This window comes from Rhizobium sp. RU20A (assembly GCF_900155885.1).
Taxonomy (GTDB): Bacteria; Pseudomonadota; Alphaproteobacteria; order Rhizobiales; family Rhizobiaceae; genus RU20A.
Genome location: NZ_FTMB01000012.1, coordinates 1 through 56,135, shown reverse-complemented (window position 1 = coordinate 56,135; position 56,135 = coordinate 1). Strand labels below are relative to the sequence as shown.

52 protein-coding genes, 1 pseudogene and 2 riboswitches (1 of these 55 running past the window's edge) are annotated in these 56,135 nt (G+C 63.9%); of the genes and pseudogenes, 27 read left to right on the top strand and 26 right to left on the bottom strand.

Annotated elements, in window-relative coordinates:
• Positions 1-18, top strand: partial view of a 50S ribosomal protein L32 gene (gene rpmF / locus F3H41_RS19685; protein WP_012067326.1) — the final stretch only. The gene continues 168 nt to the left of window position 1, outside the view; only the last 18 of its 186 coding nucleotides appear in the window; its start codon lies beyond the left edge, outside the window; it ends in the stop codon at positions 16-18.
• Positions 19-218: 200 nt separating this feature from the next.
• Complete coding sequence (locus F3H41_RS19680; RefSeq protein ID WP_149740395.1) at positions 219-623, top strand: hypothetical protein; 405 nt, start codon at positions 219-221, stop codon at positions 621-623.
• A 49-nt stretch (positions 624-672) separates the two neighbouring features.
• Here F3H41_RS19680 and phaR read toward each other — a convergent pair whose 3' ends face one another.
• Positions 673-1,254 (bottom strand): polyhydroxyalkanoate synthesis repressor PhaR, encoded by a 582-nt coding sequence (gene phaR / locus F3H41_RS19675; protein ID WP_149740394.1) that lies wholly within the window; start codon positions 1,252-1,254, stop codon positions 673-675.
• 213 nt (positions 1,255-1,467) lie between these two features.
• Here phaR and F3H41_RS19670 point away from each other — a divergent pair, with 213 nt between their 5' ends.
• Positions 1,468-2,649, top strand: a complete 1,182-nt coding sequence (locus F3H41_RS19670) for an acetyl-CoA C-acetyltransferase (protein WP_149740393.1) — start codon at positions 1,468-1,470, stop codon at positions 2,647-2,649.
• A 128-nt stretch (positions 2,650-2,777) separates the two neighbouring features.
• Positions 2,778-3,503, top strand: coding sequence for a beta-ketoacyl-ACP reductase (locus F3H41_RS19665; protein ID WP_149740392.1), 726 nt, complete (start codon positions 2,778-2,780; stop codon positions 3,501-3,503).
• 391 nt (positions 3,504-3,894) lie between these two features.
• Here the strand turns inward: F3H41_RS19665 and F3H41_RS21375 are convergent, their stop codons facing one another.
• Positions 3,895-4,047: a hypothetical protein gene (locus tag F3H41_RS21375; RefSeq protein ID WP_188129549.1), complete on the bottom strand. Its 153-nt coding sequence runs from the start codon at positions 4,045-4,047 to the stop codon at positions 3,895-3,897.
• Positions 4,048-4,133: 86 nt separating this feature from the next.
• On the opposite strand from F3H41_RS21375, the gene F3H41_RS19660 reads away from it, so the two are divergent.
• The 5 genes from F3H41_RS19660 (at position 4,134) to F3H41_RS19640 (ending at position 10,597) form a co-directional block, all read left to right on the top strand.
• Entirely contained in the window at positions 4,134-7,286 is a 3,153-nt protein-coding gene (locus tag F3H41_RS19660) for a helicase-related protein (RefSeq protein WP_149740425.1), read from the top strand.
• Between the two features lie 3 nt (positions 7,287-7,289).
• Positions 7,290-7,688, top strand: coding sequence for an RNA-binding S4 domain-containing protein (locus F3H41_RS19655; RefSeq protein ID WP_149740391.1), 399 nt, complete (start codon positions 7,290-7,292; stop codon positions 7,686-7,688).
• Between the two features lie 246 nt (positions 7,689-7,934).
• Entirely contained in the window at positions 7,935-8,273 is a 339-nt protein-coding gene (gene fdxA, locus F3H41_RS19650; RefSeq protein WP_149740390.1) for a ferredoxin FdxA, read from the top strand.
• 386 nt (positions 8,274-8,659) lie between these two features.
• Positions 8,660-9,229 carry a CarD family transcriptional regulator gene (locus F3H41_RS19645; protein ID WP_149740389.1) on the top strand — a complete coding sequence of 190 codons (570 nt, stop codon included), beginning with the start codon at positions 8,660-8,662 and terminating at the stop codon, positions 9,227-9,229.
• A gap of 501 nt (positions 9,230-9,730) precedes the next feature.
• Positions 9,731-10,597 carry an RNA polymerase factor sigma-32 gene (locus tag F3H41_RS19640; protein ID WP_149740388.1) on the top strand — a complete coding sequence of 289 codons (867 nt, stop codon included), beginning with the start codon at positions 9,731-9,733 and terminating at the stop codon, positions 10,595-10,597.
• Positions 10,598-10,682: 85 nt separating this feature from the next.
• Here the strand turns inward: F3H41_RS19640 and F3H41_RS19635 are convergent, their stop codons facing one another.
• The 6 genes from F3H41_RS19635 to F3H41_RS19610 form a co-directional block, all read right to left on the bottom strand.
• A complete protein-coding gene (locus F3H41_RS19635; RefSeq protein ID WP_149740424.1) occupies positions 10,683-11,702 on the bottom strand; it encodes an aldose epimerase family protein in 1,020 nt (339 codons plus the stop codon).
• Between the two features lie 89 nt (positions 11,703-11,791).
• Positions 11,792-12,976, bottom strand: coding sequence for a VWA domain-containing protein (locus tag F3H41_RS19630; protein WP_149740387.1), 1,185 nt, complete (start codon positions 12,974-12,976; stop codon positions 11,792-11,794).
• Positions 12,977-12,979: 3 nt separating this feature from the next.
• Positions 12,980-13,429 carry a GNAT family N-acetyltransferase gene (locus F3H41_RS19625; protein WP_149740386.1) on the bottom strand — a complete coding sequence of 150 codons (450 nt, stop codon included), beginning with the start codon at positions 13,427-13,429 and terminating at the stop codon, positions 12,980-12,982.
• 20 nt (positions 13,430-13,449) lie between these two features.
• On the bottom strand, positions 13,450-14,370 hold the full coding sequence (gene metA / locus F3H41_RS19620; protein WP_149740385.1) for a homoserine O-succinyltransferase: 921 nt from the start codon (positions 14,368-14,370) through the stop codon (positions 13,450-13,452).
• A gap of 57 nt (positions 14,371-14,427) precedes the next feature.
• A riboswitch (SAM riboswitch) is annotated at positions 14,428-14,504 on the bottom strand.
• Positions 14,505-14,544: 40 nt separating this feature from the next.
• Positions 14,545-15,384, bottom strand: coding sequence for a MoxR family ATPase (locus F3H41_RS19615; RefSeq protein ID WP_149740384.1), 840 nt, complete (start codon positions 15,382-15,384; stop codon positions 14,545-14,547).
• Positions 15,385-15,410: 26 nt separating this feature from the next.
• Complete coding sequence (locus F3H41_RS19610) at positions 15,411-16,931, bottom strand: M48 family metalloprotease (protein WP_149740383.1); 1,521 nt, start codon at positions 16,929-16,931, stop codon at positions 15,411-15,413.
• Between the two features lie 438 nt (positions 16,932-17,369).
• Here F3H41_RS19610 and F3H41_RS19605 point away from each other — a divergent pair, with 438 nt between their 5' ends.
• Together F3H41_RS19605 and F3H41_RS19600 are read left to right on the top strand one after the other, a co-directional pair.
• Positions 17,370-17,690 (top strand): DUF2934 domain-containing protein, encoded by a 321-nt coding sequence (locus F3H41_RS19605; protein ID WP_149740382.1) that lies wholly within the window; start codon positions 17,370-17,372, stop codon positions 17,688-17,690.
• An 85-nt stretch (positions 17,691-17,775) separates the two neighbouring features.
• Positions 17,776-18,003, top strand: a complete 228-nt coding sequence (locus F3H41_RS19600) for a hypothetical protein (protein WP_149740381.1) — start codon at positions 17,776-17,778, stop codon at positions 18,001-18,003.
• A gap of 74 nt (positions 18,004-18,077) precedes the next feature.
• Here the strand turns inward: F3H41_RS19600 and F3H41_RS19595 are convergent, their stop codons facing one another.
• From F3H41_RS19595 to thiB, 5 genes and pseudogenes are all read right to left on the bottom strand, one after another.
• Positions 18,078-18,425: a hypothetical protein gene (locus tag F3H41_RS19595; protein WP_149740380.1), complete on the bottom strand. Its 348-nt coding sequence runs from the start codon at positions 18,423-18,425 to the stop codon at positions 18,078-18,080.
• Positions 18,426-18,591: 166 nt separating this feature from the next.
• Positions 18,592-18,765, bottom strand: a pseudogene (locus F3H41_RS19590) (plasmid stabilization protein); the annotation flags it as partial.
• 81 nt (positions 18,766-18,846) lie between these two features.
• Positions 18,847-19,512 (bottom strand): ATP-binding cassette domain-containing protein, encoded by a 666-nt coding sequence (locus F3H41_RS19585; RefSeq protein WP_149740378.1) that lies wholly within the window; start codon positions 19,510-19,512, stop codon positions 18,847-18,849.
• The gene (thiP, locus tag F3H41_RS19580; protein WP_149740377.1) at positions 19,509-21,140 is read right to left on the bottom strand and encodes a thiamine/thiamine pyrophosphate ABC transporter permease; all 1,632 of its coding nucleotides are present in this window, start codon (positions 21,138-21,140) and stop codon (positions 19,509-19,511) included. Before thiP ends, F3H41_RS19585 begins: the two co-directional genes overlap by 4 nt.
• 7 nt (positions 21,141-21,147) lie before the next feature.
• Positions 21,148-22,170 (bottom strand): thiamine ABC transporter substrate binding subunit, encoded by a 1,023-nt coding sequence (gene thiB / locus F3H41_RS19575; RefSeq protein ID WP_188129548.1) that lies wholly within the window; start codon positions 22,168-22,170, stop codon positions 21,148-21,150.
• Positions 22,171-22,209: 39 nt separating this feature from the next.
• Positions 22,210-22,331, bottom strand: a riboswitch (TPP riboswitch).
• A 116-nt stretch (positions 22,332-22,447) separates the two neighbouring features.
• Between thiB and F3H41_RS19570 the strand changes: the two genes are divergently transcribed.
• The 3 genes from F3H41_RS19570 to F3H41_RS19560 all read left to right on the top strand — a co-directional run bounded on the left by F3H41_RS19570 (position 22,448) and on the right by F3H41_RS19560 (position 26,677).
• Complete coding sequence (locus F3H41_RS19570) at positions 22,448-23,107, top strand: thiamine diphosphokinase (protein ID WP_244616284.1); 660 nt, start codon at positions 22,448-22,450, stop codon at positions 23,105-23,107.
• Between the two features lie 3 nt (positions 23,108-23,110).
• The gene (locus F3H41_RS19565; protein ID WP_149740376.1) at positions 23,111-24,934 is read left to right on the top strand and encodes an ABC-F family ATP-binding cassette domain-containing protein; all 1,824 of its coding nucleotides are present in this window, start codon (positions 23,111-23,113) and stop codon (positions 24,932-24,934) included.
• Between the two features lie 561 nt (positions 24,935-25,495).
• Complete coding sequence (locus F3H41_RS19560) at positions 25,496-26,677, top strand: multidrug effflux MFS transporter (protein WP_149740375.1); 1,182 nt, start codon at positions 25,496-25,498, stop codon at positions 26,675-26,677.
• Between the two features lie 54 nt (positions 26,678-26,731).
• Here F3H41_RS19560 and F3H41_RS19555 read toward each other — a convergent pair whose 3' ends face one another.
• On the bottom strand, positions 26,732-27,955 hold the full coding sequence (locus tag F3H41_RS19555; RefSeq protein WP_149740374.1) for an argininosuccinate synthase: 1,224 nt from the start codon (positions 27,953-27,955) through the stop codon (positions 26,732-26,734).
• Positions 27,956-28,137: 182 nt separating this feature from the next.
• Positions 28,138-28,800, bottom strand: a complete 663-nt coding sequence (gene tenA, locus F3H41_RS19550; RefSeq protein WP_149740373.1) for a thiaminase II — start codon at positions 28,798-28,800, stop codon at positions 28,138-28,140.
• Between the two features lie 151 nt (positions 28,801-28,951).
• On the opposite strand from tenA, the gene F3H41_RS19545 reads away from it, so the two are divergent.
• Complete coding sequence (locus tag F3H41_RS19545) at positions 28,952-29,593, top strand: LysE family translocator (protein WP_149740372.1); 642 nt, start codon at positions 28,952-28,954, stop codon at positions 29,591-29,593.
• Positions 29,594-29,615: 22 nt separating this feature from the next.
• Here the strand turns inward: F3H41_RS19545 and rlmN are convergent, their stop codons facing one another.
• Together rlmN and F3H41_RS19535 are read right to left on the bottom strand one after the other, a co-directional pair.
• Positions 29,616-30,833 carry a 23S rRNA (adenine(2503)-C(2))-methyltransferase RlmN gene (rlmN, locus tag F3H41_RS19540; RefSeq protein WP_244616287.1) on the bottom strand — a complete coding sequence of 406 codons (1,218 nt, stop codon included), beginning with the start codon at positions 30,831-30,833 and terminating at the stop codon, positions 29,616-29,618.
• A gap of 211 nt (positions 30,834-31,044) precedes the next feature.
• The gene (locus F3H41_RS19535; protein ID WP_149740370.1) at positions 31,045-31,548 is read right to left on the bottom strand and encodes an invasion associated locus B family protein; all 504 of its coding nucleotides are present in this window, start codon (positions 31,546-31,548) and stop codon (positions 31,045-31,047) included.
• A gap of 443 nt (positions 31,549-31,991) precedes the next feature.
• Here F3H41_RS19535 and F3H41_RS19530 point away from each other — a divergent pair, with 443 nt between their 5' ends.
• Positions 31,992-32,561 (top strand): sigma-70 family RNA polymerase sigma factor, encoded by a 570-nt coding sequence (locus F3H41_RS19530; RefSeq protein ID WP_149740369.1) that lies wholly within the window; start codon positions 31,992-31,994, stop codon positions 32,559-32,561.
• Positions 32,562-32,587: 26 nt separating this feature from the next.
• Here F3H41_RS19530 and F3H41_RS19525 read toward each other — a convergent pair whose 3' ends face one another.
• Together F3H41_RS19525 and F3H41_RS19520 are read right to left on the bottom strand one after the other, a co-directional pair.
• On the bottom strand, positions 32,588-32,968 hold the full coding sequence (locus tag F3H41_RS19525) for a YkvA family protein (protein ID WP_149740368.1): 381 nt from the start codon (positions 32,966-32,968) through the stop codon (positions 32,588-32,590).
• A 52-nt stretch (positions 32,969-33,020) separates the two neighbouring features.
• Positions 33,021-33,329 carry a 4a-hydroxytetrahydrobiopterin dehydratase gene (locus F3H41_RS19520; protein ID WP_149740367.1) on the bottom strand — a complete coding sequence of 103 codons (309 nt, stop codon included), beginning with the start codon at positions 33,327-33,329 and terminating at the stop codon, positions 33,021-33,023.
• A gap of 211 nt (positions 33,330-33,540) precedes the next feature.
• Between F3H41_RS19520 and dxr the strand changes: the two genes are divergently transcribed.
• Together dxr and F3H41_RS19510 are read left to right on the top strand one after the other, a co-directional pair.
• On the top strand, positions 33,541-34,701 hold the full coding sequence (dxr, locus tag F3H41_RS19515; RefSeq protein ID WP_149740421.1) for a 1-deoxy-D-xylulose-5-phosphate reductoisomerase: 1,161 nt from the start codon (positions 33,541-33,543) through the stop codon (positions 34,699-34,701).
• Positions 34,702-34,738: 37 nt separating this feature from the next.
• Complete coding sequence (locus F3H41_RS19510) at positions 34,739-35,443, top strand: SDR family oxidoreductase (RefSeq protein ID WP_149740366.1); 705 nt, start codon at positions 34,739-34,741, stop codon at positions 35,441-35,443.
• Between the two features lie 75 nt (positions 35,444-35,518).
• Here F3H41_RS19510 and hemA read toward each other — a convergent pair whose 3' ends face one another.
• Positions 35,519-36,733, bottom strand: a complete 1,215-nt coding sequence (gene hemA / locus F3H41_RS19505) for a 5-aminolevulinate synthase (protein ID WP_188129551.1) — start codon at positions 36,731-36,733, stop codon at positions 35,519-35,521.
• Positions 36,734-37,170: 437 nt separating this feature from the next.
• Between hemA and F3H41_RS19500 the strand changes: the two genes are divergently transcribed.
• The 5 genes from F3H41_RS19500 to F3H41_RS19480 all read left to right on the top strand — a co-directional run bounded on the left by F3H41_RS19500 (position 37,171) and on the right by F3H41_RS19480 (position 45,696).
• Complete coding sequence (locus tag F3H41_RS19500) at positions 37,171-37,434, top strand: YMGG-like glycine zipper-containing protein (RefSeq protein ID WP_149740365.1); 264 nt, start codon at positions 37,171-37,173, stop codon at positions 37,432-37,434.
• A gap of 383 nt (positions 37,435-37,817) precedes the next feature.
• On the top strand, positions 37,818-39,611 hold the full coding sequence (locus F3H41_RS19495) for an autotransporter assembly complex family protein (protein ID WP_244616286.1): 1,794 nt from the start codon (positions 37,818-37,820) through the stop codon (positions 39,609-39,611).
• Between the two features lie 200 nt (positions 39,612-39,811).
• On the top strand, positions 39,812-43,984 hold the full coding sequence (locus tag F3H41_RS19490; protein ID WP_149740363.1) for a translocation/assembly module TamB domain-containing protein: 4,173 nt from the start codon (positions 39,812-39,814) through the stop codon (positions 43,982-43,984).
• A 161-nt stretch (positions 43,985-44,145) separates the two neighbouring features.
• Positions 44,146-45,069 (top strand): arginase, encoded by a 924-nt coding sequence (gene rocF / locus F3H41_RS19485; RefSeq protein ID WP_149740362.1) that lies wholly within the window; start codon positions 44,146-44,148, stop codon positions 45,067-45,069.
• Between the two features lie 150 nt (positions 45,070-45,219).
• Positions 45,220-45,696 carry a chemotaxis protein CheW gene (locus F3H41_RS19480; RefSeq protein ID WP_149740361.1) on the top strand — a complete coding sequence of 159 codons (477 nt, stop codon included), beginning with the start codon at positions 45,220-45,222 and terminating at the stop codon, positions 45,694-45,696.
• Between the two features lie 81 nt (positions 45,697-45,777).
• Here F3H41_RS19480 and F3H41_RS19475 read toward each other — a convergent pair whose 3' ends face one another.
• Positions 45,778-46,881, bottom strand: coding sequence for a saccharopine dehydrogenase family protein (locus F3H41_RS19475; protein WP_149740360.1), 1,104 nt, complete (start codon positions 46,879-46,881; stop codon positions 45,778-45,780).
• A gap of 115 nt (positions 46,882-46,996) precedes the next feature.
• On the opposite strand from F3H41_RS19475, the gene F3H41_RS19470 reads away from it, so the two are divergent.
• A complete protein-coding gene (locus tag F3H41_RS19470) occupies positions 46,997-47,428 on the top strand; it encodes an Lrp/AsnC family transcriptional regulator (RefSeq protein ID WP_149740359.1) in 432 nt (143 codons plus the stop codon).
• Positions 47,429-47,581: 153 nt separating this feature from the next.
• Here F3H41_RS19470 and F3H41_RS19465 read toward each other — a convergent pair whose 3' ends face one another.
• From F3H41_RS19465 to F3H41_RS19450, 4 genes are all read right to left on the bottom strand, one after another.
• Complete coding sequence (locus F3H41_RS19465) at positions 47,582-48,346, bottom strand: sugar transferase (protein WP_348532501.1); 765 nt, start codon at positions 48,344-48,346, stop codon at positions 47,582-47,584.
• Between the two features lie 305 nt (positions 48,347-48,651).
• On the bottom strand, positions 48,652-49,542 hold the full coding sequence (locus F3H41_RS19460) for a DUF6030 family protein (protein WP_149740358.1): 891 nt from the start codon (positions 49,540-49,542) through the stop codon (positions 48,652-48,654).
• Positions 49,543-49,601: 59 nt separating this feature from the next.
• Complete coding sequence (locus tag F3H41_RS19455; protein WP_149740357.1) at positions 49,602-49,847, bottom strand: hypothetical protein; 246 nt, start codon at positions 49,845-49,847, stop codon at positions 49,602-49,604.
• Between the two features lies 1 nt (position 49,848).
• Positions 49,849-50,778, bottom strand: coding sequence for a LysR substrate-binding domain-containing protein (locus F3H41_RS19450; protein WP_149740356.1), 930 nt, complete (start codon positions 50,776-50,778; stop codon positions 49,849-49,851).
• 106 nt (positions 50,779-50,884) lie between these two features.
• Here F3H41_RS19450 and F3H41_RS19445 point away from each other — a divergent pair, with 106 nt between their 5' ends.
• The 3 genes from F3H41_RS19445 to F3H41_RS19435 are packed head-to-tail and all read left to right on the top strand — an operon-like array spanning position 50,885 to position 54,685.
• Positions 50,885-52,030 carry an iron-containing alcohol dehydrogenase gene (locus F3H41_RS19445; protein WP_149740355.1) on the top strand — a complete coding sequence of 382 codons (1,146 nt, stop codon included), beginning with the start codon at positions 50,885-50,887 and terminating at the stop codon, positions 52,028-52,030.
• 23 nt (positions 52,031-52,053) lie between these two features.
• Complete coding sequence (locus F3H41_RS19440) at positions 52,054-53,550, top strand: aldehyde dehydrogenase (protein ID WP_149740354.1); 1,497 nt, start codon at positions 52,054-52,056, stop codon at positions 53,548-53,550.
• A 10-nt stretch (positions 53,551-53,560) separates the two neighbouring features.
• The gene (locus tag F3H41_RS19435; protein WP_149740353.1) at positions 53,561-54,685 is read left to right on the top strand and encodes a mandelate racemase/muconate lactonizing enzyme family protein; all 1,125 of its coding nucleotides are present in this window, start codon (positions 53,561-53,563) and stop codon (positions 54,683-54,685) included.
• Between the two features lie 8 nt (positions 54,686-54,693).
• On the opposite strand, the gene F3H41_RS19430 is transcribed toward F3H41_RS19435, so the two are convergent.
• Positions 54,694-55,920: an FAD-binding oxidoreductase gene (locus F3H41_RS19430; protein ID WP_244616283.1), complete on the bottom strand. Its 1,227-nt coding sequence runs from the start codon at positions 55,918-55,920 to the stop codon at positions 54,694-54,696.
• Positions 55,921-56,135 lie beyond the last annotated feature (215 nt).

Below are 56,135 nucleotides of genomic sequence, written 5' to 3'. Positions count from 1 at the left end.
CCGAAGGAAAGCGCATAAGCGCTTGCCGGGAAGCGCTTCGACGCTTTGAAGGTTATCGCGCATTTGAAAGGGTCGGCTTGCCGGCCCTTTTTCTTTGGGCGCATAGCCCGGCAACGGCCTGCCCTCCTGCGCCCGCCTTGCCCCCCCACGCCTTGCCCCCCGCCTTGCCATCGTCACAGGCAACGGCTTGAATGCAGCCTCACAGGAGACCCGACCCGATGATTTCCGCCATCCCGCTGATGCTCGTGCCGTTCGCGCTTTATAATCTCGCCATGATCGGCCTCTTCGGCGCAGCGCCCGGTATTTTCGATGCGGAGATGCTCGCCTTCACCATGGTTTCCGGCGCCCGTTGGGGCCTCACCTTCGGTGACCTGCTGATCGTCGCGGCACTCGCCCTGCTCTTCGTAGAAATCCTCAAGGCCACGCGCATCAGTTCGAAGGCAATTGTCGACCACATGCTCTCGCTCGTGGTCTTCCTGGCCTTTCTCGTCGAGTTCCTGCTGGTGGCGCCGGCTGCAAGCCGCGTCTTCTTCATTCTGATGACGATCAGCTTCATCGACGTCATCGCAGGCTTTGCCGTTTCCATGCGCACGGCGAGCCGCGACGTGTCCATCGGACTTTGAGATCGTCGAATTTTAAACAGCAGGCAGGCCCGGACGGCCCGCCTGATCATCAGCTAAGCGTGTCGAGCTTGGTCTGGAGCGCACGCAGCTGCTCTTTCAATTCGTCGAGGTCCTTCGCATCGGCCTTGCGAGTCTCTTTCGCCGCCTGTGGTGCGGCCATGAAGGGCGAGAACATCTGCATCGCCTGATGGAACATCTCGGTGTTGCGCCGCACCTGCTCCTCGACCAGTTGCAGCGGCACCTGCAGGTTCTTGCCGAGCGGCGTATCACCAAAGGCCTTGTTGATCTGCTCGCGCATTTGCGACTGCTGTTCGGCAAACGCCTGCATGGAATGTTCGAGATAGCTCGGCACCACCATCTGCATCTGGTCGCCGTAATAGGAGATCAGCTGACGCAGGAAGGAAATCGGCAGAAGCGTATTTCCGGTCTTGGATTCCTGTTCGAAAATGATCTGGGTGAGAACGGAGTGGGTGATGTCGTCGCCGGACTTCGCGTCCTGCACAACGAAATCCTCGCCCTTCTTGACCATCACGGCGAGGTCGTCGAGCGTCACGTAGGTGCTCGTTCCCGTGTTGTAGAGGCGCCGGTTCGCATATTTCTTGATGACGATCTGCCCGTCGTGTTTCGGCATCGGGGCCTCCTCTTCCCAGTATCCGTTCTTCTTGTGATTTCAATCGTAGCCGCAAAACAACGATGCTGACAATCTCTTTGTGCGATGCGGCGAAGCGCGGCACGGACCTTTCTTGACGCAACTCAAAATCGACTGTCAGGCGGTTTGACTTGAGCCCCCAGCTTTGCCACTCTCCCGCCAGAAGTCGTCACAGACCCCCCGCGAGGAAACCCCATGAGCACACCCGCCATCGTCATTGCCAGCGCCGCGCGCACCGCCGTCGGCTCCTTCAACGGCGCCTTCGCCAATACGCCCGCCCATGAACTTGGCGCGGCCGTCATCAAGGCCGTGCTCGAGCGCGCAGGGGTAGAGGCTGCCGATGTGGACGAGGTGATCCTCGGCCAGGTGCTGCAGGCCGGCGAAGGGCAGAACCCGGCCCGCCAGGCCGCCATCAAGGCCGGCATTCCCAACACCCGGACCGCTTGGGGCATGAACCAGCTCTGCGGCTCGGGCCTGCGCGCCGTTGCGCTTGGCATGCAGCAGATCGTCTCCGGCGACGCCGACATCATCGTGGCCGGCGGCATGGAATCCATGTCGCTCGCCCCCCATTGCGGCCATCTGCGCGCCGGTACCAAGATGGGCGATTTCAAACTGATCGACACCATGATCAAGGACGGCCTGACGGACGCCTTCTACGGCTACCACATGGGCATCACCGCCGAAAACGTTGCCCGCCAGTGGCAGCTTTCGCGTGACGATCAGGATGCCTTCGCGCTCGCCTCCCAGAACAAGGCGGAAGCGGCCCAGAAGGCCGGCAAGTTCGCCGACGAAATCGTGCCCTTCACGATCAAGACCCGCAAGGGCGACACCGTCGTCGATCAGGACGAATATATCCGCCACGGCGCAACGCTCGATTCCATGACAAAGCTGCGCCCGGCCTTCGACAAGGAAGGCTCCGTGACCGCCGGCAACGCCTCCGGCCTCAATGACGGCGCAGCGGCGACCCTTCTGATGACCGAGGCCGAAGCTGGCCGCCGTGGCATCCAGCCGCTCGCCCGCATCGTTTCCTGGGCAACCGCCGGCGTCGATCCGCAAATCATGGGCACGGGCCCGATCCCGGCCTCCCGCAAAGCGCTGGAAAAGGCCGGCTGGGCGATCGGCGACCTCGACCTCGTCGAAGCCAACGAGGCCTTCGCCGCCCAGGCCTGCGCCGTCAACAAGGACCTCGGCTGGGATCCGGCGATCGTCAACGTCAATGGCGGCGCCATCGCCATCGGCCATCCGATCGGCGCCTCCGGTGCGCGCGTGCTCAACACGCTGCTGTTCGAGATGAAGCGCCGCGGCGCGAAGAAGGGCCTCGCCACGCTCTGCATCGGCGGCGGCATGGGCGTTGCCATGTGCGTCGAAAGCCTCTGATCCTTCCAACCGGACAGCGATCGCAACGAATTGGGCCGGCACCCGCAAGCCGGCTCAAGGCCCGCAATGATCGGGCATCTTGATGGGGAACGCCACCGCGGTGGCCAAAAAGCAGCTGGAGGATACGCATGAGCAGGGTAGCGCTTGTCACAGGGGGATCGCGCGGCATTGGCGCGGCCATTTCCATCGCTCTGAAGAATGCCGGCTACATGGTTGCCGCCAACTACGCCGGCAATGACGAAGCGGCCAACGCCTTCAGTGCCGAGACGGGCATTCCCGTCTACAAGTGGGATGTGTCGAGCTATGAGTCCTGCGCCGCCGGGATCGCCAAGGTCGAAGCCGATCTCGGCCCGATCGAGATTCTCGTGAACAATGCCGGCATCACCCGCGACGGCATGTTCCACAAGATGACGCCGGACCAGTGGAATGCCGTCATCGGCACGAACCTCAACGGCCTCTTCAACATGACGCATCCGATCTGGTCGGGCATGCGCGACCGCAGCTTCGGCCGCGTCATCAACATCTCCTCCATCAACGGCCAGAAGGGCCAGATGGGCCAGGCGAACTACTCCGCCGCCAAGGCCGGCGACCTCGGCTTCACCAAGGCGCTCGCCCAGGAGGGCGCCGCCAAGGGCATCACGGTCAACGCCATCTGCCCCGGCTATATCGGCACGGAAATGGTTCGCGCCATTCCGGAAAAGGTTTTGAACGAACGCATCATCCCGCAGATCCCGGTCGGTCGCCTCGGCGAACCCGAGGAGATCGCACGCATCGTCGTGTTCCTCGCCTCCGACGATGCCGGCTTCATCACCGGCTCGACGATCTCGGCCAATGGCGGCCAGTTCTTCGTCTGATCCTCAACTGAAACGAATGACACTTTGACGGGGGCGGCCGCCAAGGCTGCCCCCGTTAACGTTTGCATCGACCGAGGCGGCATCAACCAGCGCGAGTCCGTTCCGCTTAGCGTGAGCACTCGGTGAATCACACAAGATGTAGCGGTGAACAAACCGGGAAAAGGCCTGAGTCAGTGATTCGTCGCTGATTCGTTCCGTCACTGTTCCAAGTCTTAACCCAGCACAGGACATCCGGATGAATTAACGATTTCGAAACCATTTCAGACAGTTGCGTGACAGTTTCGTGATGGCGGCGCACGCGCTCGACTGTTAACTTTTGGCACGCAAAGCAACGTCCGGCGGGGTCAGGCGATTCACCATCTGGTCCGATCTCGCACCGCAACATCCATATCTAGCGGTGAACGAAGAAAGAACATGCACGAGTCAGTGATTCGTCGCTGATTCGTTCCACCACTGTTCCGAGTCTTAACGCGCCGCCATGAAAACCGCCGCCAAAGACAGAAAGCGTCATCGCGCTCTTGCCATAAGCCGCCACGATGGGCATGTCTTGCCCACCCCGTTGCCGGCGCCGAGAGGTGAAGGCGGCGGTCTGATCCAGAAAGGCATGGCGTTTCGGTGTCCATCCAACCGATGATCCTCAGCGGCCGCGGCGTCACCGCGGTGCTTGGTCCGACCAATACGGGCAAGACGCACTACGCCATCGAGCGCATGGTGGCGCATCAGTCTGGCGTGATCGGCCTGCCGCTGCGTCTCCTCGCCCGCGAGGTCTACACCCGGCTTGTCGAAAAGGTGGGCGAGCACAATGTCGCGCTGATCACCGGCGAGGAGAAGATCACGCCGCACATGGCGCGCTTTTCCGTCTGCACGGTCGAGGCCATGCCGCGCGAGACGACCGCCGAATTCGTGGCGATCGACGAAATCCAACTCGCCAGCGACCTCGAACGCGGCCACATCTTCACCGACCGCCTGCTGCACTTACGTGGCCGCCACGAGACGCTGCTGCTCGGCGCGGCCACTATGCGCGGCCTTCTGGAGCGGCTGCTGCCGGGCATTACCGTCGTGGAGCGCCCGCGCCTCTCGCAGCTTCTCTATGCCGGTTCGAAGAAGATCACCCGCCTGCCGGCACGCTCCGCCATCGTCGCCTTCTCGGCCGACGAGGTCTATGCGATCGCCGAACTCGTGCGCCGCCAGCGCGGCGGTGCGGCCGTGGTGCTGGGGGCGCTGAGCCCCCGAACCCGCAATGCCCAGGTCGCGCTCTACCAGGAAGGCGATGTCGAGTATCTCGTCGCCACCGACGCGATCGGCATGGGCCTCAACCTCGATGTCGATCATGTCGCCTTTGCCCAGGATCGCAAGTTCGACGGCTACCAGTTCCGCAATCTGAACCCGTCGGAGCTGGCCCAGATTGCCGGCCGCGCTGGCCGCCACCTGCGTGACGGAACCTTCGGCGTCACGAGCCGCGTCGAGCCCTTCGACAATGAACTGGTCGAGCGAATCGAGACGCACCAGTTCGACCCGGTGCGGGTTTTGCAGTGGCGCACAAAGAATTTCGATTTTTCGTCCCTGCCGGCCCTGCGCAAGAGCCTTGAACAGGCGCCCGCCGTGCAGGGCCTCACCCGCGCCCTGCCGGCCATCGACCAGCAGGCGCTGGAGCACCTGTCCCGCTATCCGGAAGTGCAGGGCTTGGCTACAACGCCGGCCCGTGTCGAGACGCTGTGGGAAGCCTGCGCCCTGCCCGACTACCGCCGCATCACGCCCGCTCAGCACGCCGACCTCATTTCGACGCTTTATTCGGATCTGGTGCGCAAGGGTGTCGTGAATGAGAATTTCATGGCCGAACAGGTGCACCGCGCCGATCGGACGGATGGCGAGATCGACACGCTGTCGGCGCGCATTGCGCAAATCAGGACTTGGACCTATGTGTCGAACCGCCCCGGTTGGCTGGCTGATCCGACACACTGGCGGGAAAAGACGCGCGAAATCGAGGACCGTTTGTCCGACGCGCTACATGAACGGTTGACGAAACGCTTTGTTGATCGCAGGACATCTGTGCTCATGAAGCGGCTGAGAGAGAATGCGATGCTGGAAGCGGAAATCAGTGTGAATGGCGACGTCTTTGTTGCCGGCCATCATGTCGGACAGTTGACCGGGTTCCGGTTCACGCTGGCATCAGGTGCGGAGGGACCGGACGCACGCGCGGTTCAGGGTGCGGCCCACAAGGCGCTGGCGCTCGAATTCGAGGCGCGGGCTGCGCGCATGCACGCCGCCGCCAACGGCGACCTCGCATTGTCGTCCGATGGCGCGGTCCGTTGGCTGGGCGATCCCGTCGCCAAGCTCGCGGCCGGGGACCACATCATGCATCCCCGCGTGATCCTCCTGGCGGACGAACAGTTGCAGGGCGCGGCGCGCGATCATGTGGCCGCCCGCATCGAGCGCTTCGTGAACCATCACATCGCGACCGTGCTGAAGCCGCTGGACGACCTCCAGCGCGCCGAAGATCTGCAGGGCATGGCCAAGGGCCTCGCCTTCCAGCTCGTCGAGAACCTTGGCGTTCTCTTCCGGCGCGATGTTGCCGATGACGTCAAGGCGCTCGACCAGGAGGCGCGCGCCTCCATGCGTCGCCACGGCATCCGCTTCGGCGCCTATCATGTCTTCATGCCCGCCCTTCTGAAGCCGGCACCGGCCGAGCTGATCACGCTGCTCTGGGCGCTGAAGAATGACGGTCTCGACAAGCCCGGCTATGGCGACCTCATCCCGGTTCTGGCCGCCGGCCGCACTTCGGTCGTCACCGATCCGAGCTTCGAGCGCACCTTCTACAAGCTCGCCGGCTTCCGCTTCCTCGGCAAGCGCGCCGTGCGCGTCGATATTCTGGAGCGGCTGGCCGACCTCATCCGTCCCCTGCTGCAGTGGCAGCCTGGCGCGACGCCGCGTCCCGACGGCGCCTATGATGGCCGCCGCTTCGTGACGACGACGGCCATGCTCTCCATCCTCGGCGCCACGGCCGACGATATGGAAGAAATCCTCAAGGGCCTCGGCTACCGCGCCGAAAGCGTGACTGCCGAACAAGCCGCCGCGCATCTCGCCAGCCAGGACGCCAAGTCGGCCCCGGCCACCGCGGCCGTCGAGCCGGCCGCCGACGCCGCACCGGCTGATAATGCCGACGCTGAAGCGAGCGAAACCGCAACGGAAACGCCGGCGCAGACGGATGCTGCCGAAACCCCTGCAGCGACGATCGAATCCGCCGCCGCACCGGCAGAAGCTCCGGCCGCCGCCGAGGCAGCAGCTCCTGCCGAAACCGCGGCGGACGCCGGAACTGAAGAACCCGCAGAGCCGAAGCCGGTGCTGCTGTGGCGTCCGGGTGGCCGCAACGACACGCAGCGCAATGCCCGCCCGCAGGGCGAGCGTCGTCCGGGCGGACGCAATCAGGCGGATGGCGAACAGCGCGGCCGCGGCCGTGGCGATCGCACCCAGGGTGGCAATGAGCGTGGCTCCGAGCGCACGGGCGAGCGCGGCGAAGGCCGTGGCCAGTCCCGCGGTGAAGGTCGGCAGGGCGAAAACCGTCACGGAAAGGGCGGCGATCGCAACCGCCACCCGGGCGGCAATGGCGGCCGTCCCGACCGCGACGATCGCCGCGGCGGCGAGCGCAAGGACCGGCCGGACAACCGGCCGAACCGCAACCAGCCCCAGACCTTCGAGGCCAAGCCGCCGCGCAAGGAAAAGCCCGTCGATCCCGATTCGCCCTTCGCCAAGCTCGCGGCGCTCAAGGAGCAGATGAAGAAGTAAGGCATGGCGCCAGCAAGCGGGCATACGGGTGAAGCACGGCAGCGACTGGACAAGTGGCTGTTCTTCACGCGGCTGGTCAAATCCCGCTCGCTGGCCCAGAAGCTGATCGAGGATGGCCGCGTACGCGTCAACGGCACGCGCACGACGCAGTCCTCGGCTCAGCTGCGCATCGGCGACACGCTGGTGCTCGATCTCGACCACCACGACACGACCGTGAAAGTGCTCGGCCCCGGTGAGCGGCGCGGCCCCTATCCAGAGGCGAGGCTTCTCTACGAGGACCTGACACCCACACCCACCGAGGGGGATCAGCCCCTCGCCTTTGCTGCCCGCGAACCCGGCGCTGGACGGCCGACCAAGCGTGAACGGCGGGCCATCGACCGTCTCCTGCGCGACGACGACTGACAAGCGGCGGCAAATCGAGCCGACAGGCATCCGCCGCGCCGAAAAAGAGAAAATTCGTCTCTTTCCGGGGCCTTTTGGCGAAGGCTTTTAGCCTTGCAAAGGCGTGGCAAAATCTTTAGGTGAACGGCTGCCGGTGGCCGGGCGCACCTGCTTTGCGGGCCCTGAACGATCCGGCGGTCCAAGGCGGGCGGCCTTCACTCTTCCTTGCTGCCTGCGACCAAATGTGAGACCTGGCTGGAGCTGCGCATGACCTACGTCGTGACCGACAACTGCATTCGCTGCAAATATACCGATTGCGTCGAGGTCTGCCCTGTCGACTGTTTCTACGAAGGCGAGAACTTCCTCGTCATCCACCCCGACGAATGCATCGACTGCGGCGTCTGCGAACCCGAATGCCCGGCCGGCGCCATCAAGCCGGATACTGAGTCCGGCCTCGACAAATGGCTGAAAATCAACGCCGAATATGCGGTGAAATGGCCGAACATCACGGTCAAGCGCGACGCGCTGCCGGAAGCCAAGGAAATGGACGGCGTCGAAGACAAGTTCGAAAAGTTCTTCTCGCCGGAGCCCGGCGAGGGCAACTGACGATAGCGCTGGCGGTGTGCGCCAAGGCACGAGGTTGCGACAAAGTGGTACGGGCGGTTCGCGAAGCAGCGGCGCCCAGGACCCCCGATCTTTGGCTGCCTGTCAAAGCAAATTATTGATTTCGACAGTTTTTTGTGATAGGGTCTGAAAACTGATCCAACTCGGGGCGTTCTTGCGCGCCCGAAACCATCACGAAAGCAAACGATCCCCTCGACGACCGACATTTTAACTCGCAACGTTCCGTTGCCGTTTGTGGACGTGTCGTCTTTGCGTTTGTCATTGTGGGCGGACCAGCAGGTGTCATCCGGCGTTCACCGCCGATCCCGGGCCTTGTTGACCCGGCCCCGGCCCCAAACCGGGAGCGTAACAGGGAGTTTTTAAAACGAATGACGACCCAGCAGAAGAAATCTTCGAACCGCCACGGCTTCAAGACCGGTGAATCCATCGTCTATCCCGCCCATGGCGTGGGCCAAATCGTCGCAATCGAAGAGCAGGAAGTCGCCGGCATGAAGCTCGAGCTTTTTGTCATCGACTTCGAAAAGGACAAGATGCGTCTCAAGGTTCCGGTCGCAAAGGCCGTGAGCATTGGCATGCGCAAGCTGTCGGAAACCGATTTCGTCGAGCGTGCACTCAAGGTCGTCCAAGGCAAGGCCCGCGTCAAGCGCACCATGTGGTCGCGCCGTGCGCAGGAATATGATGCGAAGATCAATTCCGGCGACCTGATCGCGATCGCGGAAGTCGTTCGCGACCTCTACCGCGCCGAAAACCAGCCAGAACAGTCCTATTCCGAGCGTCAGCTTTATGAAGCCGCCCTCGACCGCATGGCTCGCGAAATCGCAGCCGTCAACAAGATGTCGGAAACCGAAGCGGTTCGCCTCGTCGAGACTCACCTCAACAAGGGTCCGAAGCGTGGCAAGGCCGTCGATGAAGACGATAGCCAGGACGAAGCGGCCTGATTTTCGCTCTCTCCTGACGACGAAAGCCCGGGCCTTGCCCGGGTTTTTTTGTGCCTTATGAAGGGTACGGACTGGTCTTGAGGGCCATGGAGCGGCACTGCCCGGCGAATGCGAGAGGCCGTCTGGAAAATATTCTTTCTTTAACAAAGACTTATTGGAAGTGTCTTCCGAACGCGTTCAGCGCCGCGCACCTAACGCGGACTACAGAAAAGAAAAGGCGCGTTTCGCGCTGAAATTTTCAAGGGGCGCCGGAACTTTTTTCAGGACGCGGCGTTTTACACACGCCGACGGACATGGCTCCGCCCGGCAGCAGCCGGTCCATGAAGCCTCCCAATCGTGCCCCGCCTGTTTTCTCGTTGTGAGCGGAGAGATAGAACCACCCGGAATCCTGTCAAGCCGGAAGCGCCTGTTTCCGTCGATACCGATCCTGGTGATCCTCTCTTTCTGCTGGTTGCCGGTCGAACTCGTGACGCGCAGGGCGCGATCTGACGGAGCTTTCCCATGAAGAACCAGAGTGCAGAAAGACGCCTCATCAAGATCGCCATGGCCGCCCCCTATCTGGAGCGCCAGGAGGAGCAGGATCTCGCCATCGCCTGGCGCGAGAATGACGACCAGGAGGCGCGCAACCGCATTGCCATGGCGCACATGCGCCTCGTCGTCTCCATGGCCACCAAGTTTCGCCATTTCGGCCTTCCCATGGGCGATCTCGTACAGGAAGGCTACGTCGGCCTCCTTGAAGCCGCTGCCCGCTTCGAGCCCGGTCGCGACGTCCGCTTCTCCACCTATGCCACCTGGTGGATTCGCGCCTCCATGCAGGATTACGTCCTGCGCAACTGGTCGATCGTCCGCGGCGGTACGAGTTCTGCCCAGAAGGCGCTGTTCTTCAACCTGCGCCGCCTGCGCGCGCGGCTCGCCCAGGGCGATCAGCAACTGACCGCCCAGGCCATGCATGAACAGATCGCCACAGCGCTCGGGGTGAGTGTGCGCGACGTTCAGACCATGGATGCGCGCCTTTCCGGGAGCGACACCTCACTCCAAGCTCCCGTCTCCTCCGGCGAGCCCGATGGTGCCGAACGGATGGATTTCCTTGCCAGCGACGAACCGCTTCCCGATGAGCAGGTCGGCGATATTATCGATGGTGAGCGTCGTCGTGAATGGTTGAAGGATGCCCTGACCTCCCTCAACGACCGCGAGATGAAGATCATCAAGGCCCGCCGCCTGTCCGAAATGGGCGCGACGCTGGAAGAACTTGGTGCGGACCTCGGCATTTCCAAGGAGCGCGTCCGCCAGATTGAAACGCGCGCCCTCGAGAAACTTCGCAGCGCCCTTGTCGCCCGGGCCCCGGTGCTGGCCACCGGCATGGCGTGAGCGGCATCGAAGTTCAGACAATGGCAACGAAGAACGGCGCGGGTTTCCGCGCCGTTCTTCGTTTCAGCAAGCGATGGGCCCCGCGTCACCCTTTCGTGAAAATGTACGCTGTCTCCTGAAGCAGCGTCTCGCCGGGACGCAGGATGGCGTTCGGAAAGCCTGCGTGGTTGATCGCATCCGGCCAGACCTGGGTCTCGAGGCAGAAGCCGGCAAAGGGACCGTAGACGCGGCCATCCAGCCCTGGCACTTGCATCGCCGGTATCATCACGCCCGTATAGAGTTGCACCCCGGGCTCCGTGGTCCGTACCTCCAGCGAAACGCCCGAATGCGGGCTCGTCACCCGCGCCGCGCTACGCATCTCGCCCCTTTCGGGTGACAGGCAGAAATTATGATCGTACGCGATCTTTTCGCCGTGCCGCTGCACCTGCAAGGCGGTGGGCTGGCGCAGGTCGAAAACGGTTCCATCGACCGGCCGAACCTCTCCGGTCGGGATGAGCCGATCATCCACCGGCAGATAATGATCGGCCGCTATGGAGATGACGTGGTCGAAGGCATCCGGCCGGCCATCCAGATTGAAATAGCTGTGCTGGCAGATATTGCAGAGCGTGGCGGCATCGCTCGTCGATTGGTAGACCACACCCAACGTCCCGCCTTCTGAGAGGCTGTAGCGCGCCGTGACGCGGCAATTGCCTGGATAGCCGGCGCGCCCATCCGGGTCCGTGATCCCCAGCACGACGAAATCGGCTCCGAGGTCGACGATCTCCCAGTTGCGAACGGCCAGACCATCGCTGCCGCCATGCAGATGGGTCACGCCTTTCTCGTTCCGCTCCAGATGAAAGGCGCTCCCGTCAATGCTGAAGACGCCATCCGCGATGCGGTTGGAGCATCGCCCCGGTGTCGCGCCGAAAAAGGGAGAATGGTCGAGATAGGACTGAAGCGTCTCGAAACCCAGGACAAGTGCCGGCTGATGTCCGTCCAGCCGGAGATCGTGAATGACGGCGCCATAGGTCAGAATGTTCGCCGTCAGCCCGCCGCCGACAAGCGTGACCCGTTCCACCACTTCACCCGTCGGCAACACGCCGAAATGCTCGCGCATCATCCCCATCCTCCCATCGGCCTGCTCCTCGCGGCAGGCGCGGCGAACCTGCGGCAAATTCCGCATCACCGCAACCGATAAATCATACAATTGAGCCGTCAACGCAGCAGCGCGCGCATGGCATCCGTCAGGCCCGACAGCGTCAACGGAAACATCCGCCCGCCCATCAGCCGCTGCACAAGGCCGATCGAGGCCGTATAGCCCCAGTAGTCCGGTCTAACGGGGTTCAGCCAGACATGGCCGGGAAACTGCGTGGCCAGCCGCTCCAGCCAGAGCGCGCCCGGCTCGCTGTTCCAGTGCTCGACCGAGCCGCCGGAATGCGTGAGCTCATAGGGGCTCATGGCGGCATCGCCCACGAAGCACAGCTTATAGCCGGACCCATAGGTGCGCAGCACCTCCTCTGTCGCGATCCGGTCCACATGTCGTCGGCTGTTCGTCTTCCACACACCCTCATAGACGCAGTTGTGGAAGTAGAAGTGTTCGAGATGCCGGAATTCGGAGCGCGCGGCGGAAAACAACATCTCCACATCCCGCACGTGCCCGTCCATGGAGCCGCCGACATCGAGAAACATCAGCATGCGCACGGCATTGCGCCGTTCCGGCCGCGTCACGACATCGATATAGCCCTGCTCGGCGGTTGCGCGGATCGTGGCGGGCAGATCCAGTTCGTCCGCCGCCCCCTCGCGCACGAAACGGCGCAGGCGCCGCAGCGCCACCTTGATGTTGCGCGTGCCGAATTCGACGTCGTCGTCATAGTCGCGAAAGTCGCGCCGGTCCCAGACTTTGACCGCTCGCCGATGCCGGGACTCCGCCTGCCCGATCCGAACGCCCTCGGGATTGTAGCCATAGGCGCCGAAGGGAGAGGTGCCGGCGGTGCCGATCCACTTCGAGCCGCCCTGATGCCGCTCCTTCTGCTCGGCTAGCCGTTGGCGCAGGGTCTCCATCAGTGCGTCGAAACCGCCAAGGCTCTCGATCAGCGCTTTCTCCTCCTCGGTGAGGTGCCGCTCCGCCAGCTTGCGCAGCCATTCCTCCGGAAGCGGCCGCGGCCCCTCCCCCTCCACACCGGAGACGAGATCCAGCCCCTTGAAGCATTGGGCAAAGACACGGTCAAAGCGATCGATGTGCCGCTCGTCCTTGATGAGCGCCGCCCGCGCCAGGAAATAGAAGGACTCGACGTCGAAATCGACAAGCCCGGCCTCCATGCCCTCCAGAAGCACGAGAAGCTCGCGCAGCGTCACCGGTACGCGCTCCGCCCTCAGCATCAGGAAGAAGGGGATCAGCATCACTCAAAGGGCCTTGCTGTAGACGATGAACGGCGTCTTGGCGGCGATCCGGTCATAGAGCTGCCGGGCCGTATGATTGAACTCCTGCGTCAGCCAGTAGACCTTGGCGGCGCCTTGCGCCTCAGCCGCCGCATAGACGGCCTCGATCAGCGCGCGTCCGATGCCGCGTCCCCGGACGGTCGGATCGGCGAAAAGGTCCTGAAGATAGCAGGAATCGCCGACAGCCCAGCAGGTCCGATGAAAGACGTAGTGGGTGAGACCAACCGGCTGCCCATCGACAAGGGCAAGAAAGCCGCGAAACTCCCCCTGCGCGCCGCTCGTCAGGCGCGCGAAAGTGGAGGCGTACACCGTCTCCGGCAGCACGGTTTCATAGAACATCAGATAGGCTGTCCACAGGCGGCGCCAGTCGGCCTCGTCTGCCGCTTCGATGGGGCGAATAACGAGACCGGACATGGCTCTTCTCCTGCGTTCGATCACCCCTTGCCGATCGCGTTCAGATCATAGGGCGTCGTCTGGTAAATCTCGTTGATCCAGTTGCCGAACAGGAGATGCGCATGGCTGCGCCAGCGGTTCTGGGGCGGGATCGACGGGTCGTTGTGGGGAAAATAGTTCTTCGGTAGCCGGATGGGAACACCTGCATTCGCATCGCGGAAATACTCATCGGCCAGCGAGGTGGAATCGTATTCAACATGGTTGAAGACATAGAGCCGCTTGCCGCCCTTCTCTTCCACGAAACACACACCCGTCTCGTCCGATTCCATGAGGATATCGAGGTCAGGTACGCGCGCGATATCCTCGGCCCGCACCTCCGTCCAGCGCGACACGGGAATCTGGAAGTCATCCGAGAACCCGTTGAGGAAGACCGAGGACGGCTTGCGATTGTGGTGGCGGAACACCCCGAAGGCCTTCTCCTTCAGCGTATATTTCGGCACCTTGTGGAAGTGGTAGATGGCGGCCATCGCGCCCCAGCAGATGTTGAGCGTCGAATGGACGTTGGTTTCCGTCCAGTCGAGAATCTGCTTCATCTCGTCCCAGTAGGTCACGTCCTCGTAGTCCAGCGTTTCCACCGGTGCGCCGGTGATGATGAAGCCGTCGAACTTGCGGTGCCGGATCTCTTCCCAAGTATTGTAGAAGGAGAGGAGATGTTCTTCGGAGGTGTTCTTTGCCCGGTGGCCACCAACGCGCACCAGCGAAAACTCCACCTGCAGCGGCGAGGCGCCGACAAGGCGCGCCATCTGGATCTCGGTCTTGATCTTGTTCGGCATGAGATTGAGCAGGCCGATCTGCAGCGGACGGATATCCTGACGGATGGCCACGGTTTCCGTCATCACCCGCACGCCCTCGGAAACGAGGGTCTGGAACGCGGGCAGTGCATCGGGAATCTTGATCGGCATGGGGCTCACTTCGACACTGGAAAGCCGGCTGCATCAAATCGCCAACGGTCCACGGAAGTCCTTCTCCCCGCGGCCCTTTAGCAACTTGTTTAACGTGGCTGCAAGCCGGCCGGCAAATCACCACAAGCGCTGTTCATACGCCCACTTTCACGCAGAATCAATGTGACGCCGGTCTCAGCTCTCGCGCCGGCTCATGAAGGCCAGCCGCTCGAAGAGATGCACATCCTGCTCGTTTTTCAGTAGCGCCCCGTAGAGCTTCGGCAACATTGTCTTCGCGTCGGCCCTCAGATCGGCCGGGTCCACGTCATCGGCAACCAGAAGGCGGATCCAATCCAGCGCCTCCGAGGTCGAAGGCTTCTTTTTCAGCCCCTGCACATTGCGGATCTCGAAGAAGGTGGCGAGGGCCTGAGAGAGAAGATTGCGGCGGATGCCCGGGAAATGCACCTCCACGATCCGCGCCAGCGTCTCTGCATCGGGAAAGGGGATGAAGTGGAAGAAACAGCGGCGCAGAAAGGCGTCCGGTAGTTCCTTTTCGTTGTTGGAAGTGATGATGACGATCGGCCGGTGTCGGGCCGTGATCGTCTCGCCGGTCTCGTAGACGTGGAACTCCATCCGGTCGAGTTCCTGCAACAGATCGTTCGGAAACTCGATGTCAGCCTTGTCGATCTCGTCGATCAGCAGCACGGCGCGGCTGTCCGTCTCGAAGGCCTGCCACAGCTTACCACGGCGGATATAGTTGGCGATGTCGTTGACCTTCGCGTCGCCGAGCTGGCTGTCGCGCAGCCGCGAGACGGCATCGTAATCGTAAAGCCCTTGCTGCGCCTTGGTGGTGGATTTCACGTTCCACTCGATGAAGGGCGCGCCGAGTTTGCTCGCCACCTGCCGGGCAAGCTCGGTCTTGCCGGTGCCCGGCTCGCCCTTCACCAGAAGCGGGCGCTGGAGCCGGATGGCGGCATTGACGGCCACCAGCAGGTCCTTGTCGGCAATATAGGCATCGGTTCCGGAAAACGGCATGGGGCACTCCGGCAAAGCTGGACGAATTATTCGGCGATAATCTTCACCCGGTCGCCCGGCTTGACGACGGAGGTGAGCGTCATCGCATTGATGAGGCGGAAGAGATCAAGCTTGCGATCGGTCCCCATCATCCGGGCAGCGAGCGTTGCGATCGTATCGCCAGGCCCCGCCGTCAGAACGCGCACGCGCAGCGGCTTGATCGAGGCAGCTTCGGTCGGCGTCATCTGCCGGAAGGAGATGCGCAAAGCATCGGCTGTCGGTTGCAGCGACGGCGATCCCTTCGGCACAGCCGTCAGGAAGCGATAGATGCGCTGGCCGAGCCGAACTACCGTCACGTCGAAATCCCAACGGTCGGCGCTGGCCCGCGCCGTCGCGGCCTCAAGGCCGTTGACGCGGATGGCCCGGATCGTGGCCGGCTGCAAGCCGGTCACCCATCCGCTCGCAATGTAGGCGGATAGGCTCTGGCCCTGCGTGTCCGGGACGCCGTCAAAGCGGATCGCCACATCGTTCGGCCCCGTGGCAAGCACGGCTTCCGCCTTGTTGTCGATCCGGAAACCGTCCGGCACGTCGAAGCGGATGCCAAGACCGGCATGCAGGAAGGTCTGCCCGCGCACATAGCCCTCTTCCGGCCGGTCGCCATAGAGCAGGCCGTCGATGCCATCGAGATAATAGTCACGGCCGCGATCGCCCACCTGCCCCTCCTGACCGAACGCACGGGCGTGGCGCCGCGCCAGGTCCACGCGCTGCGGCGCACTCGGATGGCTGGACAGGAAGTCGAGGCTCTGGTCCGATTCCGGATCGACCGCCGAAAAGCGGCTGTAGGCCGCCATGGAATCGAGGAACCGCGCCGCGGCATAGGGGTCGTAGCCGGCTTCACCCAGCATGCGCACACCGATCACGTCGGCCTGCAACTCCTGCTGACGCGAGAAGGCCGCGAGCCGCAACTTGCCGCGCGCCAGCGCCTGCTTGCCGGCGAGATCGCTTGAGAGCACTTCGGAGACGACGCGGCTGGCGATCACCTCCGCCTCCTCGCGCTGCTGGCGCTCGATACCGTGATTGGCGGTCACATGCGCCATTTCGTGCGACAGCACGGCGGCCACTTCCGAGGCGTCGTTCGCAAGCGCCAGCAGACCGCGCGTCACATAGAGATAGCCGCCGGGCAACGCAAAGGCATTGATCGCGGGTGAATTGAGAATGGTGATGCGATAGGATTGCAGCGGATTTTCCGACACTGCTGTCAGGGCGCCGGCAATGCGCGCCACGAGGCGTTCGGTCTTGGCATCCTTGTATTCGCCGCCATAGCTGGCCACGATCCGCGGATGTTCGCGCGCGCCCATCGCAGCACGCGGATCGTTCTTCTGCACCTCGTCGACGATCTGCGGATTGGACGAGGGCGACACGCTCGGCTCGTAGGACTGCTCCAGCAGCGACTGGCAACCGGACAGCACGAGAACGCTGGAGAGCACGAGCGCGCGCGCAACGCGACGCCCCCAGACGCTCGCCCCGTTCGATACGCTTTTGTGATGCCCAGCCAGTCCCTTTGCCATGCGTCAATCCGACCCGACCGCCCCTGCGGTCACCCATGATGTTGCGTGCGGCTGAACGAAAACCACGTCCAGCATCCCGCGTCGCTTAAATAGGGCGAAAACCCCGCAGCGCCAATGATTTCGGTCTATCCGATTTCATGCGCTCCTTGCTAGAGCACCAGACTGAAAAGTGGATCAGCCGACGTCCCCAGACGATTGAAGGTAAATATCGCGCCTCTGGTCCCGCCTCCCATGGCGGCACGGTCAAATTGTGGCCGGCGCTGGCGTGCACCGTTCCATGATGCCGCCGGGGGTGGCCGGCCGGTCAAAAGCTGTTACAGTCGGCAACGCCCGATGATCGCGCGATTCGATCCGGTCCGTTTCTCGTCTCACCGCCGATCATTTGCCAGGCGAAAACCAGGACGCCCGCGTCCGGCCTGTTCAACATGGAGACGATGAATGGACGTTACCCTCGAAAGCCGCATTCGAAACCGTGCCTATGCCATCTGGGAGGCCGAGGGCCATCCGCATGGCGAAGAGCAACGCCATTGGGAAATGGCGCGCCTCGAAGTGCTTTCGGCTGAGGCCGCCGCCAAGACCCCGCGCGCGCCGCGCAAGACCCCCGCGGCGCCGAAGGTCGTGGTAAACGCAGAGCCCGCCGCGGAACCCGCTGTCCGTCGGAAAGCCAAGCCCGCTACATCGGATAAGACGACATCCGCTGCAAAACCCGCATCCCGGAGGGCGAAGACGCCGAAATCCACCGAAACGCTCGACGCCTGACAGGCCGCTTGGCGGCGGGCACGATGGAACGATCTCGCCCGCCGTTTGTTTTCCTTGCGGCATGATCTGGAAAAGGGAGAGTACCATGATCCTTCGACGCAAGCCCGTTCGAACCAATGGGCGGGGCAAGCGCCTTGCCATGGCCAAGGCCGCCCGCACCCACGCGACCGATCTGCGCGCGCCGCGCAACGACACAAGCGTGGCGGTATCCGCCCCGCATCAGGTGGACCTGCACCACCCTCACAATATCGGTGGCCGCCTAGCCGTTCCGGCACTGGCGACGGGCATGAGCCTTATGCACGGCCGGTTCTAAAACCAACTGATTGATCAAAAAAGCGCGCCCGGCCATGGCCAAAGCGCGCTTTTTGCCGTGAAATACGCAGCGCGTCAAACGCGGCGGTGGTCGACACCCGTCGTTCCCGACGCGGCCGAAACCGGGTCGCTTGCGGGAAACGTGTCTTTCAGAGCCTTGTCGAGATCACCGGACGCAGCAGCTTGGCTCTGATGCCGCTGCTCGGCCTCAAGGCTTTCCCGCGGGGTGCCGCGATGCTGGTCGTTTGCCGCCTGGCGCTCGCTGGAAAGACGCTGCATCACGTCGCGTGCCTGCGAAATAGCGGCTTCGTCGGTCTCGGCCCGCGATGAAAGGCGTACGGAAACGACCTCCGATCCGTTGCCGATGAACTCGACGATCTGTGCATCGCCTTCGGAAAGAATGCGGATATCTCGAGCACCCATGATCTTCTCCTCACGTGGGGTTCAAGCGGCGGGTAGGGCAGGAACGCCTTTCGCCGCACTCGACAGGCAATGCGTCATCAAGGCTAATGGTTCCGCCACGTCCGCGTGAAATTCCTGGCGTCGGCTTGAGACGGCGCCAAGTGGCCGTCCCTCAGTGCTGCGAAGGCTTCATGCGCCCGGAACCGGACTTCTTTCCGCCGCCATCCTGCCGGTTGACGGTCGCCCAGGCCCGGGCCTCGGCTTCGTCCTTGGAAACGCCGCGCTCTTCGTAACCTTCGGCGATATGGCTCGCCTTGCGCTTCTGCTTGTCCGTATAGGCGGATTTGTCTCCCTGGGGCATGGCGGTCTCCTCGCTGTGCTGCTGGAACTGCCTTCCCAACGGCACCGACGCCCGGAAGTTCCCGAGCGGCGCGCAGATGGCTCAGCGAAGTGTACGAACCGCGCGGACCATCCCCGCCTCGATCTCCACGACCGCATCGCACAGACGCACGACATCGTCCGGCTGATGCGTGACAAGCAGGACCGTCATGCCGGTCTCGCGCTGAAGCGCGGTGACGAGATCGCCCATCTCGGCGCGCCTTTCGGGATCAAGCGCCGCAAAGGGTTCGTCGAGCAGAAGAATGGGCCGGCGGCGCACCAAAGCCCGCGCCAGCGCCACCCGCTGCCGCTCCCCGCCCGAAAGGGTCGGCGGTCGACGCTTTTCGAAACCGCGCAGGCCGACTTTCGCGAGCGCATCACCAACCGCCGCGCGGCCTGCCGCATCGAGCTTCAGGGCGGGATCGATACCGAGCCCGACATTGGTGGCGACGTCGAGGTGAGCGAAGAGATTGTTGTCCTGGAAGATGACCGAGACCGGCCGCATGCCGGGCCCATCGGCCGTCACATCTCTCCCGAGAAGACGGATGACGCCGCTATCGGGCATTTCAAAGCCGGCGATCAGATGCAGAAGCGTCGATTTTCCCGAACCCGAGGGGCCGATAATGCCCGTCACCCGCCCGGCTGCGAAGCCGACGTCGAAGCGCATCTCCACGCTGCCGAAGGCAAGGCGCACCGCCTCCAGCCGAATTGCCTCCTCGGTCGCGGTCATGACTCTTCCTTTTCCCGGTTGCGCGCCCGAGGGGCTCCCGCAATGGTCAGCAGCAGGCATAGGAGCGCCAGAATGAGCGCCAGCCCCGCCGCATCCGCGCTGCGATAGGCCCCCATGCGGCTGAAAAGCAGCCAGGGCAGCGTCACGAAATCCTGAGATCCGAACAGCGCGACGGCGCCGAGATCGCCGAGCGACAGCGCCATGGCAAAGGATAGCGCAGCCAGAAGTGGACGCGCCAGTACCGGCAGCACCACGAGCCTGAGGGCAGGCAGCCCGCCCATGCCGAGCGCGGCAACGAGCCGGGCCGTGCGCACCTGATAGGCCTCCAGCGCCGGCTCCAGCACGCGGCAGACGAAGGGCAGCGCCATCAGCGCATTGATGGCGACGACGACCGGGCCGGCAAAACCGGAAACATTCCCGAAGCCGCGCAGCAGCAGGAACCAGCCCGAGCCGAGCACGACCGGCGGCACCAGCAATGCCACTGACGGCGCATCACGCAACAGCGCGGCGAGAAGTTGAAGCGGCGTTGAGACACGCCGGCTCGCAGCGATCCCCTGCCGCGCCCGGAGAACAGGGATCGCCATGGAAAGCGACAGCAAGGCCGAAGAGACCGCGATCACCAGACTGGTCATAAAGGCTTGATGCACCAGCGGATCGCGGATCAGCCGCTGAAGATCGGCGGCAAGGCCGGAGGAAGCGACGGCGAGAAGCGGCGCGGCCACGAAGCCGACAGCCAACGCGATCGCCAGCCCGTCGCCCACAATCGAAAGGCCGCCCCGGCCGTCGAAACGCCGCACCGCCCCGCCGCCGGTCATCCCGCTTTCGGCAACTGGACCGATCAGCCGCAGGCCCGCGAGAACGACGAGCATGAAGAGGATTTGCAATGCCGACATCAACATCGCCCGGCGCGGATCGAAGTCGAAGCGCAGCGCCTGATAGATCGCCACCTCCAGCGTCGAAGCTGCCGGTCCACCGCCAAGCGTCAGCACGAGCGTAAAACTGGTCGCGCAGAGAATGAAGATTAGCCCCGCGGCCCCCGGCAGCACGCTGCGCATTGCCGGCCACTCCACGAAACGGAAGAGGCTTCCCGGCCCCATGCCGAGACTGGCCGAAACCCGCCAGTATTCGCCCGGCAACCGTTCCAGTTCCGCCAGCATCAGCCGCGCCGCCAGCGGCAGATTGAAGAACACATGGGCGATGAGGATGCCCGGCAGCCCGTAGATGCTGAAGGGCTGCGCCACGCCGAGCGCGGCAAGACCGGCATTGACGACGCCCTGCCGGCCCCAGATCTCGAGAATGCCGAGTGCCGCGACCAACGCTGGCAGGCCGAGCGGCAGCGCCATCAGCCTGACGATCCAGATGCGGCCGGGAAATGCGCTCCGCCGCGCCAGCGCGCGCGCCACTGGAATGGCGAGGAGAATGGAAAGCGCGGTGGAAAGGCTCGCCTGCCACAGCGTGAAGCGTGCCACGCCCAGCACATAGGCATCGAAACCTGCCCCTGGTTCTCCAGCCGCCGGAGGCGCGGCCTGCCACAGGGCGAAGGCCGCGGCCCCGACAAAGGCAAGGAGCGCGGCAAGCCATGCCGCGCCCCCGCCGATGATGCGTCGTCTTTGCGCCGGTGCGAACATCCGCTAATCAGTTCGCGCTCATGGCGGCCAGCCACTCGTCGATCCAGGCCTTGCGGTTGGCCGCGACCTCTTCCGGCGCCATCAGGAAGGTCTTTGCCGGCTGCACGAGCTTGCCGAAGGCCTCCGGCAGCGGCTCGCTCGTCTTCCCCACCGGCATCATCCAGTTGGTGGTGGGGATGATCGTCTGGAAGACCGGCCCGGTCATGAAGGCGAGGAACTGGCGGGCAAGCTCCGGATCATGCGCCGCCTTCGTCACGCCGGCCACCTCGATCTGGATGTAATGCCCCTCGGAGAAGGAAGCGGCCTGATAGCGTTCCGTATTTTCGGCCACCATGTGGTAGGCCGGCGAGGTCGTGTAGGACAGCACCATCGGCGCCTCGCCCTTGGTGAAGAGCCCGTAGGCCTCCGACCAGCCGGGCGTCACCGTCAGCACGCGCCCCTTGAGCTTCGCCCAGGCCTCGCCCGCCTTGTCGCCATAGACCGACTTCATCCACAGAACGAGGCCAAGGCCGGGCGTCGAGGTGCGGGGATCCTCGATCACGATCTTCTGCGACGGGTCGCCCTCGACCAGATCCTTCAGGCTCGTCGGCGGCGTCTTCAGCGTCTCGGTCTCGTAGACGACGGCAAAGTGGCCGTAATCATAGGGCACGAAGACATCGTCCTTGAAATCGCCGGGCACGGTGACGGCCGAGGTATCGATCGCATGGGGTGCGAACAGGCCGGTCGCCTTGGCCTCGGCGACGAGATTGGTGTCGAGCCCCAGCACCACATCCGCCTTGCCGGAGGCCCCCTCCAGCTTCAGCCGCGTCAGAAGCTCCACGCCATCGGCAACCGCGACATAATTCACCTTGCAGGCGCAGCCCTTCTCGAAGGCTTCCGCCACCTTGGCGCCCGGCCCCCACTCGCTGGTGAAGCTTTCGTAGGTGTAGACCGTCAGTACCTTGTCTTGCGCCACAGCCGGCGAAACAGCGGCGGCAAGCGCCGCGACAAGACTGGCAAAACTATAGGACAGAATCGATGTCATGCGCATCAGCGCCTCCTCGTGATCGTGTTGAACGGGAATAGGGCGCTGGATGTGCCGTCTAATCCCTCCGCCGGTGCTAACCGGATCAGGTTCTTCGGGTTGGCGCTTGCCGCCTCTCAGCCGGACCCCTTCGATAAGGAAAGGTTCCAGCACCCCGTTAGAGCGTCGTGACGGTACTTGGCCGGCGAAGGGCTTTCAAGGGAAATGTGACAGGCCCGTCCCTGTCGATTTCTTGATGGCAAGGCGTTCAGTTTTGGCGGCGACTGCGTTATGGGCTTGTCGCATGGATGATCCCGATCAAACCGCCTTCGTCGTGCTCATGGGCGGCACGCTGACGCAGACAGAGCGCCTGAAGACGATGGTCGCCGGCCGCCGCACCATCGCGGCCGATGGTGGCATGCGCCACGCTTCCCAGCTCGACCTGACGCCCGAACTCTGGGTCGGCGATTTTGATTCCACGCCCGCCGAGCTTCTGGCCGCGTTCCCCGGCGTTCAGCGCATGCCCTACCCGGCCGCCAAGAACGAGACGGATGGTGAGATCGCCATCGGCGAGGCTTTGGCGCGCGGCGCGCGCTCCATCCTCCTGCCCGGCGCGCTGGGCGGCGAGCGCAGCGACCATGCCTTCATGCATCTGCTGCTGGCCGTCCGCCTCGCCGAACAGGGCCTTGCCATCACCATGACCTCCGGCGAGGAAGAGGCCTACCCGGTCCTGCCGGGCGAAAAATCCATCGACCTGCCCGCCGGCGCGCTCTTTTCCATCCTCGGCCTCACCGCGCTCGATGGGCTCTCCATTGAGGGTGCGCGCTATCCGCTTGCCGATTTCCACCTGCCCTTCGGCTCCTCGCGCACCATTTCCAACGTCGCCGAAGGCACGGTGACGATCACCCTTCACGCCGGTCGGGCCATTCTGCTCGCTCGCCCGCAAGACTTTAGCGGAGCCTGATCCGTGGCACCTCCCATCCTGAAACTCGACGACATCTTCCTCAGCTTCGGCGGCGCACCGCTTCTGGCCGGCGCCGGTCTGCAGGTGGAACCCGGCGACCGCATCTGCCTTGTCGGCCGCAATGGCTCGGGCAAATCGACCCTGATGAAGATTGCCGCCGGCATGGTCGAGCCGCAGTCGGGCGAGGTCTTCCGCCACCCCTCCTCCACCATCCGCTATTTGCACCAGGCCCCGGACTTTGACGGCTTCGACACGGTCGCGGCCTATGCCGAATCCGGCCTCGGCCCAGGTGACGACCCCTACCGCGTCACCTATCTGCTCGAACATCTCGGCCTCACCGGCCAGGAAAACCCCGCCGACCTCTCCGGCGGTGAAGCCCGCCGCGCAGCCCTTGCCCGCGTCATGGCGCCGGAGCCGGATATCCTGCTGCTCGACGAACCGACCAACCATCTCGACCTGCCCACCATCGAATGGCTGGAAGGCGAACTGGTGAAGACCCGCTCCGCCCTCGTCGTCATCTCCCACGACCGTCGCTTCCTCGAGAAGGTCTCGACCGCCACCGTCTGGCTCGACCGCGGCACCGCCCGACGGCTCGATCGCGGCTTTGCCCATTTCGAAGCCTGGCGCGACGAGGTGCTGGAGGCCGAGGAGCTGGAACAGCACAAGCTCGGCAAGGCGATCGAGCGCGAGGAGCACTGGCTGCGCTATGGCGTGACCGCACGGCGCAAGCGCAACATGCGCCGCTTGGGCGAATTGCAGGATATGCGCGGGCGCTATCGCGGCCACAAGGGCCCGCAGGGCAGCGTGCAGGCCACCGTCTCCGACGCGCAGGAATCCGGCAAGCTGGTGATCGAAGCGGAAAAGATCACCAAGACCTATGGCGATCGCCCCATCGTCCAGCCCTTCTCCCTGCGCGTCCATCGCGGCGACCGCATCGGCCTCGTCGGCCCGAACGGCGCCGGCAAGACGACGCTTCTGAAGATGCTGACGGGACAGTTGGAGCCCGACACCGGCACGATCAAGCTCGGCACCAACCTCGAAATCGCGACCCTCGACCAGCGCCGCGAAAACCTCGACCTTGAGGATTCCTTGGCGAACTACCTCACCGACGGACGCGGCGAGAACCTGATCGTCAACGGCGTGCAGCGCCACGTGACAGGCTATATGAAGGAATTCCTTTTCCAGCCGGAACAGGCCCGCACGCCGATCCGCAGCCTTTCGGGCGGCGAGCGCGCCCGCCTGATGCTGGCGCGCATTCTGGCCCGCCCGACCAACCTTTTGATCCTCGACGAACCGACCAACGACCTCGACATCGAAACGCTGGACCTGCTGCAGGAAATCGTCGCAGGCTTTGCCGGCACCGTGATCCTCGTCTCGCACGACCGCGACTTCCTCGACCGCACCGTGACCTCGACCATCGCACCGGCCCAGCCGGATGCGCCGGATGGTCGCTGGATCGAATATGCCGGCGGCTATTCCGACATGCTGGCCCAGCGCAAGGGCGCGGAAGAAGAACGCCGCCGCGAGCAGAAGGCCGAAAAGGCCAAGGCTGCGGGCAGCGCGCCAGCGCCGGAAGTGGGCAAGGCCAAGGGCAAGCTCTCCTTCAAGCAAAAATTCGCGCTGGAAAACCTGCCCGGCCAGATGGAGAAGGCACAGGCCGAAATGGCAAAGCGCGAGGAGAAAATGGCCGATCCCAACCTCTTCGGCCGCGATCCCAACGCCTTCGCCAAGCTGGCTGCCGAACTCGAAAAGCTGCGCGCCGATCTCCAGCGCATGGAAGACGAGTGGCTGGAGCTGGAAATGCTGCGCGAGGAACTCGGCGGCTGATGTCGGCACGGCGCGCAAAGAGCGATTGCTGCCATCTGTGAAAACCCGGCGCCGATCCTAGTTGAGTGCAGGACATCTCGGCCGATGCCGTGTCAGCGTGGCACAGGCGCGGGAAAGCCGTGGGGCGTCGTGATTTGCGGAGCTAAAGGACTACGATGTTTGCGCTATTCGAACATGCAGGGCACGATCCATAGGTTCTGCCATGCCTCCCCCTTATCCGCCTGCCGGCACCTTCTCCCCGATGGGGAGGAGACGTCGGGCACGCTTTGACGCCTGGCCAAGTGGCGCAGAACGCTATCGAAGGACGGATCTCCATGTACCCGTTTGGCTTGGAAGCCATCGGCTTGGTCTCTTCTCTCCAACGGGGAGAAGGTGCCGGCAGGCGGATGAGGGGGACCACGCCGACCTGTTCGTCACACCCAGTCCCACACCGTGGCAAGGACCACAAAACACCCGGACGTCTCAGCCAGGACGAGGCGACCCGAGCCACCGATCGTTCATGATGGCGCAACGGAAACGGCCACCGACAGCCGTCGACCGACTTGCGCCGGGAGCACATCCATGTCCCTTATGACCACGCGCCGCACGAGCTTGATTGGCGCCATGCTGGCCACCCTCGGCCCCATCTCCATGTCGCTCTACACGCCGGCCATGCCGACGCTGGTCAGCGCTTTCGAAACGAGCGAATCGGCGATCAAGTTGACGCTTTCTGCCTATTTTGCCGGTTTCTCGATCGCGCAGCTCGCGGCCGGCCCACTCTCGGATGCATACGGCCGGCGCCGGGCCACGATCGGCTTTCTGATCGTCTATCTGGTCGGCAGCCTGACGGCGGCGCTCGCCCCGACCGTCGATCTGCTGATCCTCGGCCGCCTGATTCAGGGCATCGGCGCTGCGGTCGGCATCACCGTCGCCCGCGCCATCGTGCGGGACCAGTATACCGGCGACGAGGGTGCCGGCATCATGAACCTGATCGGCATCATGCTGGCCGTCGGCCCGGCGCTTGGGCCCAGCCTCGGCGCCATCGCGCTCGCCGCCTTCGGCTGGCCCTCCGTCTTCGCGCTGATGGTCGTCTTTGGCCTGATTTCGCTCGCCGTCACCGTCCTCTCGCTGCGGGAAACCACCATCCCCAACCCGGCACTCGCCCATCCCCGGGGCGTCGCCCGCGCCTATGCGACCCTCATCATCGACCGCCGCTTCCTGACTCGCTCGCTGATCATGGCCGGCTCCGTCGGTGCGCTCTATGCCTGGGCGACCATGCTGCCCTTCCTGCTGATCAACGAGGCCGGTCTCACCCCCTCGCAATTCGGAGCGAGCATGCTGATGCAGTCCGGCTCCTATTTCCTCGGCTCGCTGGCGCTTCGACAGTTCATGCGCCATCACACCGGAAAGGCCGCCGTCGCCATCGGCCTTGCGTTCATCGCGGTCGGCGCGCTGGGCATGGTCGCGACGGGCCATGGCCTACTGCCGATCGGCTTCCTCACCGTCATGGCCCCCGTTGCCGTCTACGCTTTCGGCATCGCCTTCGTCTCCCCGCAGGTGACGACCGACGCCATGCAGCCCTTCCCCTCCTTCGCCGGTTCCTCTTCCGCCCTCCTCGGCTTCATCCAGATGGGCGCGGGCTTCGCCGGCGGCCTCGCCGCCGCCGCCATCGGCGACCCGCTGCGCGCCTTCGGCATCGTCGCGCCGGTTTTGGCGCTCATCGCGATCGCGGCGTGGGCCTGGCCGCGGAAGAACAAGGCATGAAAAAGCCCGCCACGGCGCTGCCCGGCGGGCCTTCAAAATTCATGCGGACTGGGATCAGCCCTTCAAATTCCGCTTCGCCAGCGTGCGCAGGCGCAGCGCGTTGAGCTTGATGAAGCCGGCCGCGTCCTTCTGGTTGTAGGCGCCCTGGTCGTCTTCGAAAGTGACGAGCTGGTCGGAGTAGAGCGACTTGGCGCTTTCACGGCCGATGACCATGACGTTGCCCTTGTAGAGCTTCAGCGTCACTTCGCCTTCCACATGCTCCTGGCTCTTGTCGATCAGGGCCTGCAGCATTTCGCGCTCCGGCGAGAACCAGAAGCCGTAATAGATCAGCTCCGCATAGCGCGGCATCAGCTCGTCCTTGAGGTGCGCGGCACCACGGTCGAGCGTGATCGATTCGATCGCGCGGTGCGCGGCGAGCAGGATCGTGCCGCCGGGGGTCTCGTAGACGCCGCGGCTCTTCATGCCGACGAAGCGGTTTTCGACGAGGTCGAGACGGCCGATACCGTTGTCGCGGCCATAGGTGTTGAGCTCGGCCAGCAGCGATGCCGGCGACAGACGCTTGCCGTTGATGGAGACGGCATCACCCTTTTCGAAGCCGACCTTGATGATGGTCGCCTGATCCGGGGCAGCTTCCGGCGAAATGGTGCGCATGTGCACATATTCCGGCGCTTCGACGGAGGGATCTTCCAAGACCTTGCCTTCGGAAGAGGAGTGCAGCAGGTTCGCGTCGACCGAGAACGGCGCTTCGCCCTTCTTGTCCTTGGCGACCGGGATCTGGTGCTGCTCGGCAAAGGCGAGCAGGTCCGTACGGCTTTTGAAGGACCAGTCGCGCCAGGGGGCGATGATCTTGATGTCGGGGTTCAGCGCATAGGCCGACAGCTCGAAACGGACCTGGTCGTTGCCCTTGCCGGTCGCGCCATGCGCGATGGCGTCGGCCCCGGTCTTCTTGGCGATCTCGATCAGGTGCTTGGAGATCAGCGGACGGGCAATCGACGTGCCGAGCAGGTAGACGCCTTCGTAGACGGCATTGGCGCGGAACATCGGGAAGACGAAATCGCGCACGAATTCCTCGCGCACATCCTCGATGAAGATTTCCTTGATGCCGAGCATTTCGGCCTTCTTGCGCGCCGGCTCCAGCTCTTCGCCCTGGCCGAGGTCGGCGGTGAAGGTCACGACCTCCGCGCCGAGTTCCGTCTGCAGCCACTTGAGGATGATGGAGGTGTCGAGGCCGCCCGAATAGGCGAGAACGACCTTCTTTACGTCTTTGGGAAGTGCCATGTCCGATCCGTTCCTGATCCGGCGACAATTGCCGCCTTTTCCTGCGTGAAAGGCCCCGCGTCACCACGAAGCCGGGGACGGCAAAGCTGCCGAACCCCTGAAATGCGGGCACTCTTAGCGAGTTTTACGCCTTTCGCAAGCCGACGGACCCGTGCAGGCGGTGTCGAAGGACACAAGCCCCGTCAGGAGAGGTCGAGCCCCATCTGCCAGAAGTCCGCCTCAAGCCGCGTCGCATCCCGAAAGACGATCGAGAGCTGCGCGAGGCGGGCCGCATCGACGGTGGCCAGCCGCTGGTCCAGCCAGGCAATCTCGGTTGCGACGACTGCCTGATACTCCGGCCCGGCATACATCTCGATCCAGTCCCGATAGGGGTTGTCGTCAAGCACGGTCGCGGGATGAGCGATAAGGGCCGAGGCGATTTCGCCATAGCCGATGATGCAGGGCGCCAGAGCCACATGCAGATCGAGAAGGTCGCCGCTCATGCCCGCGTCGAGCACATAGCGCGTATAGGCGAGTGTGGCCCGCGATTCGGCAAGGCCTGCGAGCGTTTCCTCCGAAATGTCCCACTGCCGGCAATAGCCGACATGCAGGCCGAGTTCGACATCCACGATCGCCTTCAGGCTGTCGAGCGCCTGCCGGATCTCGCCAATGTCGCGGCTCTTGTAGACAGCAAGGCCCCAGGCACGAGCGAACTGGATGAGGAAGAGGTAATCCTGCTGGAGGTAATGGCGGAACGATGCCTCCGGCAGCGCGCCGCTGGCAAGATCGCGCACGAAACCATGCGCGGTGTAGGCCGCCCAATCGGTCTCGTGCATCCTCTTCAGGGTTTCGAACGAAGCCGGCATGGGACACTCCTTTGCAGCAGACCGCGCTGCCATGCGCGGCGCCAAAGAGGTGCGAAAACCGATCGCCTCTGTCAATCGCCGCAACAGGAAACGGGTGGCGGGAGACTGCCGGAACCGGTATAGCCGGGCTCTCCGAAGAAGGTTTCACCCAATGGACTTCGTACCCGCCTTTCCGACCCTCGCCACCTACACCGGTGCGATCCTGCTTCTGGCGCTGACGCCCGGACCGGACATGACACTGTGGCTATCGCGCAGCATGCGGGACGGTCGGGCAGTTGGACTTGCGACGCTCGCCGGCACTAATCTTGGCATCGCGATCCACACACTGCTGGTGGCTTTTGGCATCGCGGCCCTGATCGTGGCATCGCCAACGGCCTTCCTGATCCTGAAGACCGGCGGGGCCGCTTATCTCGCATGGTTGGCCTATGGGGCCCTTCGCTATGGCTCCAGCTTCTCCATCGCAGGCGATACGCCGCCGAAAGCGTCGATCTCCGGCGCGCTGCTGAACGGCCTCTGGGTCAACCTGCTCAATCCGAAGATCATCATCTTCTTCATGACCTTCCTGCCGCAATTTGTCAGTGCTTCGGACCCGCATGTGGCCGGCAAGCTGGTTTTCCTCGGGCTGTGGTCGATCCCGGTCGCATTGCCCGTCGGCCTTGCCGTGGTCTTTGCCGCCCACAGCCTGTCGGACTGGCTGCGCACCAATCCGAAGGTGCTGCGTGGCCTCGACTACACGATCGCCGGTGTCTTCTCGCTCTTTGCGGTGAAGATCCTGATGACGCAGGCGCGGTAAATTACTCCGCCTTTCCTGTCCCTCAGTCGTCGTCCTCGCCGTGGCCGGCAATCATCATGGCCTCATAGGCGAGGCGATCGACCTTCCGCATGCGCTCGGATTCCGACTTCAACTGGCCACAGGCGGCGAGAATGTCACGGCCCCGCGGCGTGCGGATCGGCGAAGCATAGCCGGCCTGATTGATGAAATCGGCAAACTTCTCGATCTGCTCCCAGTCCGAACACTGGTAGTTGGTGCCGGGCCAGGGGTTGAACGGGATCAGGTTGATCTTCGCCGGCACGCCCTTCAGGAGCTGGATCAGCAGCTTGGCATCCTCGAGGCTGTCGTTGATGTCCTTCAGCATCACATATTCGAACGTAATACGGCGGGCATTCGACAGGCCCGGATAGGCGCGGCAGGCCGCGATGAGCTCCTTCAGCGGATACTTCTTGTTGATCGGCACGAGGATGTCGCGCAGATCGTCGCGCACCGCATGCAGCGAGATCGCCAGCATGACGCCGATTTCTTCGCCCGTGCGCAGGATTTCAGGCACGATGCCGGAGGTCGAAAGCGTGATGCGGCGCTTCGACAGCGACAGCCCGTCGCCATCCGAGGCGATGAGGAGCGCGGTCTTGACGTTTTCGAAGTTGTAGAGCGGCTCCCCCATCCCCATCATCACAATATTGGTGATCTTGCGGTCGCTGGAGGGAATGAAGCCGCCGGCAGGCACGTCGCGGCCGGGAAAGTCGCCGAGACGGTCACGCGCGAGCAGAAGCTGCGCAAGGATCTCCTCGGCCGTGAGGTTGCGCACCAGCTTCTGCGTGCCGGTGTGGCAGAAGGAACAGGTGAGCGTGCAGCCGACCTGGCTGGAAATGCACAGCGTGCCGCGTCCCTCTTCCGGAATATAGACGGTCTCGATCTCGACCGGACGGCCGGCGCCGCGCGGCGGAAAGCGCAAGAGCCATTTGCGCGTACCGTCATTGGAAATCTGCTCCTCGACGATCTCGGGCCGCGCGATGGTGAAATGACGCTTCAGCGTCTCGCGCATGTCCTTCGAGACATTGGTCATGTCGTCGAAATCGGAGACGCCGCGCACATAGAGCCAGTTCCAGATCTGGCTGACACGCATTTTGATCTGACGCTCGGCGACACCGACCTCGGCCAGAGCGGCCGACATCATCTCGCGGGTGAGGCCAACGAGTGAGGGCTTTTCGCCGGATGCAGCCGTGCCTTCGGCCGCGCGCGGCGCCTGTCGTACCATATCGATTGCCACCATCCACTCATCTCCTGCGCCGACCGGCGCCCTGCCGGCCCATTCCAAGGGCAGCCAGGCGGCGGCTCATCTCTTCGTGATCATCGGACGTTAAAAACGCAGACGACCGCGCATTTATCTGCGCGGTCTGTCGAACGGTTGAATATCACGCTTTTTCCCGGACGTCACCTGCAACGCCGGAGAGGCCGCGATTCCGGGCTCACTTGCAGCTTTCAATCTGCTTCAGCGCGGCGGAAATACCCGAAAGAGAATAGGAGTAGCTTGTCGGCGTGCCGCGGCGGGAGGTCGCCTTCACCTGCATGTCTCTTCCCGAGCGCATGGCGGCGACCAGGGCCGGCTCTTCGGCGGCATTTTCCACCCAGGCCGACTTATCCTTGGTGAACATCACGAAGGTCTTGCCGTCGATGACGACGTTGACCTTGGAATTTTCCTGCAGCGGATAACCCATCATGGCCTGCGGCTCATAGCTGATGTTCTGGCCGGGGCGCTGCGAGACGAGGAAGAAGATGTCGCCGTGATCGACGCTCGCAGGGGTCTTGTCTTTCGGTACCGAAAGGACATAGCAGACCTTGCCACCCCCGGAATTGTAAGAATACGCACCCCAGGCGTTGAACTGCTGGATCCGTGTCGGGGACTGCGCGGCGGCGGCGGTTGCAGACGCGAGAACGACTGCGACGAGAGTGGTGAGCTGTCTTGCAAACATGATGTCCTGCCGGTTTCCTGCTGTGCCCCCGTCCATATCTGAACGAGGCCTTGCATGATCACGATTTCATTGATTTTGACTTAATTGGGGTTACCAAACCGTCAACATCATACTCTTTTCCCTTGGGCGCCGTTTCGAAACGGTGCGGTAGGGTCCTGACCACCAGGGCAATCATTGCCTGGCGATCCACAGGCACAAGCCGCCGGGCTTGAAAAAGCTCCTTGCGATCGTGAATGTCGGCAAGACCTCGCCCCACCCCGCCCCAGCGGGTTCAAAGACGACCAACATCGTCGTCCTTTCAAACTTTTATGCCCGAATGAATCTGGCAAGAGTTTGACCTTTTGAGAAAGCGTTGTACGAGTCGGCTGATGTGAAATGACACTCTTACGTTTTGCCGATCACGATCGCGTAAGCTGTAGGGGTAAAAGAGGAAACGGGACGGCATGGAGATGGATGCGCGCCGGCATTATGCCGACCTCGCCGTGGCGGTCGCCACGCGACGCGACCGAAATGCCTTCGTCGAGCTCTTCGACTTCTTCGCTCCGCGCATCAAGTCCTTCCTTATGCGTCAGGGAATGCCGGGCGGCGAGGCGGAGGAACTGGCGCAGGAGGTGATGATCGTGCTGTGGCAGAAGGCCGATCTCTATGATCCTGCCAAATCCTCGCTGTCGACCTGGCTGTTCCGCATCGCGCGCAACCGACGCATCGATGCCGCGCGCCGCAAGCGCGATCCCGACCTCGATCACCGCGACCCGCTGCTGATCCCCTCCGCCCCGATGGCGGCGGACGAGATGCTGGATATGGAAGACAAGGAGCGGCTGGTGCGCGAGGCCATCGAGACGTTGCCGGAGGAGCAGGTCGATCTCATCCGCCGCGCCTTCTTCCTCGGCCAGTCCCATTCCGAGATTGCCGACGACACGGGCCTGCCGCTGGGAACAGTGAAATCGCGCATTCGCCTCGCCTTTGGCAAACTGCGCAAGGCGCTAGACAGCCGCGGCATTTCGGAGGCCTGAACCCGGCAGCTTGGGTCACACAGGATTTACGTGGCGAGATGCTCGTCCCGCAAGGCCGCATCGGCCTTGTCGTAATGGCTTTGCTTGATCTGACCGCTGACAGCGGCAAAGGCCGCCGTCAGGACGGCAATGTCATCGGAAAAGCCAACGACCGCCAGAACATCCGGCAGGAAATCGAAGGGCAGCACGAAATAGGCAAGCGCGCCGAGCAGAATGCCGCGCGTGCGCAGCGGCGTTTGGGGGTCGAAGGCGCAGTAATAGGCGGCCACGACATCGCGACTGAAGGGTATGACGCGCACGGCGCGCTTCAGCGTCGGCCAGAAGCGGCGCTTGACACGCCGGCCGCGCCGTTCCTGTTCGTTCTCGTCGCCCGGCAGCAGGATCTCGCCGATTTTCACGTCGTCCATGGCAGATGCATCCTTGTTCATGACGGTTGATATGGGAAGGCTTGCCGGGCTCTTAAAGGGTTCCGCGCGCAGCAAAGGCCTTGTCCATGCGCTCGGCGAGCTTCACATCCAGTTCCGTCACGCCGCCCGCATCGTGGGTGGTCAGCGTCACCTCGACGCGGCTGTAGACGTTGAACCATTCCGGATGGTGGTCGAGCTTTTCGGCCGCCAGCGCGCATTCCGTCATGAAGCCGAAGGCCTGCGGAAAGGTCTTGAACTTGAAGGTGCGGCAAATCGCACCGCCGTCCTTGGAAATCGCCCAGTCGGGACGCGCTTCGAGCGCCTTGGCAAGGCTATCGCTGTCAAGTTTTACGGGTCTCATGGTCGCTCTTTCACGGTCGGGATGAAGCACAGGGATGCATGGTGGACGGCAGGAAACGCGAAGGACCTGCTGCCGGTTCCCGCAGCAGGCTAGCCTTGGCGGATTTGGCCAGCCGCACAGCCTTGCGTCAATGCCCCCGCTTGCCGCCTGCCGTAGGCCGGTGATAGAGACGGGCTCACTCCCTTTCATGCAAGCCGAGGCCTACGCCACGATGACCGACCGCAAGATCACCGTCCTTGGCGCAACGGGCTCGATTGGCGTGAACACGCTGGATGTGCTGGCACAGCTCGGCGGCACCGAGGCCTTCGAGGTCGCGGCCCTGACCGGCAATGGCAATATCGACCTCCTTGCCCGGCAGGCAAAGACCTTCCGCGCCGGCCTTGCCGTCACCGCCGACGAGGCGCGCTACTCCGATCTGAAGGACGCGCTGGCCGGCACCGGAATTGATGTCGCGGCCGGCCGCAGTGGCCTGAATGAAGCGGCCGAGCGCGATGCCGGCTGGGTGATGGCCGCCATCGTCGGCACGGCCGGCCTTGCACCCACCCTCGCTGCCGCCCGGCGCGGCGCCGATATCGCGCTAGCCAACAAGGAATGTCTCGTCTCGGCCGGCGAGCTCTTCGTCGATGCGGTCAAGGCCGGGGGCGGTCGCCTGCTGCCGGTTGACAGCGAGCACAGCGCCATCTTCCAGGCCCTGGAAGACGACCAGCGCCACGCCGTCGAACGTATCATCCTGACGGCGTCCGGCGGCCCATTCCGTACCTGGACGCGCGAGCAGATGGCCGGCGTCACCGCCGATATTGCCCGTGCCCATCCCAACTGGTCCATGGGCCTCAAAATCTCCATTGGCAGCGCCTCCATGTTCAACAAGGCGCTGGAGATGATCGAGGCCAAGCACCTCTTCGGCGTCGCAGCCGACCAGATCGAGGTGCTCGTCCATCCGCAATCGATCGTCCATTCCATGGTCGGTTACACCGATGGCTCCGTGCTGGCCCAGCTCGGCGCCCCCGACATGCGCACCGCCATCGGCTATGCCCTGACCTATCCTGAACGCCCGAAACTCGACGTCGAGCGGCTCGACTTTGCCCGCATCGCAAGGCTGGATTTCGAAGCCCCGGACGAGACGCGGTTCCCGGCGCTTCGCCTCGCCCGCACCGCGCTCGCGCGCGGCGGCGTCCAGGGTGCCGTGATGAACGCCGCGGAGGAAACGGCCTTCGAAGCCTTTGTCGCCGGCCGGATCGGCTTTCTGGAGATGGCCGACATTGCCGAAGCCGTGATGGACGAGATGACGGACTGGCCGGCGGCACGCGTCACGCAGGATGTGTTTGCCGCCGACGAGGAAGCGCGCCGCCGTGCCCGCATCCGCATCGGCTGACATCAAGAGACGACCGGACCAACAGGGAGACGGAACCATGCAGGACAGGAAAGTAGCGATCATCACGGCCGGCGGCAGCGGCATGGGCGCGGCCGCGGCGCGGCGTCTGGCCGCCGATGGCTATGCCGTCTCCATCCTCTCCTCCTCCGGCAAGGGCGAGGCGCTGGCAACCGAACTCGGCGGGCTCGGCATCACCGGCTCCAACCAGTCGAACGATGATCTGAAGCGTCTGGTGGACGAAACCATGGCCCGCTTCGGCCGCATCGACGTTCTCGTTAACAGCGCCGGCCATGGCCCGCGCGCCCAGCTTCTCGAAATCACTGACGAGCAGTGGCACACCGGCATGGATGTCTACCTGATGAACGTCGTGCGCGCCGTGCGCCTCGTCGCCCCCATCATGGTCGCTCAAAAGTCCGGCGCCATCGTCAACATCTCCACGGCCTGGACCTTCGAGCCGAGCCCGATGTTCCCGACCTCCGCCGTCTTCCGTGCCGGTCTCGCCGCCTATACCAAGCTCTTCGCCGACACCTATGCGGCGGACAATGTGCGCATGAACAACGTCCTGCCCGGCTGGATCGACAGCCTGCCGGCCACTGACGAGCGCCGCGACAGCGTGCCCATGGGCCGCTATGGCACTGCCGAGGAAATCGCCGCCACCGTCGCCTTCCTGGCGTCCGAGGGTGCAGGCTACATTACCGGGCAGAACCTAAAGGTGGATGGCGGCCTGATGCGCAGCGTCTGACCGAGCAAAATCACAACACACGAAAAAGCCGCCCCGTCACCGAGGCGGCTATTTTACCCTCTGAAACCGCGCCGATCAGGCGACGGACCGGGCCAGCGCGCAGCGCGACCAGAGCTGGTGCAGCGCACCGACGAGATGCTCGATATCCCCATCCGTGTGGTACGGCGCCGGCGTGATGCGCAGACGCTCGGTCTTCTTCGGAACGGTCGGATAATTGATCGGCTGGACGTAGATGCCGTAATTGTCGAGCAGCAGATCCGAGATCCACTTGCACTTGGCCGCGTCCTTCACCATCACCGGCACGATGTGGCTGGGGTTGGACAGGTGGGGGATGCCAGCGGCATCCAGCGACGCGCGCAGCTTGCGCACCCGGTCCTGATGGCGGGCGCGCTCGAAGGGGCTGATCTTCAGGTGACGGATCGAGGCCAGCGCACCGGCGGCCAGCGCCGGCGGCAGCGACGTCGTGAAGATGAAGCCCGAGGCAAAAGAGCGGATGAAATCGACGAGCGCGGTCGAGCCGGTGATGTAGCCGCCCATCACGCCGAAGGCCTTGCCGAGCGTGCCTTCGATGATCGACACGCGGTGCATCTGGCCCTCGCGTTCGGCAATGCCGCCGCCGCGCGGACCGTAAAGGCCAACGGCGTGGACTTCGTCAAGATAGGTCAGCGCGCCGAACTCGTCGGCGATGTCACAGATCTCCTTGATCGGCGCGATATCGCCATCCATCGAATAGACGGACTCGAAGGCGATGATCTTCGGCGCCTTGGGATCGGCGGCTTCCAGATGCCGGCGCAGATCGTGAAGGTCATTGTGCTTAAAGATAACGCGCTCGCACTTGGCGTGGCGGATGCCCTCGATCATCGAAGCATGATTCCCGGCATCGGAGAACACGATGGCGCCGGGAATCCGCGAACAGAGCGTTGAGAGTGTCGTCCAGTTGGACATGTAGCCGGAATTGAAGAGGAGAGCGGCTTCCTTGCCGTGCAAATCGGCCAGTTCCTGCTCCAGAAGCACATGATAGTGATTGGTGCCGGAAATGTTGCGGGTGCCGCCGGCACCGGCGCCACAGGCGTCGATCGCCTCTTTCATGGCAGCCGTCACCTTGGGGTGCTGGCCCATGCCGAGATAGTCGTTCGAGCACCAGACCGTCACGTCCTGCGGACCGTTTTCCGTATGGCGAATGGCACGAGGAAATTCGCCGGCCTTGCGTTCAAGATCGGCAAACACGCGATAGCGACCTTCGGTATGAAGGCTCTCCAGCTCGCGCTCAAAGAAACTCTCGAAATCCATCGTCATCTCCAGCATTGGCCCTCCCTTTTTCCCCCAACGTCCAATGACGTCAATGGCTAAAGCTCGCGCCCTACCCAGCTGCGGCAATTGGCCTGCAGTTTTGAATTGTTCCAGACTCCCGTTAACGAATATCCCTGCCCTCTACCTTGATTTGGGTCAAGTCTTGGCGACCAACGAATGATGGGCAGGCCCGCTCAACGCCCTTTTTGACCTCAAATTCGGGGCAGGGCAGATCCCGCGCGGCGCAAGAACCGCGCCTTCAGGCTGCATTCATCGACCATCCAATTAAGTACACATCCGGAAATGCCGGCCCATCCCATGGACAAAGAGGGATGCCGGCATATTCTGCATGCGTGAAGGAGAAGGGGCGAATGCGCCTTTCTTTCGGGGAAGTTCGGGCGCGCCCAGGAGACAGCGTCCGGCCAAGGAGAACCGCTATGAAGAAGACAATTGCCCTGATTCTGGTCGCGCTGGCGGCCGCAAGCTGCTCGCAGACCGAACGTGGCGCATCTATCGGCGCCGTTTCGGGCGCCATCATCGGCGGCGCCGTTACCGGCAACGTGCGCGGCGCAGCCGTCGGTGCCGCCATCGGCGGCGTCTCTGGCGCCGTCATCGGCAACGTCAGCCAGCAGCCGGGCCAGTGCTACTACCGCGACCGCTACGGCCGCCGCTACATCGACGATTGCCCGCGCGGCTACTGAGAAGGGGCGGCCCCTGGCCGCCTGACCGACGTTAAATCCGCTTGTGAAGACCGGCCGGGCCATCAAGGCTCGGCCGGTTGCATTTGAGCAACGCCCGTGGAACCGGAAAGCCCGGAGGAACATTGTGCTTCGTGAATCGGCCGGTTCACGCTACGATGCACCTGATTATCGTTAACGAAATACAAGTTCAGGCGTGCGAGACTCGGCGCGAGGATGAAGACCGGAACGTGTTGAAGAGAGTTCGGTCGACCGGGATTGTTATGGGACGACATCTGCCGACATCACGTCTTGCGTATCGGACGGCATTGCTTTTCGGCACCGTGGCCCTCGCCGCCGGCGTCCTGCTGCCCGCCGGCGACGCCCATGCCTTCAAGCTGTTCGGCATGAACCTCTTCGGAAGCGAGGACGAGACGCCCGACGTCATCGACCCCGTGCGCTTTGCCCTGTCGCTGACGGTCAACGGCGGCGACGAGGATCTGAAGAGCGCCATTGAGAACGCGTCCCGCCTCTATCAGGGCAAGGACCAGCCGGTCTCCGGGGATCTCGGCCTTGCCGTCACCGCCCGCGACGACCGCGACCGCATCCTTGCCGCGCTTTACGAGAATGCCCGGTACGGCGGCACGGTCGAGGTGACCATTGCCGGTACGAACCTCGACAACCTCCCGCCCGACCCCGTCTTTGCCGATGGCGTGGCCGTGCCCGTCTCCATCGTCGTTGATGCCGGGCCGGTCTTCCGGCTGGGAACAGTGCGCTTCGAAGGCGATATCGCCAACCGCAACCCCGCGACCTATGGCCTGCCGGAAGGCGGCGAAGCTGGCTCAGCGGTGATCCTGAAGGCGGCAGAGCGTCTGCTTGCCGATCTCAAGGAAGAGGGGCGGCCCCTTGCGGAGATCACGCAGCGCACCGTCGTTGCCGACCACGCCACAAACACCGTCGATGTGACCATCGTGGCCAAGGGCGGTTCGATTGCCGATGTCGGCGACGTCAGCGTCAAGGGCACCGAGAGCGTCGACGCTGGCTTCGTCGCGGATTATTCCCGCCTCAATGCCGGCAAGCCCTACTCACCCGAAGATATTCGCCGTGCGGCCGAGCGCCTGCGCCAGCTCGGCGTCTTCTCGAGCGTGACGATCAAGGAGGCGACGCAACTCGCACCGAACGGCACGATTCCCATGACCATCCAGGTCTCGGAAGGCAAAATGCGCTATTTCGGCGTCGGCGCCCAGGTCTCTACCACGGACGGCGTCGGGCTGCAGGGCTACTGGGGGCACCGCAATCTTTTCGGCCGCGCCGAATCGCTGCGCATCGAAGGTTCGGTGAACCGGATCGGCGAGACCAAGGAGCTCGACAAGCTCGATTATTCGACGGCACTCCTGTTTTCCAAGCCGGGCGCCTTTGGTCCGGCCTCAACGTTTACGGCCAGCGTCAAAGCCTCGCTGCTCGACCCGGACGCCTACAAGGCGACGATCTTCAGCGGTGCGGCCGGCGCCACTTTTGAACTCAGCGACCGCGATACGGCCTCCGGCGGCGCTGATCTCACCTATGCCACGATCACCGACGCCTTCGGCAAGCGGAACTACCTGACGGCAAGCGTGCCGCTCGAATATGTGCGCGACACTCGCACCGACAAGCTGAACCCCACCGATGGCTACCGTATCTCGGTGAACGCACGGCCGAGCTACGAGATCGAGGCCGGCACCATCTTCTCCTCCTTCGAAACGAGCGCGGCCGGCTATTACAGCATCGACGCCGAGAACAAATTCGTGCTGGCGGGCAAGATCGCCGCCGGCACGCTGGTCGGCGGCTCGGGCCTTGCCGATATCCCGGCCGACCGGCGCTTCTATCTCGGCGGTGGCGGCTCGGTGCGCGGGTATGCCTATCAGGAAATCAGCCCGCGCAGGGCAGACGGTGCCATCACCGGCGGCCGCTCCTATGTCAGCGGCTCCGTGGAAGGCCGCATCGCGGTCACCGAAACGATCGGCGTCGTTCCCTTCGCCGATTTCGGCACGGTTTCGGCGGGATCGACGCCCGATTTCTCGGAACTTCGTGTCGGTGCCGGCGTCGGCCTTCGCTATGCAACCCCATTCGGCCCGATCAGGCTCGACGTCGCCGTGCCGCTCAACCCCTATCCGGGCGGCACGAGCTACGGCATCTATGCCGGCATCGGCCAATCCTTCTGATCGGATGAAACCTGAAAGCGTAAAGATGGCCGGGAACGGAACGCGCGGCCATGCGTTGACCGGTGTTGCGCATCAGGTGTTCGTCGCCCCCGCAAAGACGCAACCGCCGGGGGTGGAGCGCCGCGCGCTTTCATGGAAAAACCGCGATGAACGGCACGATGGACGCCGATTGATTCGGAAGCGGAAGGACGGACGAGCAGATGGGTCGAGGAATGGGGTGGATCGCGCGCGGCGTGCGTCTTTTGGGCTACACGCTGGTCATGCTCGTGATCCTTCTCCTGCCGGTCATCGGCTTTCTCGGGTTCACGGCTCCCGGTGCACGGCTGGTGGCAGGCCTGGTCGAAAAGGTCGCCGCGTCCGAAAACCTGGCGATCACCATCACCGACCCCTCCGCTCTCCTGACGGGCGACACCACCATCGGCGCCGTCACCATTGCCGATCGTGCCGGCGTCTACGCCGATCTGCGCAACCTTTCGATCAATTGGTCGCCCTCGGCACTTTTTTCCATGCGCTTTGCCGCGAGCACCGTTGCCGCCGAGACCGTCACGCTGACGCGTCTGCCGGAACCGGCGACGGAAACGGGCAGCGACAGCCAGTCCGCCGGCCTACCCGTCGAAATCGCCATCGATGACCTCAAGGTCGGCACGCTTACCATTAGCGAGGCGATCGCGCGCCGCGAGCAGGTCCTGTCTCTGGCCGGAAGGGTCGAGGCGACCCGCACGCGCATTGCCGCCAAGCTTGACCTGAACGAGAAGGCGCGGCCAGACGCACGCGCATCCGCCGATTTCGTCTACGATCCCGATGCGAATGCGCTGAAGATCGAAGCCAGCGTGGACGAGCCGAAGGACGGCATTCTCGCAGGCATGCTCGATCTTCCCGGCGGACCGGCCGTGCGCCTTGCCGTCACCGGCGACGGCCCGCTGTCGAACTGGGCAGGCCGCATCACCGGCGCCCTCGACGGCAGCGATATCGTCGGCCTTGATGCGACCCACAAGCTGGACAGCGCCAACCGCCACCTTGTGACCCTCAAAGGCGATGGCGCGCTCGATAGGCTGATGCCGCCAAGCCTCCGGCCGCTCTTTGCCGGCCAGACGACCATCGACCTCGCCGCCGCCATCGATCCCGCCGGCAGCATCGAGATTACCACGGGCACCATCGACAACGATGCGCTGACGCTGACGGCCGGCGGCACGGCTTCCACGAGCGGCAGCAACGATCTGCGCCTCTCGCTCGCCGGCAAGAGGGCCCCCGTCGACCTTCGCCTGCCGCTCTCCTCCGGCGAGCTTCGACTGCTGGCCCGCTCCGCCAACCTCTCGCTGATGGGGGATGCCAATGCCGCCATTCTCGATCTCGCCGCCGATCTTGCCTCGCTCAGCCACCCGCAGGCGAGCCTCGCCGATGTGACGCTGCATGCCTTCAGCGACGGTTTCAACCTCTCGACGCAGTCGGGTCCCGCACAACTGACGCTGGATATCGGTGGAGCCGGCTTTGCCGACCCGAACCTTGCCCGCCTCGTGCAGGCACCGCTCAAGGCCGTCGCCAAGCTCGCCGTCACCGCCGACACGGTCTCTGCTGAGCCGCTGACCATCGAAAGCCCCTCCATTGGCGGCTCCATCACCGGCTCGCTCGATCGTGCCAGCGGTGCCGTCACCGCCAATCTCAGCCTCTTTGCGGTTCCCGCCGTGCTGCCCCCGGATCTCGCCGCGAAGTTCGACACCACCATCGCGCTTGCCGCTGCCGTGACGACCAGCGACGGCCGGATCGACCTGAGAGATATCGCCATTGCCTCGGGTCCCGTCGAAGCGAACGGCACGGCCAGCCTTGCCGGCGATACGCTCGACGCCTCGATCTCCGGCACCGTGAAGGAGCTGAAGGCCTTTCTCGCAGATGCCGCAGGCACCGCAGACTTCACCGCCACCGTCTCGGGGCCCGTGAACGGCCTTTCCGTCGATGCCAACGTTACCGCCAGCGGCGTGACGCTGGCCGGCCGTACGCTGAGCGACTTCGACGCCAAGGCAAAGGCGGTGCTCAGCGCCAATGCGCCGACCGCCGACGTGACGGTCACGGGTGCGCTGGACGGACAGGTGATCGACATTGCGGCCGCCCTGCTGTCGGAAAACGGGACGCCGCGCATTCCCAAGCTCGACCTTACCATCGGCGACAACAAGGCAACCGGCAGCTTCACCTTCACGCCCGACTTCCGGCCAAATGGCGACATCAGCTTCAACCTGCCGGATCTTGGCTTGATCGCCGCGCTGGCCGGGCAGAAGGCGAGCGGCGATCTTGCCGGCTCCGCCCGCTTGACCAGCACGGATGGGCGTATAGCGCTCGATCTTCAGGCGAATGGCCAGCGCATCACACGCGACGACCTCCTCATCGAGCGTCCGCAGGTGAATGTGAAGGTCGATGACGTCGCGACATTGCGGGCCTCCGGCACTGTCACGGCCGAGCGACTGTCGGCCGGCGAAAACCGGCTCGTGGGACTGAAACTCGCCTTCACGCAGGAAAGTGCCGGCACCGGCCTGGACCTCACCGGCACCTATGACGGCGCACCGCTTGCGACCAAAGCCCGGATCGTGCCGGCTCCGAACAGCCTGACGATCGCGCTGGACAGCCTGACTGCCAGCCCGCGCCGCATTCCGCTGAGACTCGCCGCACCGACCACGATCCGCGTCGTCGACGGCACCGCCGTTCTGGACGGCGCGACCATCGCGGCTTCGGGCGGGGCGATCACCGTGACAGGCCGCGCCGGCCAAGCGCTCGATCTTGCGCTGGCGCTGAAATCTGTCCCGGCAGATCTCGTGAACGTCTTCGCCGCCGGCCTCGGCGCGGAAGGCTCGATCAGCGGCAATGTGACGGTGAAAGGAAGCGCTGCCGATCCGCGTGTCGGTTACGCCCTGTCTTGGGATGGCGCACGCGTCGCCGCAACCCGCGATGCCGGCCTTGGCGCCCTCGCTATTACCGCCGACGGCACCTTCGCCGGCGGCAAGGTGGATCTGAAGACCGCGATTTCCGGCAACGGCCTGTCGATCAATGGCGCCGGCAGCGTGACGACGACGGGCAACCGCCCTCTGGCGCTCACCTTCCAGGGCGACATTCCCTTCTCGCTGCTCAACGACATGCTCGCGGAGCGAGGCTACGACATCACAGGGTCCGGACGCGCCGACATCCGGATTGCCGGGACCGCGGCGTCGCCGCAGATCACCGGATCGATCGAGACATCAGGCGCCCGCCTCGTCGATGTCCGGCGCAATCTGGCCTTCAACGACATTTCCGGCCGAGTTGTCATGGACGGCACGCAGGCGCGCATCGAGCGCCTGACCGGCGCGCTTGGCAGCGGCGGCAGCGTGACCGTCACCGGCACGGTGGGCATCGCCTCCGGCTCCGGCATGCCCGCCGACATCGCCATCCGGCTGCAAAACGCGAAATACGTCGACGGCACGCTCTTCAATGCCACGCTCGACGGCGACATGACGCTGACGGGTCCGCTGGCGGCAACGCCGACGCTGGGCGGCACTGTCACCATCCGGAACGCGGCAGTCAGCATCCCGGAAAAGCTGCCGGCTTCCCTCTCGCAGATCGACATCAAGCATGAAAACGCACCGGCGGCCGTGCGGCAGATGGCCCGCGACATCGCCCGCGACGAACAGGAAGGCGGCGGCGGAGCATCCGGGACCATCGCCTTCGACCTCACAGTCACCTCGCCCGGACAGTTCTTCGTGCGTGGTCGCGGCATCGATGCGGAGCTTGGCGGTGCCCTGACGATCCGAGGCACGGCGCTCGCGCCGAGCGTTTCCGGCGGCTTCGACCTGCGCCGCGGGCGCCTCGAAATCCTCGGCAAACGCCTGAACTTCACCGAAGGCCGCATCGGCTTTGGCGGCGGCCTCGTGCCCACCATCGACCTCAAGGCGACATCAACGGCCGGTGCGACCACCGTCAGCGTGAACGTGGCGGGAACGGCCAACAATCCGACCGTCACCTTCGCCTCATCCCCGGCTCTGCCACAGGACGAGGTTCTGGCGCAGCTGATCTTCAATCGCTCGCTCTCGAACCTCTCTGCCCTCCAGATCGCACAGCTTGCCGCAGCCGTGAGCCAGCTCGCCGGCGGCGGCAACACTTCGCTGCTCGATGGCCTGCGCAACAAGCTCGGCGTCGATGATCTCGATGTGACGACGGACGAAAGCGGGGGTGCCTCCGTGCGGGCCGGCAAATATCTCAACGATCGCACCTATATCGAGCTGCAACAGGGTGCCGGCGCAAATTCGAGCAAGGCCACGATCAATCTTGATGTCGGCCGCGGCGTCAAGCTGCGCGGCGAAGCCGGCGCCGATGGCTCCGGCGCGGCGGGCATTTTCTACGAAAAGGAATACTGAACAGCCTGTCCGCGATGGTTCGGACACCTCTTCGCTCATTTTGCGCAATCGCCCTGTCGCATTTGCCTGATTTTCTGTCCGAATAGACAGAGTTTCATCTTTTGGCCGGCGCCCATGGCAGCGATAATGCGCGCAAGAGAAAAGATTTCTTGGAGGCAAGCGTGGCAGACATCACCCTCATTGGCGTTCCGATCGAGGAAGGCTCGGGCCGTCGCGGCTGCGCCATGGGCCCGGCAGCCCTGCGCATCGCCGGCATGGACGTCGTGCTCGAAGAACTTGGCTTTAGCGTTCACGATGCCGGTGACCTGCCGCGCACCGTCGCCGCCGATATCCCGGCAGCGGAGAAGACCAAGCGGCTTGATGTCATCGCCGGTTTCATCCGCGCCCTGGAAACGGCAACCTATGTGGCTGCGTCATCCGGCAGCATTCCCGTCATTCTGGGTGGGGACCACAGTCTTGCCATGGGCAGCGTCAGCGGCATGGCGCGCTATGCCGCCGCGCTCGACCGTCCCCTCTTCGTGCTCTGGCTCGATGCCCATGCCGATTTCAACACGCCCGAAACCTCACCCTCCGGCAATGTGCACGGCATGCCCGTCGCCTATTACTGCGGCAAGGCCGACCTCGGCGCCGTCCTGCCGGCCGACCGGCCCTTGGTGGATCCGACACGCGTCTTCCAGATCGGCATCCGCTCGGTCGATGCGGTCGAGCGCAAGCTTGTCGCCGAACACGGGGTCCGGGTCTTCGACATGCGCGCCATCGATGAGAACGGCATGGCCCACATCATGCGCGGCATCATCGAGGAAGTGGAAGCCGCGGGCGGCTTGCTGCATGTCAGCCTCGACGTCGATTTCCTCGACCCCGATGTCGCGCCCGGCGTCGGCACCACCGTGCCGGGCGGTGCCACCTTCCGCGAGGCGCACCTGGCGATGGAGATGCTGTGCGACAGCGGCCTGGTCTCCTGCGTCGACGTGGTGGAACTCAATCCTTTCCTCGACGATCGCGGCAAAAGCGCCCGCATCATGGTCGAACTGACCGCCAGCCTGTTTGGCCGGCGCATTCTTGATCGGCCGACGCGCGGCGCCTGAGCGCTGACGCGGGCAATCGCGATGCTCGCGGCTTGCGGGGGTATCGCGTTTGAAGGAAATTAACGAAATCGAGTCATTCTCTTGCCGATAGGACCACACGCGCGTCTTCCGCTCGCAGGAAAACCCGCGCAAAAGATGGGAAGAGAACCGATGACGACGAACAAGACCGCTGGCTTCGACCGGGAGACGCTGGAAATCATCGCCTTCCGTCTGCATGATCAGGAATTCTGTGTGAAGACGACCACGATCCGCGAAATCCGCGGCTGGGCGCCTTCGACGCCGATCCCGCACTCCCCGCCGGAAGTCATCGGCGTCATGAACCTGCGCGGCACGGTCATCCCGATCATCGACCTCGCCCACAAGCTCGGCATGACCAGCACGGTCGCCAACGAGCGCAGCGCGATCGTCGTTGCTGAAGTCCACAACATGGTCATCGGCCTCGTTGTTGACCGCGTCTCCGACATCCTCACGGTCCGCGCCTCCGAAGTGCAGCCGGTTCCGGAAGTCACGGCCTCCTTCGACAAGAGCTTTGCCGAAGGCATCATTGCCAACGAACACGGCATGATCTGCTTCCTGAACCTGTCGCGCATGTTCAAGGAACGCGAAATCGACGATCTCGCCGCGTAATTCGCCGGCAGACGCTACGAAACGAGAAGGCCCCGGCGGTCACAGCCAGGGCCTTCTCGTTGCATGTTTCGAGAAGCTTTCTCAGCTTGCCAGACGCTGGATATCGGCGGCGCGCGCATAGCAGCGGCCGAAGCGGTTGGCGAGGAACTGATCGAGCCGGATCTCCTCCTGCCGCACGAAGCCGGCATGGGCGATGTCGCCATGGGCAAGCATGTCGAGCACCGCGCAGATGCTGGAAGCCGTGGTGATCTGGATCGCGCTCGTCATTTCGCCCGCCAGCACATCCCCATAGATCTTGTGGGCATAGGTATCCTGCATGAGGCGACCGTCCCTGAGGCCGGAGGCCGTCACGAAGATGATCACCACATCCTGGATCGTCGCCGGCAGAGAATTTTCCAGAATATCCTTCAGCACCTCGCGTCGGTTCTTGAGGCCGAGATCATGCAGCAGGGCATGCATGATGGCCGCATGGCCGGGATAACGGATCGTGCGGTAGTTCAGCGTCTTCACCTTGCCAGCGAGCGTCTCGCACAGCGTGCCGAGACCGCCCGATGTGTTGAACGCCTCGTAGGTGACGCCGTCGAGCGCGAATTCCTCGCGCCCTTCAAGCGCCGCGACCTCGGTCAGATGCCCATCGACGATCGCCTCGCAAGGTTCGATATATTCGTTGATGACGCCGTCCGTACTCCAGGTCAAATTATAGTTGAGCGCGTTGGAGGGATATTGCGGCAAGGCTCCGACCCGAAGTCGCAGGCTCTCCACCCGATCGAAACGCCGGGCGAGATCCTGTGCGACGATGGAGATGAAGCCGGGCGCAAGCCCGCACTGCGGGATGAAACTCGTCTTCGCCCCCTCGGCGATCTCTCGGATGCGGCGCGTGGAGGCGACGTCTTCGGTGAGGTCGAGATAGTGAACGCCGGCGCGCGCTGCGGCCTCGGCAATGGCGACGGTGAGATGGAAGGGCGCGGCACTGAGCACGGCGAAAGCGCCGTCAAGTGCCGCCACGAGCCTGTCGGCATCCGCGATATCGACGACCCGCGCCTCAATGTTCTTGTGCCCCGCAAAGGCAGCAATCTGGTCCACGCCGCGATCCAGCACCACCACGCGATAATCGCCCGATGCGGCCAGAATCCGCGCAATGGTGTAACCGATCTTCCCGGCACCGACGACAACGATGGTCTTCATAGATACTTCCCCCTAACTGAGGGGACCATGATGACGGTGAAGAGAGTTGATTCACAGCACCGCATTGTTCAATATCACGGTCCAGATCAGCATATCGCCGAAGGAAATGATCGAAATGTCCGTCACCGAGAGGGATCGCGAGTTGTTGTCGCTGCTGCAGGAAAATGCACGCATGCCGACCGCGACCATCGCCCGCCGGCTTGGGCTGTCGCGCACCACCGTACAGGCCCGCCTGGAGCGGCTGGAGCGCGACGGCGTCATCACCGGCTACGGCGTCCGCCTCTCGGACGGCTACAGCGCCGCCATGGTCCGCGCCCATGTGCTGATCACCATCGCCCCGCGCGCGCTCGGCCTTGCCGTAAAAGCCCTCTCGGGGATCCGCGCCGTGCGCACCCTGCATTCCGTCAGCGGCCACTACGACCTAATCGCCATCGTCGAAGCGCCGTCGGTCCACGAACTCGACGGTGTGATCGACACGATCGGCGCGCTGGACGGGGTGGAGAAGACCCAGTCATCCATCATTCTCTCCACCCGGATCGATCGCTGAACTGCCTCGTCCACCCGCAACCACTCCATTGCAGATGCACAGTCGCCAGCGCCCACGGCGCCGAGTGAAGTCCGGGTGCGGCAGCATCATTGCTGCGCAACGCAAAACGGCCGGGACAAGCCCGGCCGTTCGCCAAAATTTTGAGGTCTCGCCTTAGAAGCCGGTGCCGCCACGCAGTTCGTTGACCAGCGTGCGGAACATGATCTTGATGTCGAGCAGAACGGAGAAGTTGCGGACATATTCGACATCGCAGAAGACGCGGCGAACGGCCGTCAGGCGATGGTCGGTCGGGCCGCGAAGGCCGCGGGCCTGGGCCAGACCCGTGAGGCCGGGACGCATCAGATGGCGGAATTCGTAGCCTTCAACCAGTTCGGCATAGTCAACACCGGCAGCCAGCATATCCGGAACATGCGGACGCGGGCCGACCAGCGACATGTCGCCGACAAGCACGTTCCACAGCTGCGGAAGCTCATCGAGGTTGGTCTTGCGAAGCACACGGCCGATGCGCGTGATGCGCGGATCGTTGCTCACCGTCTGGCGAACGCCGCTGTTGTCGCACAGGTCCGTGTACATGGACCGGAACTTGTAGATCTCGAACGGAGCCTCGTTAAGGCCGGTCCGCAACTGGCGGAAGAACACCGGACCGCGGCTCTCGAGCTTGATGAGTGCGGCGACGGCAAGAAGCAGCGGCGACAGCACCAGAAGGCCGAGGAAAGCGCCGCAAATATCCATTATGCGCTTCAGCGCAAGTTGCAGAGGCTTTGCCGGGGCGGCGACCGGCGTAATGCGGAAGCTGCGGACCGGACGACGATCCTCAAAGCTCGACAGTCGAACCGGCGCTGCGGATACGCTCACACCACCGACCACGCCATCGACCGAAATCACTGCACTATTTTGAAGAACCAGATTTTCGCTCATGCCGCACAAACTCCCAAAACACACCCGCCCACGTCTGGCGACGCGATAAAGGCCGCAAAATATGAATTCTCGAAATCACTTGCACCATGCGGGCGAGAGCCCGAAATCAATTCCCGAAAAATATTGAGACATCAGGGAAAAACACAGTCGAACAGCGCCGCGTCTTCCATCGAATGCCCGTTTTAATCGTTTATTAAAGATAACCCTCTTTGACAAGTGTCATTGCCGCATATCTGACCTGCATAGTTAATCTGCATCAATTTTAATCGTGCCATTTTTGGGCCAATACTCGCGGCCGCCGCCATTCAGCGTTCTGAGGGTGCCTTTCCTGTCGCAGAGGGTGTCCCATTATGGGACAACGACATGAACACGGGAAGATTGGCACGCAGCGCGGGCGGCAGACGAATGTCGCTTTCACCCTGCAGGTAAGGCAACCAGCGGTCGCGATCGAAATAGGCGTCGAATGGAAATTCCGGCTTCGGGCGCACCAGTTCTGCGGCGTAGAAGTTATAACGCGGCACGTCCCCCATCTCGCGTTTCATGGAAAGGCGGCTGCCGAAACGCGTCATGTTGAATTCTTCAAGCCCGGCGATCCGCTGGGTGATTTCGCCGCTATTGTCCCAACGCACAAATCGCAGGAAGACATCGGCGGCCCTGACAGCCAGCGACAGGGTCTCAAGCCGGTCTTCCGGGCGCTCGATGTTGATTTTGACGCGAAATGACTCCACGCGGTTGTCTTTTCCGTCGACGCGGATGAAGACGAAAATGGAGGACTTCGGTGTCTCGTCATCCCCACCGGAGCCAACCGTCTTCAGCACCGAGCATTCCCATCCCTGGCGGGCAAAGGCCTTCTGACGCTCCATCTGCGAAAAGCCCGCTTCCCTCAGCCGGTCGCAGATCGCCTCCGGGGGCAGCAGGATAACACGGGAAAAACCCTGCTCCGGCACACCGAAATCGGCAAAAAGGAGGGATGGAAGCGCTACCACCTTGGGGCGAACATCGGTCGGGGCGGTCTGAGGCCCCTGCGGAAGCCGTGCGCCGTTTCTCTCCGGGACGTGGGTGAGCTCGACACCAAAATGAAGCAGAAGCTGGCGAAGATTACGCTTGTCATTGGCAAGCAGAAAGGTCGCCCCGATTGCGATGATGATCGCAGCCAGCAAAGCAAGAAAGAAGAATTGGGGCGACTTCAGGCTCATGGTCGCGATGTCGCCTGCTTTTGCGGCGAGCGCAAGGCCGGCTGGCAATCGCCGGCGTATCAGCGCGCCTCGTCTATCCGAACGCGACCGAGGCGGGCCAGAACGACGATCCCCAGGAGAATCAGCGGCCAGGCAAGGCACAAGGCAAGTCCGGCGACACGCTCCCAATCCCAGGCGCGCTCGCGCACATGCCCTTCCTGGAATGTATTGTGAAGGAACACGAGCGCAATGAGGCTGTAGGCGACGAGCGCCACCGTCGAAAACGTCACCGCATCCCCCGAAAATGCATCAAACTTCGCGATCATGTCACGATTCGGGCTCGCTCCAAAGCGCCGCGTTCCGCTCGCCCGACAGGGCCTCATGGAGACGGGCCGCCTCATTGCCGAGAATGCGGTGACGGGGCGTGCCGAGATAGTAGCCATAGCCGGTCGATAAACGGCGATTGCCGACCGGCACCAGACGTCCGTCCGCGAGATACTCCTCGATAAGGCCCAGGCTGCCGAGCGCCACACCATCGCCCTTCAAAGCCGCATCGATGGCCATGACATAGGTGGAGAACGTGTAGCGCGGCGCAAACCGAGGCGGCCGCCGCTCGCTGGCAACCTGTGCGAACCACTGGCGAAACGAGACCCAGTGCGCATTGAAGCGGTCGTAATCGATAAGGTCGAGGCCCGCGATGTCGTCGACCCCCACGGTTGGCGCATCAAGGCCCTTCGCCGCCACATAGTCCGGCGCGGCGACGGGCATCAGCACTTCCGGCATCAGCGGCGCCAAGTTCCAGCGCGGATGCTCGCCTGCCGCATAGAGAATGACGAGATCATTGCTCTCCGCCGCAAGATCGGCCGGTGCATCCGAGGTGAGGAGACGCAGCGAAATGCCGGGATGCGCCTTGCCGAATTCGCGCAGCCGTCGGCCAAGCCACAGATGCGACACCGCACCGCTCGCCGCGATCGCAACGGTCTGTGTGCCCGTGGCGCGAAACGGCTCCAGGCTCTCCTCGAGATAGTCCAGCGAGGCCCGGACACGACGAAACAGCCGCTCGCCCGCCGCCGTCAGCGCAAGGTTTTTTCCCCGGCGCGTGAAGAGGGATGCGCCAAGGTGATCCTCCAGCGTCTTGATGCGTCGGCTGACGGCCGCCTGGGTGATGGCAAGTTCCCGACCCGCGCGCGAAAAATTCATGTGCCGACAGGCAGCATCGAAAACCCGGAAGGCTTCCAGCGGAATACGCTCCAGCATGCTTCATAACCTCAGATCATCAAAAATGCCGAAAAGGCAATGGATTTGAAAATATCAGATTGTGATGCAGGGTACAGAAAAACCTGATCGCCGGGAGCCCGCTACCTTGTCCTTCACCCTTTCCGCCATTCCCGAAATCCGCTTCGGTGCCGGCCTGATCGACGGCCTTCCGGACGCCGCCCGGTCCCTTGGCGCCACGCGCGCCATCATCGTCATGGACGGTTTCCTCGCCGCCTCCGGGCTTGGCGAAAAGGTCCTGTCGGGCTTGAGCGCGGCCGGAGTGCCGGCCGTCTTGTTTTCTGATTTTTCGGGCGAGCCGAAGATTGCCCACCTGCGCGCCGCCACGACAGCCGCTGCCGGCGCCGATCTTGTGATCGGCATCGGCGGCGGCTCGGCACTGGACATCGCCAAGATCGTCGCCTGCACGGCGGCGTCGGGCGAAGACCCCATGCATTATGCGCTCGCGGCCAATCCCCTGCCCACCCGCCCCTTGAAGAAGATTATGGTGCCGACCACGGCCGGCACGGGTTCGGAAACCTCCGCCACCAACATCTTCGCCGGCCCGGAAGGCAAGAAGCTCTGGATCTGGGGCGCGGAAACCAAGGCAGACCTCGTCCTTCTCGACCCCGCCCTCACGGTCAGCCTGCCGGCCAGTCTCACCGCCTGGTGCGGGCTCGACGCCTTCGTTCACGCCTTCGAGGCTGCCACGAACCGCAATGCCCATGCCGGCGTGCTGCTCCATGCCCATGAGGCCATGCGGCTCATCTCTGGCGCGCTTCCCGCCGCGATCGCCAATCCCGAAGATCTGGAGGCGCGCGGCCGCATGCTGCTCGGCTCGTGCTATGCCGGCATCGCCATCGACAATTGCGGCACGGCCATCGCCCACAATATCAGCCACGCTCTCGCCGGCCTCGCGCCCATCCACCACGGCCTTGCCACCGCGCTCGCCTTCGAGGCGACGCTGGACTGGCTGGTCGAGGTCGACACGCCGCACCTCAACGCCTCCGCCACAGCGCTCGGCCTCGCGAGCGCCGCTGCCCTGCCGGCCTTCGTGACCCGCCTGATGGACGAGAGTGGCTTGAAGCGCATGCTGCCTGCCGTCTTCGGCGCCCATGATGCCGCAGCGCTCGCTGCCGAGATGCGGGCCCCGGAAAACCAGCCGATGCGCCGTTCGACCATACGCGACGTGACCGACGCCGATATCGACCATTTCGCCGCCACGATGATGAGCCTGCCGAGGCACACCGCCTGACGTCCCACTGGAGGAGACCAAGAATGACCACGCAATATACCCGCGCCCACTGGGAAGACCGCCTCGCCACCCTCACGCCGGAAGGCCGCCACTTCATTGATGGCCGCCATGCGGATGCCGAAGGCGGCGCAACCTTCACCCGCACCCGCCCGATGGACGGCAAGCCCGGCGCCATCCTCGCGCGCGGCACGGCCGCCGACATCGACCGCGCGGTCAAAAGCGCGCGTCAGGCTTTTGAAGCCGGTGTCTGGCGTCACAAGGAGCCACTGGAAAAGAAGAGGATCATGCTGAAATGGGCGGAATTGATCCGCGCGAACGGCGAGGAACTGGCGCTTCTCGAAACGCTCGACGTCGGCAAGCCGGTCATGGCCTCGCTCACCGTCGACGTGCGCCTTTGCGCCGATGGCATCCAGTTCTATGGCGAGATGATCGACAAGCTCTATGACGAGATCGCGCCCACCGGCCCCAATGCCCGCGCACTCGTTCGCAAGGTGCCGCTCGGCGTGATCGGCGCCATCACGCCCTGGAACTATCCGATGATCATCGACGCCTGGAAGCTCGGGCCCGCCATCGCCGCCGGCAATTCCGTCGTGCTGAAGCCGGCCGAACAGTCCTCGCTCTCGGCCATCCGTCTTGCCGAACTCGCCATCGAAGCGGGCATCCCCGCAGGGGTCTTCAACGTCGTGACCGGCTACGGCGAAGAGACCGGCAAGCCGCTGGCGCTGCACATGGATGTCGACATGATCGCCTTTACCGGCTCCACCGAGGTCGGCAAACTGATCATGGGCTATGCGGCCCAGTCCAACATCAAGCGTGTGGCGCTGGAACTGGGCGGCAAGTCGCCGCTCGTCGTCTTCGCCGATGCCGATCTCGATGCCGCCGCATCCGCCGCCGCCTGGGGCTGCTTCTACAATTCCGGCGAGACCTGCCACGCCTCGACCCGCCTCATCGTCGAGCGCTCCGTTCAGGATGCCCTGATCGAGAAGATCCGCGCCGTCACAGCCCGCGACATCACCCTTGCCCACCCCTTCGAGCCAGCCGCCCAGATCGGCGCGCTGATCGAGGAAGCCCACATGGACAAGGTCCTATCGATGATCGCCGCCGGCGAGAAGGAGGGCGCGCGCCGCGCCTTCGGTGCCGAGCGGGTGCTGAACGAGACCGGCGGCTTCTACGTCTCCCCGGGCGTCTTCGTCGACATGACCAACGACATGTCGCTCGCCCGGCAGGAAATCTTCGGCCCGGTGCTCGCCGCCATCCCCTTCGACACCGAGGAGCAAGCGCTTACCCTCGCCAACGACACGATCTACGGCCTGGCCGGCGCCGTCTTTACCCGAGACATGGGCCGCGCCCATCGCATGTCCGAGGCGATCCATGCCGGCACGGTCTGGATCAACACCTACGACATGTCGAACTTCTCGACCCCCTTCGGCGGCTTCAAGCAGTCAGGCTTCGGCCGCGACCGCTCGGTCCATGCCATCGACAAATATTGCGACTACAAGACAATCTGGCAGCAGTTCTGAGGAGTCATCCATGAGCCGCATCGCCTCCATCGCCATCACCCACCATCGCCTGCCCCTTGATCCGCCCTTCAAGGCGAGCTGGGACGGCCGCGCCCGCCGGCATTTCGATGCCACCATCGTGCGGGTCACCGATGACGAGGGCCGCGTCGGGATCGGCTCAGGCGACCTGATGAAGGGCTTCGAGGGCCACGAGGACCTCTTCATCGGCGAGGACCCGCGCCATCTCGAACGCCATTACGAAGTGCTCTCCCATATCAACTTCCACTATGGCCGCTGCTGGCCGATGGATCTCGCGCTCTGGGACCTCGCCGGCAAGATCACCGGCGAACCCGTTTGGCGCATGCTGGGCGGCCGCGCCGCGAAGGTCCGCCTCTACGCCTCCTCCGGCGTTCTGCGCGAACCTGCCGCCATGGCGGAGCAGGCGGAGCGCTATGTGGCGGAAGGCTTCCCGGCCATGAAGGTGCGGTTTTCCTCCTCCGCCGGCGGACGCAGCAGCTGGAAGGACGACGTCAAGGCGCTGGAAGCCATCCGCGCCCGCGTTGGCGACCGGCTGGAACTGATGGTGGACTGCAATCAGGGTTGGCGCATGCCCTGGGATACGAGCCATCCCTGGACCTACAAGGACGCGCTCGCCGTCGCCCGCGAACTGGAGCGCCTCGGCGTCTACTGGATGGAGGAGCCGCTCTTCCGCTCCGATCGCGAAGGCATGCGTCGCCTCTCCGACGCCACCGGCATTCGCATCGCCGGCGGCGAGATGACCCGCGAACTCTATGAATTCCGCGACATCATCGAGCGCCGCGCCTTTGATGTCATCCAGCCGGATGTGGCACTCGTCGGCGGCATCACCGGCTGCCGCCGCCTCGTCTACCAGGCCCGCGAGGCCGGCATCCTCTTCACGCCGCATTCCTGGACGAATGGCATAGGCGTTCTCGCCAACGCCCACCTGACGGCCGGCGTCGGCGATGCGCCCTTCCTCGAATATCCCTACGACAATCCGGAATGGAGCGAAGCACGCCGCGACTATCCGATGGCAAGCCCGCTGAAGCACGAGAACGGCTGGCTCGACCTCGGCGAAGCGCCGGGCCTCGGCATCACGCTGGACGAGGAACGGCTGGCCGCGACCCGGATCGGCTGATCCCGGGTTTATCGCGTTGGAAAACGAAACAGGTCCGCATCCGGGTCATCATGCCCGTCGATGCGGGCCGCGATGATCTCCGAGGCGATCTGGCTGAAGGTAATGCCATTGCCGCCAAAGCCCATCACGGCATGCACATTGTTCGTTCCCGAGAGCGTGTCGATGAAGGGCAGACCCGTATCCGTCGTGCCGAACGCCGCCGACCACGCGAAGGCCGGGCGCCCCATGTCGATACCGGTCAGGGCCTCGAATTTTTCCCGCACCCGCGCCGCCTTCCTGGCCATGCGCGCCTCGTCGAGATAGGCATCGGAGCTCTCCTCGTCCTCACCGCCGATGATAAGGCGCCCCTCGGGTCCGAGGCGAAAATAGAGATAGGGATCTGATGCCTCCCAGACGATGTGGTCGGCCAGCCAGTCGGGGAGGGCAAGCTTCGGGCGGCTGGCGAAGGCCCAGGTCGAGACGATCGCATGTCGCCGGCTCTCGAGCGGCTTCAGGAATTCGTAGCCGGTGCAGAACACCACATGCGCCGCCTCGATCAACGCCCCGGCCGACGTCGCGACCGCAACCCGGTCGCCGAGGGACCGGACATCGGTGATCTCGACCTCCGAGACGATCTCCGCGCCGTTTCCGGCGGCCGCGCGCAGCAGACCGGCGGCGAGCTGCGCCGGATTGGCGGAGGCCGAGATGTCGCTGACGATGCCGCCGTCCCGCTTCAATCCGAATCGCGCGTCAACACCATCGGCATCGAGATGCTCGGCGGCAAGGCCGGCCTTCCGCCGCGCCGCAGCCTCCTTGCCGAGCGCCGCGCCGTCCATCTCGTCTCCCGCCAGGAGCAGCGTCGCGCGCCGCTCGAAGCTGCAGGCGATGTCGAGATCGCGCACCAGCCTTTCGAGACGCAGGACTGCCCCTGCCGAACGCTGCCAGGCGCGCCGCGCCCGCGCCACGCCAATCATGCCGGAAAGCGCCGTGAGGGGAATGTCGATCTCGTGCTGGATCATGGCCGTGCTCGCCATTGTCGATCCGCCGAGCGGCTTTCTGCGGTCGATCACCAGCACCGGCCGGTCCGGCCGCGCCACGGCCTGCGCCACCAGCGCGCCGCTGATGCCGGCGCCGACGACGATCGTGTGGTAGGTCTGTCGCGACGGCTTGCCGCGCGTGCGCACCGATATGCGCGCCGTCTCGGCCCACAGCGGCTGGCTGGCGCGCAGCGTCCGCTGCTTCGTCATCTCGTCCATCATATCCCCCTGCCACTTCGGCGCTCCGCGCAGCATCGCGGCGCCCGGCGCTTCGGTAACGCGAAGAGAACGATCCGGTTCCTGAGCTAAGGACGAATGAGGAAAACACAAAGGGTCACACCCCCCTTGACGCGGCAAGGCCGGCGTTTTTGGCGCCGGCCTTGTTTTGCTCATCGGTGTGTCGTCGGTGTTGTCGTGGCGTTTGTTATTTCTGC

What these genes read in the sequence shown, in the direction of transcription:
- F3H41_RS19680 (WP_149740395.1), top strand. Translation starts at nt 219, where the DNA reads ATGATTTCCGCCATCCCGCTGATGCTCGTGCCGTTCGCGCTTTATAAT.
- phaR (WP_149740394.1), bottom strand. Translation starts at nt 1,254, where the DNA reads ATGCCGAAACACGACGGGCAGATCGTCATCAAGAAATATGCGAACCGG.
- F3H41_RS19670 (WP_149740393.1), top strand. Translation starts at nt 1,468, where the DNA reads ATGAGCACACCCGCCATCGTCATTGCCAGCGCCGCGCGCACCGCCGTC.
- F3H41_RS19665 (WP_149740392.1), top strand. Translation starts at nt 2,778, where the DNA reads ATGAGCAGGGTAGCGCTTGTCACAGGGGGATCGCGCGGCATTGGCGCG.
- F3H41_RS21375 (WP_188129549.1), bottom strand. Translation starts at nt 4,047, where the DNA reads ATGCCCATCGTGGCGGCTTATGGCAAGAGCGCGATGACGCTTTCTGTC.
- F3H41_RS19660 (WP_149740425.1), top strand. Translation starts at nt 4,134, where the DNA reads ATGATCCTCAGCGGCCGCGGCGTCACCGCGGTGCTTGGTCCGACCAAT.
- F3H41_RS19655 (WP_149740391.1), top strand. Translation starts at nt 7,290, where the DNA reads ATGGCGCCAGCAAGCGGGCATACGGGTGAAGCACGGCAGCGACTGGAC.
- fdxA (WP_149740390.1), top strand. Translation starts at nt 7,935, where the DNA reads ATGACCTACGTCGTGACCGACAACTGCATTCGCTGCAAATATACCGAT.
- F3H41_RS19645 (WP_149740389.1), top strand. Translation starts at nt 8,660, where the DNA reads ATGACGACCCAGCAGAAGAAATCTTCGAACCGCCACGGCTTCAAGACC.
- F3H41_RS19640 (WP_149740388.1), top strand. Translation starts at nt 9,731, where the DNA reads ATGAAGAACCAGAGTGCAGAAAGACGCCTCATCAAGATCGCCATGGCC.
- F3H41_RS19635 (WP_149740424.1), bottom strand. Translation starts at nt 11,702, where the DNA reads ATGGGGATGATGCGCGAGCATTTCGGCGTGTTGCCGACGGGTGAAGTG.
- F3H41_RS19630 (WP_149740387.1), bottom strand. Translation starts at nt 12,976, where the DNA reads ATGCTGATCCCCTTCTTCCTGATGCTGAGGGCGGAGCGCGTACCGGTG.
- F3H41_RS19625 (WP_149740386.1), bottom strand. Translation starts at nt 13,429, where the DNA reads ATGTCCGGTCTCGTTATTCGCCCCATCGAAGCGGCAGACGAGGCCGAC.
- metA (WP_149740385.1), bottom strand. Translation starts at nt 14,370, where the DNA reads ATGCCGATCAAGATTCCCGATGCACTGCCCGCGTTCCAGACCCTCGTT.
- F3H41_RS19615 (WP_149740384.1), bottom strand. Translation starts at nt 15,384, where the DNA reads ATGCCGTTTTCCGGAACCGATGCCTATATTGCCGACAAGGACCTGCTG.
- F3H41_RS19610 (WP_149740383.1), bottom strand. Translation starts at nt 16,931, where the DNA reads ATGGCAAAGGGACTGGCTGGGCATCACAAAAGCGTATCGAACGGGGCG.
- F3H41_RS19605 (WP_149740382.1), top strand. Translation starts at nt 17,370, where the DNA reads ATGGACGTTACCCTCGAAAGCCGCATTCGAAACCGTGCCTATGCCATC.
- F3H41_RS19600 (WP_149740381.1), top strand. Translation starts at nt 17,776, where the DNA reads ATGATCCTTCGACGCAAGCCCGTTCGAACCAATGGGCGGGGCAAGCGC.
- F3H41_RS19595 (WP_149740380.1), bottom strand. Translation starts at nt 18,425, where the DNA reads ATGGGTGCTCGAGATATCCGCATTCTTTCCGAAGGCGATGCACAGATC.
- F3H41_RS19585 (WP_149740378.1), bottom strand. Translation starts at nt 19,512, where the DNA reads ATGACCGCGACCGAGGAGGCAATTCGGCTGGAGGCGGTGCGCCTTGCC.
- thiP (WP_149740377.1), bottom strand. Translation starts at nt 21,140, where the DNA reads ATGTTCGCACCGGCGCAAAGACGACGCATCATCGGCGGGGGCGCGGCA.
- thiB (WP_188129548.1), bottom strand. Translation starts at nt 22,170, where the DNA reads ATGCGCATGACATCGATTCTGTCCTATAGTTTTGCCAGTCTTGTCGCG.
- F3H41_RS19570 (WP_244616284.1), top strand. Translation starts at nt 22,448, where the DNA reads ATGGATGATCCCGATCAAACCGCCTTCGTCGTGCTCATGGGCGGCACG.
- F3H41_RS19560 (WP_149740375.1), top strand. Translation starts at nt 25,496, where the DNA reads ATGTCCCTTATGACCACGCGCCGCACGAGCTTGATTGGCGCCATGCTG.
- F3H41_RS19555 (WP_149740374.1), bottom strand. Translation starts at nt 27,955, where the DNA reads ATGGCACTTCCCAAAGACGTAAAGAAGGTCGTTCTCGCCTATTCGGGC.
- tenA (WP_149740373.1), bottom strand. Translation starts at nt 28,800, where the DNA reads ATGCCGGCTTCGTTCGAAACCCTGAAGAGGATGCACGAGACCGATTGG.
- F3H41_RS19545 (WP_149740372.1), top strand. Translation starts at nt 28,952, where the DNA reads ATGGACTTCGTACCCGCCTTTCCGACCCTCGCCACCTACACCGGTGCG.
- rlmN (WP_244616287.1), bottom strand. Translation starts at nt 30,833, where the DNA reads ATGGTACGACAGGCGCCGCGCGCGGCCGAAGGCACGGCTGCATCCGGC.
- F3H41_RS19535 (WP_149740370.1), bottom strand. Translation starts at nt 31,548, where the DNA reads ATGTTTGCAAGACAGCTCACCACTCTCGTCGCAGTCGTTCTCGCGTCT.
- F3H41_RS19530 (WP_149740369.1), top strand. Translation starts at nt 31,992, where the DNA reads ATGGAGATGGATGCGCGCCGGCATTATGCCGACCTCGCCGTGGCGGTC.
- F3H41_RS19525 (WP_149740368.1), bottom strand. Translation starts at nt 32,968, where the DNA reads ATGGACGACGTGAAAATCGGCGAGATCCTGCTGCCGGGCGACGAGAAC.
- F3H41_RS19520 (WP_149740367.1), bottom strand. Translation starts at nt 33,329, where the DNA reads ATGAGACCCGTAAAACTTGACAGCGATAGCCTTGCCAAGGCGCTCGAA.
- dxr (WP_149740421.1), top strand. Translation starts at nt 33,541, where the DNA reads ATGACCGACCGCAAGATCACCGTCCTTGGCGCAACGGGCTCGATTGGC.
- F3H41_RS19510 (WP_149740366.1), top strand. Translation starts at nt 34,739, where the DNA reads ATGCAGGACAGGAAAGTAGCGATCATCACGGCCGGCGGCAGCGGCATG.
- hemA (WP_188129551.1), bottom strand. Translation starts at nt 36,733, where the DNA reads ATGGATTTCGAGAGTTTCTTTGAGCGCGAGCTGGAGAGCCTTCATACC.
- F3H41_RS19500 (WP_149740365.1), top strand. Translation starts at nt 37,171, where the DNA reads ATGAAGAAGACAATTGCCCTGATTCTGGTCGCGCTGGCGGCCGCAAGC.
- F3H41_RS19495 (WP_244616286.1), top strand. Translation starts at nt 37,818, where the DNA reads ATGAACCTCTTCGGAAGCGAGGACGAGACGCCCGACGTCATCGACCCC.
- F3H41_RS19490 (WP_149740363.1), top strand. Translation starts at nt 39,812, where the DNA reads ATGGGTCGAGGAATGGGGTGGATCGCGCGCGGCGTGCGTCTTTTGGGC.
- F3H41_RS19480 (WP_149740361.1), top strand. Translation starts at nt 45,220, where the DNA reads ATGACGACGAACAAGACCGCTGGCTTCGACCGGGAGACGCTGGAAATC.
- F3H41_RS19475 (WP_149740360.1), bottom strand. Translation starts at nt 46,881, where the DNA reads ATGAAGACCATCGTTGTCGTCGGTGCCGGGAAGATCGGTTACACCATT.
- F3H41_RS19470 (WP_149740359.1), top strand. Translation starts at nt 46,997, where the DNA reads ATGTCCGTCACCGAGAGGGATCGCGAGTTGTTGTCGCTGCTGCAGGAA.
- F3H41_RS19465 (WP_348532501.1), bottom strand. Translation starts at nt 48,346, where the DNA reads ATGAGCGAAAATCTGGTTCTTCAAAATAGTGCAGTGATTTCGGTCGAT.
- F3H41_RS19460 (WP_149740358.1), bottom strand. Translation starts at nt 49,542, where the DNA reads ATGAGCCTGAAGTCGCCCCAATTCTTCTTTCTTGCTTTGCTGGCTGCG.
- F3H41_RS19455 (WP_149740357.1), bottom strand. Translation starts at nt 49,847, where the DNA reads ATGATCGCGAAGTTTGATGCATTTTCGGGGGATGCGGTGACGTTTTCG.
- F3H41_RS19450 (WP_149740356.1), bottom strand. Translation starts at nt 50,778, where the DNA reads ATGCTGGAGCGTATTCCGCTGGAAGCCTTCCGGGTTTTCGATGCTGCC.
- F3H41_RS19440 (WP_149740354.1), top strand. Translation starts at nt 52,054, where the DNA reads ATGACCACGCAATATACCCGCGCCCACTGGGAAGACCGCCTCGCCACC.
- F3H41_RS19435 (WP_149740353.1), top strand. Translation starts at nt 53,561, where the DNA reads ATGAGCCGCATCGCCTCCATCGCCATCACCCACCATCGCCTGCCCCTT.
- F3H41_RS19430 (WP_244616283.1), bottom strand. Translation starts at nt 55,920, where the DNA reads ATGGACGAGATGACGAAGCAGCGGACGCTGCGCGCCAGCCAGCCGCTG.